The following is a 52,133-nucleotide window of genomic DNA, read 5'->3' on the forward strand; positions in this document are numbered from 1 at the left end:
CAGGCGCGATTTGGATGCCTCCCGGCTGGTGTCCATCGTCGGTGCCGGCGGCGTCGGAAAAACGACGGTTGCGCTGGCCGCCGCCGAGCAGGCGCTCGGGTCTTTCAGGGACGGCGTCTGGCTGATCGATCTGGCGCTGTTGAAAGATTCTTCGCTCGTGCCCAATGCTGTCGCGGCTGCGATAGGTCTGGCAACGCACTCCGCCAACCTGCTCGCGGCATTGGGCAGCTATCTCCGCGATTGTGAAATGCTCCTCGTGTTCGATAATTGCGAACACATCGTCGAGGCGGCAGCCTTCTGTGCGGACCGGATCCTGGCCGAAGCGCCGTGCGTCAGGATCCTCGCTACCAGCCGGGAGCCGCTTGGCGTGAGGGGCGAACGCGTCCGCAGGCTGCCGGGGCTTGGCGCGCCGCCTCCTTCGTCTGATCTGAACGCAGCGGAAGCGCTCAGGTATCCTGCCATTCAACTCTTCGTAGACCGCGCGACCGACAGGCTTGAGTCGTTCGAACTGAGCGACGCCAACGCGCTGACGGTCGCGGAAATCTGCCGGCGGCTCGATGGTCTCGCGCTGGCGATCGAGCTTGCGGCGACGCGTGTCGATTCTTTCGGATTGGACGGACTTTTCGCCCATCTGGACGATCGATTTCGCCTGCTGAGCGGGCATCGCGCCGGCCCCGAGCGCCATCGCACACTGACGGCGGTGATCGAGTGGAGTTACGATCTTCTCTCGCAGAGCGAATGCACAGTCATTCGCCGGCTATCGGTCTTTTCCGGTTCGTTTAGTCTCGATGCGGCCTGCGCCGTCGCCGATGAGGGTCTCGAGCGGGTACGGATAATCGATGACGTGGCCAGCCTCGTCGCAAAGTCTCTGCTTTCGATGGACGTGGCTGCCGACAAGCTTGCTTATCGCCTCCTGGAGACGACGCGTGCATACTGTCTCGAACGACTGCAATTGAGCGGCGAGGAAGAGCCAGTCCGCCGTCGGCATGCGGAGCATATTTGTGCGGTTCTGGAGCGCGCTGCGAGCGAGTGGGCCTCACGTCCGGCCCCCGATTGGGCACATGCTTATGGAGGCGTCCTCGACGACCTGCGCTCGGCGCTGGACTGGGCCGGAGGCATTGCCGCGGACGGATCGCTGTATGCCCGCCTCTCCGTCGCGGGATGCCTGCTCTGGAACCACTTTTCTCTTACTGAGGAATGCCGCGTTCACGTCTCGCGGGCGCTTGAGGAACTGGACGCAGCCGGGCTTGCCGGGACGGCCGCCGAGATGCAGCTTCAGGTGTCGCTCGCAGGCGTGACAATGTTCATGCGCGGCGCCATACCCTCCGCCATGGACGCTATGCAACGAGCGTTGGAAATTGCAGTTCGGATCGGCGATATCGACCATCAACTCCGCTGCCTGCGGCTGATCGGCACATACCAGCTGTTCGGCGGCGAACACGATGCCGGGATCGCGACGCTTGAGACCTTCGTTTCGGTCGCCGCCGGGGCCGACCCTTCCGCGTTGCCGGCGGGCGAAACGCATTTGGCCGTGGCCGACCTGTTCATCGCCCGGTTTGACGGCGCCCGGCAACGCATTGAACGCTTTTATGGAAACTATCTGAAAGACTCCAACGACCCGCGCTTCGCGCGTTTCCTGTACGACAGGAATGTCGATGTCGGCAATATCCTGTCGCATATACAGTGGCTTACGGGGTTACCCGACACAGCCGCGCGCACTGCGGAGGTGACGATCGCACTCGCGCGAAAGACCGGGCACGAGCTTTCCCTGAGCAATGCGCTCGCATGGGCGAGCCTCACCTTCCTTCTGAGCAGGCGCTATCAGGAATGTGGCCGCGTTGCCGCGATGCTCGACGATCAAATCGTCCGGCATGGCATCGTCATCTGGCGGCCGGTCGCCATCTTCTGCCGCGGTGCGGCGGCATGCGCTCAGGACGACACGACGGCAGAAGGACTGGGGCTGCTCGAGCAAGCTGTCGGGGAGTTTCGCGCCATCAGGCATCTGGCGCGGTTCCCCTTCTATCTCGGCGGCTTTGCGGAGGCATTGGCGAAGTATGGCCGCCTGGCGGACGCCGCCGCCACCATCCGGGAAGCGCTCGATTGCGCCTATACGCAGAACGAGCAATGGTGCGTTCCAGAGCTTTTGCGCATCCGGGCCTCCATTCTGAAGGCCGAGGTCCGGCCATACGAGGAGGAGACGCTCCTCATCGAGTCGATGGCGGTGGCCCGGGAAATCGGTGCATTGTCATGGCGATTGCGATCAGCCTGCGATCTCGCAATGCTCTGGCGCGTCCGGTCGCGGGAACATGATGCACGCAAGATGTTGCAACCTGTTTATAACGAATTCACCGAAGGTTTCGAAACGCCCGACCTTGCCGTCGCAGCCGGCCTGCTCGCCTCGTTCGCACAGCTTGGAGATGGCGAGGCGGTCTGACCCTCAACCTCACCCGCGACGGCTCCCCGATCCCCTTCTCCCCCGGGGGAGACGGTGCCCGAAGGGCGGATGAGGGGGCTCCGGGCGCCACGGCCTTCTCAAAACCCTCCTCACCTGAGGTAGTCCGCAGGGCGGGTCGAGCCCAGCGGCGCGACCTTGGACGACGTCAGGCCCCTCCCGCGCCGAGCGCGACGAGAAGCTCGTCCAGTTGCTCGAACTGCTCGGGCAGCCCGCCCTCTGCCCCGGAATTGGCGTCGAACGCCTCCTTCGAGGGATAGAGTTCGTGCAGCACCAGCAGCGTCTTGCCGCCTTTTTCCTCGAAGGTAACCGTGGTGATGGCAGCGTCATCACTTTCTTCATTCGTCCAGACCAGGCGCGCGTTCGGTATCACTTCGAGATACTTGCCGAAGAATTCCATGGCGCTCGAGGCATCATGGCCAAACGCAATACGGTAGCCACCTCCGACGCGAACATCCATGCTGCAGGAAAGCATGGGCACGCCGATCGACCTCGGCGCCCACCACCGCATGAAAAGCTCGGGCTTGGTCCACGCCTCGAACACGATATGTACCGGGCCGTTGAAGGTTCGCCTGACGACGAGCTCACGCTCGGACGTTCGTTCCACCGTCGTGGGGTTCTTCATAGGGGCAGGCTTACTCTCCATCGTCCTTCTCCTTCTGTTTCAATTCCTCGATAACCTTGTCCAATTCGTCGAAGCGCGCGTCCCAGAGCTGGCGATAGCTCTCGATCCAAGCCGCCTCCTCCTCCAGCCGGCGCGCACCGAGCCTGCAGGTGCGCACGCGCCCGACCTTCTCCGTGGTCACGAGCCCCGCCTGCTCCAGGACGCCGACATGCTTCTTCATGCCCGTCAGCGTCATGTGGAACTTCTCGGCAAGGTCCGTGATCGAAGCGTCCCCACGCCCGAGCCGCACGAGAATGCCGCGCCGGGTGGCGTCCGAGAGCGCGGCGAACGAGGCATCGAGACGAGCTTTTGAATACTGAACCATGTGGTTCAGTTTATAGCGCAAGGATGAGCGACACGCAAGGGGACCGAGCGCTGCAGCGATCTTGCTCGATCGAGCGCCTCTGCACCTGGCCAATTATGGTTGCCCCCGATCTCATATGGGAACAATATACCCCCGCGATGCGAGCCCCCCTCGGCCGAAGCCGAGCGTGGCGACGACAGTCGATGTGTTTCACTTGATCCAAGCATGGAATTTCTCGCGGCTGTGTCGGCATTCGCGATCGTAATCTGGAACTCCGGCCCAAGAGGGCCGCGGGAGGAGAACCCATTATGAAAATCGTCCTTATCGGAGGCACCGGCCTCATCGGATCGAAGACTGCAGCGCGTCTGCGCGACAAGGGCCACGAGGTGCTGGCCGCATCCCCGAAAACCGGCGTCAACACCATCACCGGGGAAGGATTGGCGAGCGCGCTGGCCGGGGCCGACGTGGTCGTCGATCTCTCAAACTCGCCGTCCTGGGAAGACCAGGCGGTCCTGGACTTTTTCGAGACATCGGGCCGCAACCTGCTCGCCGCAGAACGCGACGCCGGCGTAAAACACCATATCGCCCTCTCCATCGTGGGATCGGAACGGCTGCCGCAGAACGGCTATTTCAGGGCCAAGCTTGCCCAGGAGAGGCTCATCAAGGGATCGTCCATCCCATACACGATCATCCATTCGACCCAGTTCATGGAGTTCCTGAAAGGCATCGCCGACGAAGCCACCGTCGGGACTGTCGCGCGGCTGTCTCCCGCCGCCTTCCAGCCGATAGCCTCTGACGACGTTGCCGACATCGTGGCGGACGTTGCCCTTGCAAGGCCGATCAATGGGATGATCGAAATTGCAGGTCCGGAGCGCTTCCGCATGAATGAGATCATCGGCCGTTATCTGAGGGCGATCAACGATCCGCGCACGGTCGAGGCGGATGTTCACGCACGCTATTTCGGGTCGGAGCTCGACGATCGCTCGCTCGTACCCGACACGGGTGCGAGGCTCGGCAAGATCGGCTTTGCAGATTGGTTTCGCCTGTCCCAGCAGCCCGGCTAGCCTAAGGCTTGCTACCCCGAAACATATTTCGCAACTGCAACCAAGAGGGTTACGACAATGAATTTTGCGCTGTCAGCATTGCTGGTCTCAGCCAGCATCTGTCTCTCCGGCACTTTGGCTGTGGCCGCCGACGAGGCTGCAAAAGTAACATCGCTCATGAGCAAAGACCTTCCAGACTATCCGGGCAAGGAGGGGCTTGTGCTTTCGGTCGAATACGGACCGGGAGGCTCCTCGCCGATTCACAAACATGAGGCGGACGTGTTCGCCTACGTTCTCGAGGGCTCGGTTGTGATGCAGGTCAAAGGAGGAAAGGAGGTTACCTTGTCTCCGGGCGACACGTTCTACGAAGGTCCTTCCGACATTCACCTGATCAGCCGTAACGCGAGCAAGACGAAACCGGCGAAGTTCATCGTCGTGCTGGTCAAGAAAAAGGACGTTCCGGCAGTGATGCCGGTAAAATGACATCAGGCCTCCAGGCGCCGAATTTCGCGGTGTCGGCCGAAGTGCCGGCATCGTCCCGACTTTTTGATCGTTGCGATTGAGGATCGCAACGAAGACACGGAGCGGATCGATGAAAGTGACGGTCATGGGAGCAAGCGGGCGCATCGGAACGCGTCTCGTTGAAAGCCTCGGACAGGCGGGGACCGAAGTCGTCCTTGCATCCCCCACTTTCGGGGTCAACAGCGTGACGAGGGAAGGCCTGAGAACCTCGCTTGCGGGAGCGGACGCCGTCATCGACGTCACGAACGCGGCATCGTTCGGAGACGACTCCGCATTGGAGTTCTTCAGGACATCCACCCGAAACCTGCTGGCCGCCGCCGCAGATGCCGAGGTCGGCCACTATCTCGCCCTGTCGGTCGTCGGGACCCCTCGCCTTGTCGAGAGCGACTATTTCCGCGCCAAGATGGTGCAGGAGAACCTCATCAGGGCGGCCCGTCGGCCCTATACGATCGTCCACTCGACGCAATTCTTCGAGTTCCTCAGCGGCGTGATGGAGATGGCGGCAGGTGATGACGGTATCCGGCTTCCTTCCGCCTCCGTGCGGCCCATCGCTGCCGACGATGTTGCCGATGTGCTCACCCTTCTGGCTCTGGCCGCCCCGGTGAACGACACGGTGGAAATAGCCGGGCCAGAGCAGTTCGCCCTCGATGAAATCGCCCGCATGCTCGTCGCCGCCAACGAAGACATGCGCCCGGTGATCACCGACGAGACCGCGCGCTATTACGGCGTCGAACTGAACGACGACACATTGCTGCCGCGTCACCCCGCCCATGTCGGTCCTATCAGGTTCGCCGACTGGCTGAACCGGTCCATGGCCGATTAGGGCTCCAAACCACAGGTTCAGCTGCCGGCACGGCCGGCAACTGGCTGAAGCGCAGTCCCGTCTATCTCAAGGCTGAACGCTGGGTTAGGGGCTTCGTCTACATCGGCCTTGGCTTGACGGCCGCTTTTGCAGGCAATCACAAGAAATAGACCGTCTGGCTTGCCTTGAAAGTCGCTTGCGACCGCCAGACCGCGATGTCATCAGGTGATCAGCCTGCGCTTGTTGCTGCCGGTGGCCGTCCGTAGGCGCTCAGAATGGCCGCGATCAGACCGGGAAAGCGTTGATCCACTTCCTGGCAGCGCGAATGATTGCGCATCTCCACGCCCTGACGCTCGCCACGGATGAGGCCCGCCTCGCGCAGCACCTTCATATGCTGAGACAGCGATGATTTGGGAATGACGCGCCCGCCGAGATTGGCAAGCGCAGTACACGTGCCGCTGGAGCCGACGCCGGCGATCTGTGCGAAGATCGCCACACGCTCGGGATCAGAGAGCGCATACAGGATCGCCTCCGGCTTCAAATCCTCGAGGGCTGGGTGAAAGAGCGGTCTCATGAAATTTTATATAGGGCTACTTGATATCTCGATCAACAGTTCCGAATTTCTGAACTACGGAACGAAGCCGTCACTCCCGGCGGCACTCCGGGTTGAAAGGAACTGATATGTCTAAGCTTGCTGGAAAGGTCGCCGTGGTGACAGGGGCCTCCAAGGGGATCGGCGCTGCGATTGCCAAGGCGCTCGCCGCTGAAGGCGCAAAAGTGGTGGTCAACTACGCCTCGAGCAAGGCTGGCGCGGACGCCGTCGTCGAGGCGATCGCTGCCGCCGGCGGCAAGGCTGTCGCGGTCCAGGGAGATGTTTCGAAGGCGGAACAGGCACAGGGGCTGGTCGACGCCGCGATCAGGGAATTCGGCCGCCTCGACGTGCTGGTCAACAATTCCGGCGTCTACGAATTCGCAACAATCGAAGAGATCACCGAGGAACATTATCACCGCCAGTTTAACGTGAACGTGCTCGGCCTGCTGCTGACCACTCAGGCCGCCGTCAAGCACATTGGCGAGGGCGGCAGCGTGATCAACATTTCCTCCGTGGTCACCAGCCTCGCCCCGCCCGCCACCGCCGTCTATACCGGCACCAAGGGAGCGGTGGACGCCATCACCGGCGTGCTTGCCAAGGAGCTCGGCCCGCGCAAGATCCGCGTCAACGCCATCCTCCCCGGCATGGTCGAGACCGAAGGCGCGCATACGGCAGGCATCATCGGATCGGATTTCGAGCACACCGCCGTAGCCCAGACGCCGCTTGGGCGCATCGGCCAGCCCGATGACATCGCCAGGATCGCAGTTTTCCTCGCCTCGGAAGATGCCGGCTGGCTGACCGGCGAGCGAGTGACGGCCGCCGGCGGTTTTCACTGATCGTCGATTGATCCTGTGCGTGCTCTTCAAGGGCACGCACCCTGCCCCGATGACCGCTGCCTGCAATGGCCTGCGGCCGGGGTCAGTCCGGAAAGTCTTCCCAGACTTCGGCATAGCCTTGAAGCCGATGCGCTCATCGGTGGCCTTGGCTTTGGGATGATCCCAGGTGTCCGTATGGAGCCACACGCGGTCAGGCCGATGGTTCCATATCGCTCGCAGCGATCAATCCAATAGACAGGGTCCGAGACAACGGCCCTGGATCTCGGGAACGAGGCCCTTCCAGCCGCGATCGTCAGGGTCACATCATCTGTGTGGACACGGCTTCTGTTACCTTGTCGGGACGGTATGGGCAGTGATCGTATAGCCGAATGGATCGACGAAGGCGAAATAGCGTCCGAACGGACCGTCCTTTGGCGGGAAAGCTATCCGCACGTCGCGCTCGCACAGATGAGCGTGCAATTCGTCAGCGTCGTCGCAGCCGAACCAGATCGCGATGCCAACCCCGAGCTTCTCCGTCTCGTCAAACTCCGCGATCGGTGTGCGGACGGCAAATGGGATGGGGTGCGTTTCGAAAACAACCGCGCCCGGAGGAGCTTTTGCAGATGGCGTAAGCCCGACAATCTCTTGATAGAAGCTCCGTGCGGCCTCCAGATCCTTTGTCTGTATTCCGATGAAATCCGGTCCAATGAGGCGAGGCATGAGCGATCTTTCCTTTTTACACCTGACGCAGTATCGTCAGGGGCCTGATATAATATAAGGACCCTGATATGTCCAGCCTGATTGACCCGCCTGTTGATGATACCTATCGCTCGCTCGGATATGCGCTGAAGCGGGCGCAACAGGCGCTGCGGGGCCATCTCGACACCGAACTTCGAAACATCGGATTGACGACCCCGCAATATTCGGTCCTGGCGGGGCTTGAGGTCAGCGCGGGCCTGTCAAGTGCGGAGCTTGCCCGGCGGGCCTTCGTAACGCCGCAGACCATGCAGTCCATCATAGCGACACTCGAACGCGACGGCCTCATCAAGCGAACGGCCCACCCGGTCCACGGCAGGGTCCTGACGACCGAACTCACGCCGGATGGACGCTCGGCATTGCGTGCGGCTCATGAGATCGTCGCCAGCGCCGAAGGCCTGGTCCGAGACGCCGTTGCACCCGATGATCCCGGGATCATATATTCGGCCCTGTTGCGGATTGCGGAGGCCATGCCGTGAGCTAAGCAGACGAGTGATTTCGGCCGGATCGTCATGATGACCAAAGGCGCAAAGCGCGATACTCAAGCGGCGATCGAGGGAGCCGGGCCAGGATCGCGCTGCCCCTGACCCGGTGATCGCTGTGTAATCCTCTCCGATTTGAGGATTATGCAGAAGTGAGCAGCCCTATTGCTGCTGCTGCGCCGGCGGCGGGGTGCCGATCTTTTCCAGAACCTTCTTGGCGAGAGCCGGGTCGCTCTGTGCGGCCGTCAGGATCGACGAGTATTCCTCGACAGAGATGTCGTTGGAGGCTTCGACGGTGTCGACCATCTGCTTCTTGGCTTCCTCCTGCAGCTTCTGCTTCGCAGCCTCGTCCTTCGTCGCGCCGATCTTGGCCGAATATTCCTTCCTGACCTTGTCGACCTGCAGATAGGCAACGGCAAAGGCCTCGATCTTCTGATCGCTGACGGGCGCGGCTGCACCATCGCCGCCCGCCTGCCCCTGCATCGGCGCCTGGCCCTGTGCCGGTGGCTGCTGTTGCGCCTGGGCCGTATCCTCGGCGGATGCCGGGCTGAGAGCAAGCAGGCTGAAGACCGCAGCGGTCATCGTTGCGACAGGTGTGTAGCGAGTGATCATAGTCATTCCTTTTTACGTGCATGATGTGATCGGCAGCAGGACCGCCTCGGTCGATCGCTCAGCCGCTGGAGGCCGGCGAGGTCGCAACGATGGACTGTCAAGAGGGCACGATGCGGCGATGGCGGGGCAATTTGCTGACGATTGAGCGGCAGCTTTGTGACCACCGGCATCTCGCCCGGCGCGGATATCAGCCCCCAAGCGTCAGCCAGTCGCCGATCGTTGTGCCATGATGCCGGGTGGAACGCTGAGCCGGAACAGCCGGGCGCTCGGTTGCCACGGTTTTTCGGATTTCACGCGGGCTCAATCCGAATTCGTGGCTGAAAGCGCGGGTAAAATTGGCGGCGACGGCGAAACCGGCCGCCTCCGCAATCTCGGAGATCGGCCTGTTGTCGGCCGGGTTGCTAAGGTCAGCATAGGCCTGCAGCAGTCGCTGTTTGCGGATATAATTCAGCACTCCCCCACTCGCTTCGAACAGCTGATAGAGCCGCGTGCGCGAGATGCCCAACGCGCGGCAGATGGCGTCCGGCGTCAGATTCTCTGATTGCAGGTTGAGGTGAATGTAACGATGCGCCCGCTCCATCATTCCCACGCCCGCTTGGACTTGACCCGGATCCGCCCTTGTGGATGAGGCAGCACAGGCAACGACCATATCGGCGATCGTTTGTATGATCCGCGGCACTTCGCCAGCCGTCAGGTTGCTCAGCTTCGTTTCCAGACCGGCGATATAGCTGACGAGCAATTCCGCCAGGCTGCCGGACAGAAGCGTATTGTTGGCACCCTGGAGGATGCTTGCATCCATGGCCAGCAGTTCATAGGGAAGGAAGACCAGCACGGAGACGCAATCGGTCATCCGCCCCCGATAGGGATACCCGAGAGATCTGAAAAACACCTCGCCGGCACCTGTTTCCGTGACGTGACGGCTGACCTCGGTCCAGATCCGGCCGCTGCGAAGCAGGCCGACGTTCCAATGGTCTATCGGGCTCGAACGGAGCATGGATTGATCGCGGATGTAGCTATGGGCCTCAGTGTGCTGCTGGACGAGGAGCATGTTGCCGAGATGCCAGCCGGTCTGTTCGGCAAGAAACCCGTCGTCGAGGGATTTTCCGTCCGGCAGATGCACATCCACGAGCGGCGCCATATGGGCACGCCAAGCCTGGAACTGGTCTTTCGGCGGCAGATCTTTCGTCGAGAAACGCACCGGCTGCAGCGCAGGCGCAACATCCTGGCGCCGCTCCTTCTCCATGCCCGGCTCGCGCGGCCAGCGCCGCCGCTCCAGGTGGGCCGGCCACCCCTGCCCTGAAGCGGGGTCATCTCCAGATCCGGAATCCGCAGCCATCCAGTCCCTCCAGCGTATCAGACGACCCAACCGAGCCGTCGAACTTGAGAGTGAACAATCGTCTTTATGGCAAATGGCCGCCCGGAATCCGCTTCAGCCCGGAATCGGCAGGCAGCCACGCCCATAAGTTGTTTATCATATTCTCATTCCAGCAGAAATGTACGGAACGATAATTTTCAGGACGCGCGGATAACGACAATTGCGTCCTATGCCTGTATCTAAATAGGCACGGTTAACTCCTGAACGAAGACGGAAGAAACCGGAATATCTCACCTGCCAGCGCTCCGCAAAGACGGCAGCAATCCCAGGTGAAGCGGCAAAAATTCAAAAAAAACATGAGAATACCGGGAGGTAGTCGTGAACTATCCGAGCAATATTCGTGTGTGTTGGACATAGGCTTCGGCCTGTTACGAAGACTCTTCGTCCCACATCGGCCGCCGCCGAAAAAGACTTTTTACAACTGGCGGCTTAGGCCTTCTCGTCTCCCAGCTGGGGACGGAGGCGATCGTTGGCGAGGCCAAGTGAGACGAAGCCAGGGGTTGCGCGCAAGTTGAGGCGCCACTGTCGATGCGTATGAGCCCGATGCTTACGCGCAACCCCGTCCTACCGATTTAGAGAACTCTCAGGTGGCAAACGGAGGCTACGATGATCACTACCGACAACCAGAACCACATCGAATTGAAGCCGACTTCGAACTGCAGAAGGGAAGTCGAAATCGCAATGATGGGAATGCTCAGCAATTTGCAGGACCGCGGATGGTCGGCAGCGGAATTGGCGCTGGCGCTCGCGGATGCCTCGGAAGAACTCGTGATGCTGATCGCCAGCAAAACGGTGAGATCGAATTGATCATTGAAGCGGATCATCATGCTTGCGAGCGTGATGAAGCCAAGGAAGCAGACAGCGGGTATGTCGTATCGCGTTGCGATACGACACCGCTGTTCGAGCCGGGCAAAGACGCACTGCCGGATTTCCTGCAACAGGTTCTTCGCCAATGCCCAAAGCGGCGCTGCCGCCGCCCTGCCGCTACGAGGCGGCCTGACGGGCGGCCACGGAGTCACCGCGTTATTTGTTCACAGGGATCACCGCTGCGTGACGCGGCGGGCCGCCGCCAAATCGACGATTCCGGTTTCAACTGATCGAGCGTTGCGCCTGTGAACGTCTCCCCTCGAATTTCCCTCCAGCTGAAACTGGTTGACCAGGTCGCGCAGACGGCCGGCTTCCGACGATAGAGAGGCGACGGCAGCGGTCGATTGTTCGACCATCGCCGCATTCTGCTGTGTCGACTGATCCATCTGGTTGACGGCGGTGTTGATCTCCGCAAGTCCGGTCGACTGTTCACGTGCCGCGGTCGCGATGGCGTCCATGACCTGGTTGATCTGCGCGACATATTCGCCGATCGATTTGAGCGACGTTCCGGTCTGGAGAACGAGTTTCACGCCATTTTCCACTTCGGCTGACGACTGCTGGATGAGGACCTTGATTTCCTTCGCCGCTTGCGCGGCACGCTGCGCAAGCTCCCGGACCTCCTGCGCCACGACGGCGAAACCCTTGCCTGCCTCGCCGGCGCGGGCCGCCTCGACGCCCGCGTTCAATGCGAGAAGGTTCGTCTGGAAAGCGATTTCGTCGATCACGCCGATAATGTTCGAAATCTGCTGCGAACTGCCTTCGATGCGGCGCATCGCCTGCTCGGCTTCCGACACCACGCTCGCCGAATGCTGAGCGCTGGCATTGGCTTCCCTTACCACGTGACGGGCTTCCTCGGTCCGCTTGGTCGCGGTCGAGACGGTCGAGGTAATCTCGTCCAGCGCCGCCGCCGTCTCTTCGAGAGAGGCTGCCTGCTGTTCGGTCCGCTTCGACAGATCCTGGGCACCCGATGCGATCTCGCTGGTGCCATTGTCTATGCTGTGCACGGTCTGAAGCACGGCGCCGATCGTTGTTCCCAACTGGCGCAGCGACGCGTTGAAGTCCTCGCGCAACGCTTCGTATTCCGCCGCAAATTGCTCGGAAAGCTGAAAGGATATGTCGCCTGCCGCCAGACGCCGCAGCCCCTCACCCAGCGTCGTCGTTGCGAAACGCAACTGCTCCGCCTCGCGCTCGGCCCGCTGCTGGGCCGCCGCGCGCGCCGCTTCGGCTTCGCTCCGCGTTGCGGCAGCTTCCCTTTCGAGCTTGACGACATTGAGAGCGTTCTGCCGGAAGACTTCGACGGCACCTGCCATGTCACCGACTTCGTCGGCACGACCGGCATAGGGGATATCGCTGTCGAGATCTCCGGCAGACAAACGGCCCATCGCGGATGCGATCCTGCGGATCGGAGTGGCAATGCCGAGGATTGCGAACACGATACCGGCCACGGCAATCGTCACCGCAAGCGCCGCGATCACCGCTGTCAGCGTGAAGGCCGAATTCGCCGAGGCACCGCTAGCGTCCACGAAGCCTTCCGCCTGATTGAGGATGAACGCAACGAGATCGGCCACGCGGGCATTCACGACATCGGCCTGCGGCTCCATCGTTTCCTTGAAGAGGCGCGCGGCATCCGACGCCTTGCCGCTGGTCTGCAAGGCGACCATCTCGTCCGCCATGTCGCGGAATTTGGAAATTTCCGGCTTGATCTGATTGATCAGTTCACGCCCCCGCTCGGTGCGAACGCCTTTTTCATAGTCGAGAACGAACTGGTCGACGGAGGTGGCTGCAGCGGCGATCCCTTGCTTGCCGGCGCTCTGGTCTTCGGCTGTCGTATCCAGGAGGAAATCGGCATAAGCCAGCTGTAGTTCGAGGAAACTGCCCTTGATCTCGCGCGCCGTCACGAGCCGCTGCATCCAGAAGTGACCGATCTGCTCCGCATGCGAGCTGATCGTGGAGATCGTGCTCAGCGAAATATAGGATAGGCCGATAACGAAAATGCTGATGATCGACAGCTTCAGAATGAGGGCCTGCTTGATGCTTGGACGTTTCATGCGAGTCTCCTATCGAAGTGACCTGAAATGACCAGCTCGCCGGCCGATATAAAATCTCACATCGCATCGATAATTTAGTATTAACTAAACATCTAATCTGCTCCATTTTCGGATAAGTCGGGGCTGGTTGAAACTTCTGCGATCATTCGATCGCACAGCAATTTCCGGCTCCACAAATGCCGGTATAAGCGGCCCTCCAGGATGCAGCGGCCGGTAGAAAACCGGCGATGCGCGAATCATCGCATGGGGCACGGTTCACCGATCATGGCAGCAGCAATATGCTCCCGGCCGACCGTCCCGTTTCCATTTCCTCATGCGCCTTGGCAACATCCGCCAACCCGTATTCCGCAGCGATCTCGCAGACGATGCCGCGCTCCATCGCGGCGATCGCAGCCTCCGCGGCCTCGCGGTATCGGCCGGCATCGGCGCACCAGGCCATGATGCTCGGATGCGAGAGCGACTTGCCGGGCCGAAGCTCTTCCACGGCAACGGGCGGAATGGGACCGGCGGCCTGGCCGATGGTGATCGCCGTGCCGAAGGCGCGGACGGAACGGATGCTCTTCAGCAGCATGTCGCCGCCGATGCCGTCATAGGCGATGTCGACGCCGTTGCCGCCGGTCAGCCGCTTCACTTCGGCGACGATATCGGCCCCTCGCCCGATGATCAGGTGATCGGCGCCATAGGAGGTGGCAAGGGCCGCCTTTTCCGGCGAACTGACCGTGCCGATGACGGTGGCGCCAAGCGATTTCGCCCATCGCACCAGGATGCTGCCGAGCCCGCCGGCGGCGGCATGGATCAGCACGGTGCTGCCCTGCCCGACATTAGTGACTTCCCTCAGCAGCATATAGGCCGTCATGCCTTTGAGCAGCGAGCTTGCGGCCACCTTGGCGGAGACCGCATCGGGAAGCGCAATCACCCTTTCCGCCGCGATGACACGGGTAGATGAATAGGCCCCGGCAGGCGGGCCGCCATAGGCGACGCGATCGCCCGGTTTGAAGCCCACGACATCGGGGCCGACCTCTTCGACCACGCCTGCGGCCTCCACGCCGATGACGGCGGGATAGGAGGGCAGCGCGTAGAGCCCTTTGCGGTGATAGACATCGAGGAAATTGGTGCCGACGGCCTGATGGCGGATCTTGATCTCGCCGGCAGCGGGGAATTCCGGCGGCTGATCCTGCAGCCGGAACTGGGTAACATCGCCGGGGGCGTTCAAGAGGACGATCTGGTCGGGCATCGGTCGTTTTCCATCATCAGAGCTGCACTATGGGAAGAACCTAACCGGTAGCCTTGTGGGTGAAAATTCCCTATTGTCGCACAATGATTGGGAAGGAATTCACACAAATAGCCAAACCCACACAGATAGATTGGGACGACCTGAGGCATTTCCTGGCGCTGGCGCAGGCGGGCACCTTCCTCGGCGCGGCAAGGCAGATCGGCGTCGAGCACGCCACGATCAGCCGGCGCGTCACCGCGCTGGAGAAAAATCTCGGCCGCAAGCTCGTCGACCGCCGCGGACGGCGCATGGTGCTGACCGCGGACGGCGAGCAGGTTGCAAGACACGCAGCCCTCGTCGCAGAGCAGACGGCGGTGATCGAGCAGCTCGGCCGCGCAAGCGCCACGGAGACGCGCGGCCATGTGAGGATCAGCGCCCCGCCGGCGCTGTCGAGCGTGCTTCTTGCAAAACCCGTCACCGCCATCCGGCGGGCGCATCCGGGCGTCGAGATCACGCTGGTGGGCGAAAAGCGCCTCGCCTCGCTGAACCGCCGGGAGGCGGATATCGCGGTGCGGCTGTCGCGCCCGGAAGCCGGCGATTATGCCATCACCAAGCTCGGAGAAATCGCCTTCCATCTCTATGCGTCGAGGGACTATCTGGAAACCGTGCCGGAGGCGCAGTGGACCTTCATCGGCTATGACGAGGGCATGAACGCCTCGCCGCAGCAACTGCGCCTCTTCGAACGCGCCGCCGGCCGGCCGATCACCATTCGCTCTTCCGTTCTGGAGTTCCAGGCAGCCGCCGCAAGGCTTGGCGGCGGTGTGGTGCTGCTGCCGGATTTCGCGGTGTCGGATGGCGACGGGCTTCAGCGTATCGAGGATGAAGCCTCTCTAAGGCGGGAAGTATGGCTGGTGGTCCACGCCGAGATCAGCGATGTGCCGGCTGTGAGAGTGGTTATGGAGGCGTTGAAGGGGGCGTTTTGAGATATGATGATGGATAGCCCGCATCCATGAATCGCTACAGGCCGATTGCCGGAATTGTGCTACGGTAGAACGGCGAAAAGCCTGCGGCAGCGCCCGGAGCCCCCTCACCCTAGCCCTGACCGGGGTCGAGCCACGGGTTTCGGCCCGTCCTCCGGCCCCCCGCTGAGTAGAGGGGACTCGCCACACGACACTGTCGAGAGTGCGCAAACGGTCGCGGCATGCCCCTTCTCCCCAGTGGGGAGAAGGTGCCCGAAGGGCGGATGAGGGGGCTCCGGGCGCAACAACAAGCCGTCAATAATTGATTTCAGACCAGAAGCCGCTTTCGGAACGCGCCGGACTACTGCACGTGGCAGTTGGTCGAGCGCCCCGGCGCTTTCAGCTGCGCGTCGTTACCCTTGATCCAGAACAGCACGGTCCCATCGGTGTAACGCGCGCCCGAACCGGAAAGACCCTGCGGCAGGCGGAAGCTCTGCCCGTCCGTGGTGATGAGCGCCTCATTGGTCGCGGTCAGGAAGCTCGCGGTGACACCTTTGCCGTCGTCGCAGCGATAGATCACCGCCGCCTTGTCCCCGGCAAATGCCGGCGCAACGTTCATCCAAAGCACCGCACCTGCGAATGCAAATATATCGCCATTCATCCTGCTCATGCCCGTCTTCCCCGGTTGGAATGTGCGCAAGGACAGCAGCAGACGAGGCCGCAGCATGACCGATTGAAAAAGATGGCACCGGCTGTCGAATTCGCGCCCGCTCGCACGTCATCTTGCCAGAGAGGTCAAGGATAACAGCCATGACGATAACCACGGCGGCCTTCGAATGCCCCTCGCACTTGCCTTGTTTTCGCCACTACCTTGACATGTGTTATTTACAAAGGCAACCTACTATAGGTAAAGATATGGAGGACAGCCCATGCATGAGATGACCGCATCGGACATGCTGAGAGATCCGCTGATCCGCCAGCTGCTGCGGGCCGACAGGATCAGCCTTGCCTCTTTCGCCGCGCTGCTCGATGCCGCCAGCCAGCGGCATGCCCGCCGCGCCGCCGAAAGCGCTCCCCCGCGGCCTGCAACTCCGGAGGCCTGGAACGGCGAGGTCCTTTCCACCGTTTGACGTTCCCCTGCCCGATCAGGGCTACCTTCGGCTCGCCCTAGCCAGGCGGGCTTTTTTTTGCGCCGTGCGCGGCCGCGCCAGGCCACTCGGCGCGATGCAGGTCACAAGCGACAGCGCGTCAATGCATGAATTTGCCACGGTCACGACTGAATCTTCACGCGACTTTGCAAAAGATCCATGATCGCCGCGGCCAGAAAATCAGCAACACGACGAATGCGAGCACTTGTGCGCACCTCCTCGTGCATGACCAGCCAGACCGGCATCGGTGGCATGAGATCGATTGGCACGCGCTCCAGCGTCGGAACTTTGTCGGCCAGCATGACCTGAGCGAACCCGACGCCGAGACCCGCGATCGTCAAGTTCCAATAGACCATTTGATCGTCGCATCTGATTGGAAACATCTCTCTCTGGACAGGTGTGCCATTGGCCGCGAATACCTTCAGAATGACTTCGCTTCGATCGAAGCCGATGATGTCGTGCTCCAGAAGATCCCGCATCGTGGCGATGCGCCCACGCATGTCGAAATATGACCGGGTTCCATAGAGGCCAAGGGGCGCGTCCCCCAGCTTGCGCGCGATCAAGTCGCCATGGGTCGGATCGGCCATGCGAATAGCGATGTCGGCGTCTCGTCGGAGAAGATTTTGATTTGTGTCCGAAGCGACCAGTTCGATCTGAATGCTCGGCTCAGCCTGTCGAAGTTCGGCCAGGATCGACGGTAACCACATATTCGCGACCATGACGGAACTCGTCACGCGTACGGTGCCCGTCAGCTGCTGCGAGCGGCCGAATGCCTTGAGAGCCAAGGCTTGAGCAGCTTCCCCCATGTTCCTGGCGTCGCTGATGAGCCCGAGTGCGGCTTCCGTCGGCTCGAGCCCACGTGCCGTACGGACGAACAGTGTCACACCGAGGACACCCTCCAACTCTCGAACATGGCGGCTGAGCGTCGGCTGAGCCACCTTCAAGCGCGACGCCGCCGACGAGAGCGATCCGGATTCTACGACCGCCAGAAATGTTCGCAGCAAGGTCCAGTCCAGTCGCTCCATCGCTCTCCCCAAAACCAATGCTGCGCTGTGATTTCCCGACCTGTCGGCGCACGGGCTATGCAAAACTGTATAGACCGCATCCATTTTTAGCCAGTCCAAATTGTTCCAGTCCTGTCTAAATTTACGTTAGCTCCATTGATGATCCGTTGAAAATGTTAAGTATTCATCGGGATTTCGTGCGCATAGCGGGATTGCAAGAATATACGACAGAGCGGATTCACGATCGATGCTTGCATAAAGATAGTAATTCTGCGCTCCGGCGCGTTGAAAAGGATGTGAAGATGAAAGTTGTATTCAAAGACGACCATTTCGCATTTGAACTCGTCAGAAACCTCGGCTTTATGTACTATGGAGGATCTGACCTCGGGGAGATCGTAGCCACCGGCAGCAAGATCAAGGAAGGAGACTTCGAGAACTGGTTTGACGAATGGGACAAACGCGCCCGGCGCACATTATCCCGTGCCGACGACAGTTTCTCTAGGGGGCACCTGGTGAGCGCTCGCGAGGCCTATCTGCGCGCATCGACGTATTTCCGGATGGCTGAATTCTACCTCCACGGCAATCCGGATGATCCGCGGATCGTTTCGGAATCGCGGGCCTCCCAGAAGGCGTACAGCAGGGCCGCGGATCTCACCGGTCCCACATGGGAACGAGTTGAAATCCCCTATGAGAACAAGACGCTCCCTGGCTACTTCTACAAGGTGGACAACAGCGGCGAACCGCGGCCCACCATCATTTTTCACGGTGGCTTCGACTCCAGTCTCGAGGAGCTGTTCTATTATGGCGGTGCGCCCGCCAACAGACGCGGGTTCAACTGCCTCACCTTTGACGGCCCGGGTCAGGGCGCCCCGATGCGTGAACAGAAGCTGCCGTTCCGGTATGATTGGGAGAAAGTCGTCACTCCAGCCGTTGACTATGCGTTGTCGCGATCTGATGTCGATGGTTCCAAACTCGTCCTTATCGGCATGAGCCTCGGCGGCTATCTCGCAGCTCGTGCGGCGGCATTTGAACATCGTTTCCGCGCCTGCGTCTTTTTCGACGGGGTCTACGATTTTCATGAGAGCCTGCACAAGCTATTCCCGGCTGATGCAATCGCGGCTTTCGAAGCGGGCGACGCCGACCGTTGTCAGGAAATCGTGGAAGCAGCCATACCGCACAGCACTCCGCTCCGTTGGGTTGTTACCCAGGGGACCTGGTCACTTGGCGTAAAGACGGTTGCGGACCTTCTGGAGATCACGAAGCCCTACACCGTCAAGGACGTGATCAAGCAAATCAGATCTCCGTGCCTGGTTCTGGAAGCGACGGGGGACATCTTTTTTGTGGGCCAGCCGCAGCGCGTTTTCGACGAGCTCACGGCTCCGAAGAAATTCGTGGCGTTCACGGAAGAAGATGGAGCGGAAAACCACTGCCAATCCGGCGCCCTTGCGTTCAAGGATCAGGTGGTCTTCGACTGGATCGACGAGACGTTGAAGTCGTAAGCCCGTTCAGGTCAGAAGGCGGGCGAAGGGTTTGATGAACCTCTTGCCCGTCCGACGCGGTGAATCAATCAAAAATCAGGAGACACCAATGGAGCACGTCAACAGCGGGCTGGGCGGACGCTTGCCGCTCCTCGACCCGAAGAACCTCGTCGGCGAGCAGGCAGATCTCTACCAGACCCTGAAATCAAAACTCGTCACCTGGGCAGAAGAAAGCGGTTTCAAGGGCCAGACACCGAACGGTGAATTGATCGGCCCGTTCAATCCTTACCTCTACAGCACCGGGATCACCCCGGGTTTCCTGGCCTGGATGGCTGCCGACAAGACCGGCACGACCCTCGACAAGAGGGTTCATGAGGTCGTGATCCTGAGCGTCGGCGCGGTGTGGCAGTCGCCTTACGAACTCTATGCGCATTCAGCAGTGGCCCGGAAGGCCGGTGTCCCGGAGGCAGCCATCCAAGCCCTGGTTCGTGGGGAGCATTCCGATGAACTCACGCCCGCAGAACAGGTGGCTCGACGGTTTGCGACCCAACTTGCGAGCGATCGTCGCGTGGACGACGAGCTTTACAAGGAAGCGGAAGATATCTTCGGCACCCGCGGGTTGGTCGACATGGTGTACCTCGTCGGTCTGTATCTTCTTACCTGCGCCCTGTTGAATACATTCGAAATCCCTGCCCCGGAATAAATCCTCTTCAGACAGGCTGCTCAGGTTTTGGCAGCCGCGTGTGTTTCAAGCAACGGAGGCAAGAATGTCAGATACGGTATCAATCTCCCACGCGACCTTCGGCCTGATGGGCCCGCTAACGCATACATCGACGCGCTCAATGACGATCCATTGCGTGATTTTCCAGGTCGGCGAACGGGTCATCCTGCTCGATACGGGTTTCGGCACGCGCGAGATGCTCGATCCGAACGGCCTCCTTGGTCAAGATGCGCTTTTCAAGCTGGGCATTGTCATTGACATCAGGCTCACTGCATTGGAGCGCCTCAAGGCAAGGGGGATCAGACCCCAGCAGGTGAGCGATATCATCCTCACACATCTCGATAATGATCATGCCGGCGGCCTCTACGACTTCCCCGATGCGACAGTGCATCTCGCAAGCGAAGAGCTCGACGCTTTCGACGGACTGAAGCCAAGAGGACCTTATAAGCCTTACCAGATCTCGCATCGAACGAAATTTCAGACATATGAACCGTCCGACGAGACGTGGTTCGGGCTGGCTGCCCGCAGCCTCAAACTACCGGGCGTTCTCGACGCGAAGCTCATCCCCCTTCCCGGCCATACCGAGGGCCATTGCGGCGTCGCTTTCCGCGACGGTCAAAAATGGTGTCTCCACGCAGGCGATGCCTATTTCGACAGGACCATCAACTTCCTCACACCTCCGCCGGGATTGCCGCTTGAGATCGCTTTTCAGACGGACGCCGGCGACCGCGAGGCGAGCATCGCGAAGCTTAAAACGCTGAGGGAGGAGAATGGGCAGCAGGTCGATATCTTCTGCACCCATGATCAAAGCGAATATCTGAGCCACACCGCCGGTCGCGGATCTCCCGACGCCCTGTCCATCCTTGGATAGGTATAGCCGGCCCCGGCACGGCGGACCGTTGCGGCAATCTCCCGAGGGGCCCGTTTCTAAACACGATATCTCAGCACAGCCTCGACAGCCGGCATTGCGAGCGCTGTCTCATTATCAATGACCGAGCAACAGGAGTAACATCATCATGCCATTCGCAAATTTCAAGGTCCCGGAAGCCGCTCTGACACGCGCTCAAAAGGAGGAGATCGTCCACCGTACCACGGCAATGCTTGTGGAATATTTCTCTGAGGCAGCGCGTCCCCACACAATGGTCTTGATCGAGGAAATCAAGGATGGCGGCTACGCCCGCGCTGACGAAGTTTTCGTGATTCCGGAAGGCTACCGCGCGAAAGATTGATCTTAATTTTAAGACTTCGTCGCCGTTAGTTTCATGGACGAGCGCTCCTATTTGGCCGCCTCCCACACTTTGGAGGCGCGCGGCGAAGCCCTCTGCGGTGGCTGTATCGTTCGAGGTGGTGGCTCTCCAGGGATAATTTAGGATGAAAGCTACGTGGCGGCTGGTACGCGACAGCTTCTGTTGCCGCATGGACCTGGCGACGACATCAAACATTGCGGCTACAGATAGTGCGGTCTGCCAAGGCTAGGAACAAATGCGAACCGCCGGGGTTCATGCCTCACATGACAAAGGAGGAATCTCATGGACCATAGCAATCATGTTCGGTTGGCAGCGGATGAACTCACGCCCGGAGTCCTTGAGGGCGCGACCGTCTACGGAGCCAATGACGAGAAGGTTGGAACGGTGGATCACATTCACGGAACCAGTCTCGCAGTCATAGACGTCGGCGGCTTCCTCGGGATTGGAGCCAAACCCGTCGCCGTCCCATTCAAAGATTTCGACTGGATGAGAGATGAGGACGGCGTCGTGCACGCCGTGACGGGCTGGACCAAGGACCAGCTCGAAGGCATGCCCGAACACCGGGATTGAAGCGTTGCTCGGCCCAGGTGCCGGGCTTTCCGCTCCGCCGGATTATTATTCTGCATTTGTTCTTGTGGTGGAGGAAGGAATGGAAGCGCAAAAGATGTTTTTTGACAAAAGCGACTGGGTGCCTAACAACCAGGCGCTTCCGGTTATCGTCTATCGTGAAATCTTCATCTGCGATGACGGGTGTGAGGAGTTTGCACGCCTATTCACATCGCACGGATGGGAAGGTGTATGGCGCGATGGTGTTTTCGATTATCAGCACTATCACGCAGGCGCTCACGAAGTGCTTGGGATCGGAAGAGGAACGGCCAAGCTGCTGATTGGCGGCCCTACCGGTAAGGTGCTCGAGTTGCACGCGGGAGATTGTCTTGCGCTTCCAGCCGGGACGGGACATCAAAACCTTGGCGCGAGCAGCGACTTTCAAGTGGTCGGTGCCTACCCTCCAAGCCAACACCCCGATATTCAGACAAGCGCTGCGACCGCAGAACTCCTCAAAAAGATCGCCGAGGTCGCGTTGCCCGAAACCGATCCGGTGCAAGGCGCCTCCGGCCCGCTGTTTGAGGCTTGGCATCTCGGCGACAGGCAAGCAACCGATCCAGGTTTCGCTTCGGCAGGAAAAAGCGGGTGAATGAATTGACGGTATCGCTCTTGTTTGCCTGTCTTGCCAGTACCCAGGCGGGCCTCCTCGTTCTGCACATTGGCCCGTCAAAGGGAGCCATGGTGTAGAAACGAGGAAGTGAGGTCGATCCGACACTTGTCTGGCGAAAAGCCAATCACCGCCGCATATCCGGCGTCTTGCCTGCAAGATCGCCCGGCGTCTTGCCCGCAAGATCGCCCAGCATCTGCAACGCCAGATCGGGCGCGACATGGTGCGGCATATGGCCGACGCCGTCGAGCAGTTCGATCCTTGCCGCAGAATGCCTCGCCTGTAGCCAGTCGAGATGCCAGCGAGGCTCGATGATCCGGTCCTCGCGCCCGAAGAGGACGGAGAGCGGCAGATCGGCCGGCAGGCTTTCGAGCGGCTGCATATCGCCGTTGAAGGCCCAGAGCTCTTCGGCCATGGCGGCGATCGAGGCGGCATTGACCATATGCATTGCCGGCAGGGTAGAAAGCCACGATGTCACCGGATTGGGATAGGACGAGGCGCGCAGGCCGCGTTCGAGGAAATAGGGCGACCAGCGGGCAATCACATGTTGGCGGATAACCGGGCCGACGAACGGCGCCATGGCGCTGCGCAGCACGATGAACGGCTTGAAGGGAACGGGCCGGCAGCAGGGCGAGATGAGGAACAGGCCCTTGACGAGATCCGGCCGGCGGGCGGCCAGATGCAGCGCCGGCGCGCAGCCGATCGAATGGGCAGCCAGCACGACCTCCTCCAGCTCCAACGCCTCCAGGAAGCGCTCCAGCCAGAAGGACTGGCCAAGTGGGCCGCGCTCACCGGCGGGCAGTGCCTGGCTGAAGCCATAACCCGGCCTGTCGGGCGCGACGATGTCGAACCCGCTGCCCGAAAACGGCATCATCACCTCCTCGGCGATACTGCCGCAGCCATGCAGCAGCACGACGGGATTTCCGTCTGCGCTTCCGCTTTCGAGCATATGGATCTGCTCGCGACCGGTTTCGATGATTTTGCCAACCCGTGGAGAGACGGCCGGCGGCGGGAGAGGCTGCCCGTAGATCATGATCGCCCAAACGCGAAGATGCGGAAAACGTTCCCCTCGCGCCCCAAAATCGGCCCGCTTTCAGGCGGTTAGTGCAGCGGACCGCGTATCCCCTGCCCTCAGAGATTCCGGCGAATGCGCCAGCCGTCAGTCCTGGACGGCAGACGCACCGGTTGCGCCGAGATAAGCCGCAAGCATGGCCCGGTCGTGCCATCCAATATCCGCAGTCTTGCCCATCAGCTCCGCCGGCACCTTCCAGCCCGGATCGACGCCTTCCATGTTCGGAAGCTCATGCGCGATGCCCTTGTGGCAATCGATGCAGGTCGCCTTGCCCGGCAGCAGGTATCGCGTGTGGATCTCGGCGGCGCGCACGGTCTGTTTCGTCAGGTCCATGGCGCCCATCGAGTGGCAGTTGCGGCACTCCAGGCTGTCATTGGCCTTAAGCCGCGCCCATTCGTGCTGGGCGAGTTCCAGCCGCTTGTCGAGGAATTTTTCGCGCGTGTTGATCGTGCCGAATATCTTGCCCCAGACCTCCTTCGACGCCTGCATCTTGCGGGCGATCTTGTCTGTCCATTTGTGCGGCACATGGCAGTCCGGGCATGTGGCGCGAACGCCCGAGCGGTTGGAGAAGTGAACGGTGCGGCTCAGCTCCTCGTAGACGTTCGTTCTCATTTCATGGCAGCTCGTGCAGAAGGCCTCGGTATTGGTCGTCTCGAGCGCGGTGTTGAACGCGCCCCAGAACATGACGCCGCCGACGAAGCCGCCGAGCGTCAGGAAACCCAGGCTGAGGGTCGCGGCCGGCGTGCTCAGCAAACGCCAGCACCAGAGGACTATCGCCTTTATCCGGCCGATCATTGCTCGCTTCCCGCAGGCTTGAAGCCCAGCTCGCTCATATCCTTGAAGATGTTCGGCACCAGGGGCTTCGCATCCGCCTGCGGCACGTGGCAGGCGGTGCAGAAATATCGCCGCGGCGAAACGTCGGCCAGCATCTGCCCCTCGCGGGTCATGTAGTGGGTGACGCTGATCATCGGCGCGCCGGAGCCTTCGGTCAGCTCGCGCCGATGGCAGGAAAGACAGCGATTGGCGTTCACCGTCAGCTGATAGCCTTCGATCGAATGCGGGATGATCGGCGGCTGGTCCGGATAATTCCGCATCTTCCTGATGTCATCGATGACCCATTTGGGAACCGGCTTCGCCTCCTTGCTCTCCATCGGATTGTCGTTGCCCTGCAACGAGGGCACGACCTGCGCGAGCGTGACGGTGCCGGTGAGCATGAGAAAGGCGACGGCCGCGATCGCCCACACGCGCCTCTTGATCAGACGACCGGAAGAATCTTGACTGCGCATTTTTTGAAATCCGTCTGCTTGGAGATGGGGTCGGTGGCGTCGAGCGTGACCTTGTTGATCAGCTGGCTGGCGTCGAACCACGGCACGAAGATCACGCCATGCGGCATGCGGTTGCGCCCGCGAATTTCCACGCGGCTGATGATCTCGCCGCGCCGCGACTGGATGCGCACTTCCGCCCCCTGGTTGATGCCCATCTTCCTGGCGTCGTCGCCGTTCATGAAACACCGCGCCCCGGGGAACGCCCTGTAGAGTTCGGGAACGCGCATCGTCATCGAGCCCGAATGCCAATGCTCGAGGACGCGGCCCGTCACGAGCCAGAAATTGAACTCGCTATCGGGCGACTCGGCCGGCGGCTCGTAAGGCACCGCCAGGATGACCGCGCGGCCGTCCTTCTGCCCGTAGAATTTCAGCCCCTCGCCCGGTTTGACATAGGGGTCGTAGCCCTCGCGGTATCGCCACCGCGTCTCCTTGCCGTCGACGACGGGCCAGCGCATGCCGCGCACCTGGTGGTACATGTCGTAGGGTGCCAGATCATGCCCGTGCCCGCGGCCGAAATGGGCATATTCCTCGAAGAGCCCCTTCTGGATGTAGAAACCGAAGGCCTTGGCCTCCCGGTTTTCGTAGTCGGGCGAGACGTCCGTCAGCGGGAATTCGTCCACATTGCCGTTCTGGTAGAGCACCTGGTAGAGCGTCTTTCCCTTGTAATCCGGGTTCTTGTCGAGGATGTCGGCGGGCCAGACCTCGTCGGTGGTGAAGCGCTTGGAGAATTCCACCAGCTGCCAGAGGTCCGAGCGAGCTTCGCCCGGCGCGTTGACCAGCTGGTGCCAGACATGCGTGCGCCGTTCGGCATTGCCGTAGGCGCCCTCCTTCTCCACCCACATGGCCGCCGGCAGAATCAAATCGGCGCTCATGGCTGTCACGGTCGGATAGGCGTCCGAAACGACGATGAAATTGTCCGGATTGCGGTATCCCTTGTAGGTCTCGTTGCTGGTGTTCGGGGCTGCCTGGACGTTGTTGTTGACCTGCACCCAGTAGAAATTCAGTTTCCCGTCATGGAGCATGCGGTCCTGCTCGACGGCGTGATAACCGGGCTTGTCCGGCAGCAGCCCCTCCGGCAGCTTCCATATCTCCTCGGCGTGCTTGCGATGCTCCGGATTGGTGACCACCATGTCGGCCGGCAGGCGGTGAGCGAAGGTGCCGACCTCGCGGGCGGTGCCGCAGGCAGACGGCTGTCCCGTCAGCGAAAACGGGCTGTTGCCCGGCTCGGAGATCTTTCCCGTGAGCAGATGCAGGTTATAGACCATCTGGTTGGCCCAGACGCCGCGCACATGCTGGTTGAAGCCCATGGTCCAGAGCGACATGACCTTGGTCTTCGGATCGGCGTAGAGTTCCGCGAGCTGTTCCAGGAAGGCGCTGTCGACGCCAGAAAGCTCGACCGCCTTTTCGAGCGTGTATTCCGAGACCATCGCCTTGAAGGCCTCGAAGTCGATCGGCTCCATCTTGGCGGCGTCGGCGACACCCTTGGCCTTCATTTCCAGCGGGTTATCGGGACGCAGCCCGTAGCCGATATCGGTCGTGCCCTTCATGAACTTCGTATGCTTGTCGACGAAGTCCTGGTTGACGCGGCCGGTCTGGATGATGTGGTTGGCAATGTAGTTGAGGATCGCGAGGTCGGTGCCCGGCTTGAAGATCAGGGGTATGTCGGCAAGGTCCATGCTGCGATGCGTGAAGGTGGAGAGCACCGCGACCTTCACATGCTCGTGCCCGAGCCGCCTGTCGGCCACCCGCGTCCAGAGGATCGGATGCATCTCCGCCATGTTCGAACCCCAGAGCACGAAGGCATCGGCGTTTTCGAAATCATCGTAGCATCCCATCGGCTCGTCCATGCCGAAGGTGCGCATGAAGGCGACCGCTGCCGAAGCCATGCAGTGGCGCGCATTGGGATCGAGATTGTTGGAGCGGAAGCCCGCCCGCATCAGCTTTGTGGCGGCATAGCCTTCGAAGATCGTCCACTGGCCGGAGCCGAACATGCCGAGCGCCGTTGGCCCCTTCTCCTTCAGCACGCGCTTGGCCTGTGCCGCCATCACGTCGAAGGCCTCTTCCCAGGTGACGGGTTCGAACTCACCGTCCTTGGCATAGACGCCATCCCGTTTGCGCAGCAGCGGGCTCGTCAGCCTGTCCTTGCCGTACATGATCTTGGAGAGGAAATAGCCCTTGACGCAGTTGAGGCCGCGGTTGACCTCGGCTTCCATGTCGCCATGGGTCGCGACGACCTGGTTTTCCTTCACGCCCACCATGACGCCACAGCCGGTGCCGCAGAAGCGGCATGGCGCCTTCGACCATTTGATCTCAAGGGCAGCCACCCCGCCGGGCACCGACTGCGCCGAAGCGGGCGCAGCGATGCCGGCGGTCGCAGCCGCGATTGCCGCCGCCTGCGCCTTCAGGAGATCACGCCGCGTGAGTTCGGTCGTCATCGATTGTCTCCTTCATTTCCAATGCCTGTTCGAAAACCATATGGGCGGCGAGCACGCCGTCCATTGCCGAGATGCCGATGAGCGTTTCCCCGAGCACGCCGGAATGCGGCCCCTCGATCACCACGACGATCTTGCCCGGCACCGTCGCGTGAACCTCGACCCCTTCGATAACGGCCAGACGCGCCGCGACATCCTCGGTCAATTCGGGGCGCGTGACGACGACGGCGCTGGAGACGTGGTGTCGGGCCTCAGACATGACCTGCCTCCCGGCGGCGGGGTTTCATCGCAATGGCATCGGCCGGACAGACCGCAATGCAGGCGCCGCATCCCGTACAGGCATGCGCATCGAGCTCGGGAACGAACGGCCCGCCGAGTCGCGGCCAAAACCGGATGGCGCCGGCCGGACAGCTGTCGCGGCAGGCCTGACAGTCGACGTAATTATTGGCGAGGCACCCATCACTTATTGCCGCATAATGGGCAAAACCGCCTGCGATGCCGGCAGGGAAAACACTCTCGGGACATCGTTCTGCGCACTGGCCGCAGAAGGTGCATTCTCCCTGCAGGAAATCGACGACAGGAACGCCCGCACGGATCGAGATGATTTTCGTCGGACAGGCATCGACGCAGGCGCCGCAGCCCGAACAGCTTCGAACGGATGTTTCAGTCGCTCCGGGAGGAAAGATCCCCCCGGAAGGAAAGATCCCACCCGGATCGTCCGAGGACCTGCCTGTGAGAAAACCGCGCCGGGTGCGAGCCGTGAGAACCATGGACGATCCTCACTCTGCCGAGCCTGGAGGCGCGGCCTTGACATCATGGGGTCCCGGCGGCCCGTAAACGATCTGATACATCCAGACCGCGAAACCATAACCGCCGACGACCCCGACAGCGACCACGGGCCAGATCCCGAAGGCGAGCACGGCGAAGGTCAACAGTTCCCGCCTGCGTTTCCGCCTGAACTCTTCGACAGAATCCGTGATTTGAGCCACATCGTCCTCCCAGAGTTGCTAAATAAGCTGTCACAACCCTTCATGCATGTCCAGCCGATCTCCATCCGGATCGCGACTTTCGCATGCGATTCGCGATCCGGAGATCGGTATGGGAGGACAGGTATCGCACCCTCGCCCGGCAGTCCTTGACAAAGATCAAGTGGGCGTCGGCGAGATTGAATGCGCCGGACATCCGGCCCGGACGTGCCGGCCCAAAATTGCCGGAACAACGCACACGGCCAACCTTCATTCCCGTGACAGCCGGCAGCGCCCTTTCCGGCACACGACCTGCATGGACCTGAACGCTGGCGCAAACCCGGGCCCGGTTGCCGCGCACGGATTATTTCAGGCATCATCTGTCGGCTTCCCACTCGCCCGTCCGTCTTGAGAGACAGACAGAGCAAGGAGAAAGATCATGACGATCACCATTACCGCCTTCGAACGCTCTCCCGACCGCGGCAGGGGCCTGGCGCGCGACATGCGCGTTCGCTGGGCGCTCGAGGAAGTCGGCCAGCCCTATGACGTCCGCTTTGTCTCATTCGAGGCAATGAAGCAGCCCGCCCATCTTGCGCTTCAGCCTTTCGGGCAAATCCCGACCTATGAGGACGGCGATCTCGCCCTCTTCGAAACCGGCGCGATCGTCCTGCATATCGCCGAGCATTATCAGGGCCTGCTGCCTGACGATCCCAATGCCCGCGCCCGCGCCACCGCCTGGCTCTTTGCCGCCGTCTGCACGATGGAACCCGTCATCGTCGACCGCGAGACCGCGAGATTCGAAGAGGGCAAGGAGAGCTGGTACGAAGAGCATCTAGCCCATGTCGAAAGACGCATCCGCAAGCGCCTCGGCGAACTCTCCGCGCGGCTCGGCACTGCCGAATGGCTGGACGGAACATTCAGCGCCGGCGACCTGCAGATGATCTCGGTGCTCCTGAGATTGAAGGGCTCGGAAATCCTCGGGGATTATCCGAACCTCTCAGCCTATGTGGAGCGCGGCGAAGCCCGCCCCGCCTATCGGCGCGCTTTCGCGGCACAGAAGGCGGTGTTCCTGGCGGTATCGGCTGGCGGGCGAACGTCTGATCGAGGTCCATAGGCGGCGAAAGCTTAACGCCTTGCGCCAATAGGAGACATGCGCTTCGTGTGGAACGATGACGGATCAGGGTGGAAAGCGGTCATTTGCCTGGTCTTCGGGAAAGATGGCGTTACGATCGGAATCGGTCGTTTGATCTTCTGCCTCTCGCAGCAGGCCCTCGAGGCGGGCCGCCCATTCCCTGTTGCCATCTCTGAACGGACCAAGCGCATCGCCTGCAGGCTCAGGGAGATCGCCTGCAGCGGCGGAGAAACGGCGAGCCTCCTGGCTATGTCCCAAGGCCGCGTGGCAGCACGCCTGAATGCGGAGCAGCGCCGGCCAGTCAGGCCGCGCCTTTAGCGCCACACGCCCCGTGTCAAGCGCGCCCTCGACGTCGCCCGAAAAGAACAGCGCAAGCATCAGGAGACTGAACCAGACCGCATTCTGCGGATCATGGGGGTTGAGTTCGAGGCCCCGAGCCAGCGGCTTTTGCGCGCCGGCCGCATCGCCCACGAAAAGACGGGCCATGCCGAGGACGAGATACCCCAGGGCGAAACTCGGACCGAGTTCGATGGACCGCTCGGCCGCGAGGATCGCCTGGTCGGCCCTGCCTGTATAGGCCGACACAATCGCCAGCGCATAGTGTGCATACGGATTCCGGGCGTCGAGATAGATCGCCCGCAAGGCCGCATCGAGGCCTTCCTTCCCGTCCGCAGCGGGATTCTCTGTCCAGCCGTAGGCGATAAGCCCTGCGTTGACCCGTGCCTGCCAGATCTGCGCTTCCGGAAGCATGGGATCGAGCTCCGCCGCCTCTCGGAAGAATCGTCTTGCGAGAAGATGGGTTGGCTGCGTTGCCTTGTGAAATTTGAATGTACCTTGCCGTACAAGGTCCCATGCGGTCACGTTGCCGGTGTGCGGAGCAACCGGAAGTCCATGCCGCAACAAGAGCTCGGGCTCGACCGCCGCTGCGATCCGCTCGGCGATGGCGTCCTGCACCGCAAATACCTCGGCCACCTGAAGATCGTAATGTTCGGACCAGATGGTGGCGCCCTTCATTGCGTCGGCGAGGTGAACCGATATCCGCATCCCATCGCCGGTATGCCGGATGGCTCCATCCACCAGAAAATCAACGCCCAGTTCGTGCGCGATAGACTTCGGATCCCTCGGGCCATTCCTCCTTGCGAAACTCGCCCCACGCGACGCGACACGAAACCATCGGAACCGGGCGAGCGCCATGATCAGGTCGTCGGCGATACCGTCGGCCAGATATTGTCTCTCGGCATCCCCGCCAAGATCCTCGAAAGGCAGGACTGCAATCGCGGGGCTGGATCTCGCCTCCGCATGCCCTTCGCTACCGGAGCCTTCGGGCCGGCTCTCCACCGGACCGGAAAATCTGTATCCGACCCGTGGGACCGTGATGATCCAGTCGCCGCCGTCCGATGCCGGGCCGAGCAGCTTGCGAAGGGCAGCAATCTGAACGGAAAGATTACTCTCCTCGACGGCGAGTCCAGGCCAAACGGCGTCCATCAGCACCGACTTGGCGACGATACGCCCATCTGCCGCGAGCAGCACGGCAAGCAGCGACGCGCCGCGGGCGCCGATGGCGACGGGCCTGTTGTCACGGAGAAGGCATCCGTTCTCGGTAATGAACTCGAAGGGGCCGAATACAAGGTGCTGGGTGTCCATGATTTGGGAATGATACGCCCGATTTGTCAGTTTTCGGAATTTTTCGGCCTTGTTTCAGGACTCTGCACCCGCTCCGCGCGCAGATTCAGCTCCATGCAGCAGTTGGATGGAGGGAACGATGAAGAACGAAGCAAGGCAACCGAAAAATGCTCAGGCATTCACCGCGAAAATCGTACGCGGCGGTCAGAGCTATGTTGCCGAGCAGGGATCTGTCTATCGCTCGGGAGTCTCGGCGGAGAGCGTCGGATCCTGCATGCTGTGGCTCGGGATGATCACGCTACCCGCAGGAAGACGAACCAGCGCCCATCGCCATCAGGGACACGAGACCGCCCTGCTTATGACCGCGGGCAAAGAGATCGAGATTTGGTCGGGGGCCGAGCTCGAACGGTGCGAAAAGCTCCTCCCCGGCGACTACCTGTTCATTCCGGCCGGCGTTCCGCACGTGGCTGTCAATCGCAGCACGGAAAACGCCGAGTTCCTCGGTGCCCGCAACGACCCCGCAGCGAATGAGAGCGTCGTGCTGATGCCGGAACTCGACGGCATCGTACCCTGATGAGGCTAGGAGATGCGTTATGGCGATCATCGAACAACGTCTGGCCGCTATGGGCCTCGAACTGCCCGAGCCTCTGAAAGTTCGCGAGGGGCTGCGTATGCCCTTCGCCTGGGTCCGGGTGCGCGGCACCCGCGCCTACATTTCGGGTCACGTCGCGTGCAACCAGGATGGGACATTGGCAAAACCCCTCGGCAAGGTCGGGACCGAGGTTTCGCCTGAAGAGGGTTACGCGTCAGCGCGGCTCGTTGCCCTGGCTCATCTCGCCAACCTCAAGCGGGCTGTCGGAGATCTCGATCGGGTTACGGCCTGGCTGCGCGTCTTCGCCATGGTGAATGTTGCTCCGGGCTTCAATGAGACGCCGCTGGTCACAAACGGTTATTCCGATTTGATACTGGAACTGTATGGCCCTGACGCCGGCGCCCACGCCCGCTCGTCCATCGGCATGGCCATCCCTTTGAATGCGCCTGTAAACTGCGAAGCGGAAGTGGAAATTGACGGAGACCGCCTAGAGTCGGTTTACGACCTTGACGGGGTGCGGCGCGAATGACCGGTCACGGCGTTATGAGCAGTCATTGCAGGGGCGATTGGCAGAAGCCGAAGCGCCCTGTCAAAAATGTGAGTTTCCACCGGTCTACGTTATGCCTAGATGTGGCAAGCGATGGCATGTGCTCGATCCATCTTCCCTGCAATGTCGATACGGAGTCACTGATGACGGTACCCGGAGAAGATCTTCCCGACTTCGAGTATTTTCCCGATCCCATCGCGAACGGCGCATCGTGGCGATGCGTGCGACATGCCCATGCTGCGGAAAAGAGCGGGAATTCATGTACCGCGGCCCGATCTACTGCAGGGAAGACATTCCGCACGTATGCCCATGGTGTATCCACAGCGGCGAAGCCCAGAGGACGTGGGATGCCTCTTTCAACGACGCCCATTCGATACCGAAGAACGTCCCGAAACAAACGATCGACACAGTGTGCAACAGGACGCCTGGTTTTGAAAGCTGGCAGACCAATCAATGGCTTTTTTCCGAGACGGACGCCATGGTCTTCGTGGGCGAGATCGATGGGGCCATTTTGCTGGCCGAGGCGGACGATGCGAAAATATCGGCCTGCCGGAAGGCGCTTGACGAGTGGCACTTTCCTGACGACTTCGACTTCGCGGAAGTCACCCGAGGAGGCCAGCCGGCCGTTTATCTTTTCAGGGACAGGCAATCCGGTGAGTACAGCGCATATGCTGACATGACCTGAGGCATACGGGCAACGCAGTCGTTTGGATGTATTGCTTCTTGGCATAACTGCCTTCGAGCGGCCTCGCATAGAACAAAGCTCATCTTGAGCGGGGCCAGCGGTATTGCCGCTGCCCCCCTATGATGGCCTGTTGATCAGTGCGGGTAGCGACCGGCTGGCAGGATCGACTCGGCACGAGACCGGTCGGCGGCCATCGACCAGATTTCCTCGGCAAGTACGTCGGGATCGATTGTCGTCAAGCGCGGATCATCGAGCGGCATGCCACTTGCGGCCGCGACTCGAAGGCCGGTGGAGTTGTCGATCATCGCACCGATGTGGAGCATCCCGGCAAACACGCCGCGCGCCTTGATCTCTTCGTGGAGGCCGAGGATGTAATTGCGCGTGGCGGCAAAGGCGGGTCCTGGGCCGCTCAATCCGGGCATCGGCGTTACCGCCGAAAGACCGTCCGCGACGATGATCGCCCCATTGCCGCGAGCAAGCATGCCCGGCAATACCGCACGGACGACTTCGACTGGAGCCAAGGTCAGAATATTGACGAGTTCCTTGAGCAAGGCGGCCGTCAGATCGACAGCCGGAAGCATACGAAAGCTGCCGACAGGCGCGAAAACGGCGGTGTGAATCGGCCCCGACTTCTCTTCGATCTTTTCCACCAGAGCCGCGATTGCGTCGATCTCATTGAGATCGCCGGGAAAGGCAGTTGCGTCTATGCCCTGCGCCGACAGCTCAGACACCCTCTGGTCAAGAGACTGGGCGTTGCGGGCGACGAGTGCGACGCGGAATCCGGCCTTTCCATAGCGCCTTGCGACGGAAGCACCCAGCCCTGTGCCGGCACCAAAAATCGCGATTGTTTTCTGGTCAGTCATAACATCTCCTGTGGTAGTATGTTTTGCTGACTAGATATGTCCGCCAGACTACATCGGCACAAGAACGCATAATTTTAGGGCCTGGTCACATGGATTTACCTACCCCGCCGCCGCAACCGGGAACGAGCATCGACTGCCGTCCAATCAGCCAGATGCTTGGCCGCATTGGTGACAAGTGGACGATCATGACGATCACGATGCTGCTCGATGGTCCGAGGAGATTTAACGAACTGCGCCGGCTTATCGGGGGCATCAGCCAGCAGATGCTGACACGGACCTTACGTGCTCTTGAAAACGATGGTCTCGTTTCCAGAAAGGTCTATCCGACAATCCCGCCTCAGGTGGAATATAGCCTTACCGCCCTCGGCAGGTCCCTTGCCGAGCCTTTGACGCAGCTGACGCGCTGGGTTCTGTCGAATATGAGTGAAATTGAGCGCAATCGCCGGGAGGCGACCACAGATACCGCTAGATGAGAGCGCCGGGCGTCCATTCGGACCCCCACACCATCCGCACCTCAGCGCCCTCCGCCCAAAGGCGGCGGAGCCGTGAGAACGGATATCTTCCGTGCCGGATGCTGCCCCGCCGAGCGGACGAGATAGAGGCCCGCCGGCGGCGACCGGCCGCAAGCAGAATGGAGCGATACGAAAATCATCCTCGCTTATCCGAGGCTCATCAGGTGGACGGGAGGCGGCGCTCTATCCGATTGGCCGCGGAGGCCGAAATTCAATCAACGATCCCTGAAATCAACGATCCCTGGGATCAACGATCCCTGGCTTCAATGCGAAACTGTTGCGGTCCCAGAGATCGCCCATCCTCGGCCGTAAGCTGAAGCTTCTGCAAGGGCTGCCCGGTCAGGCTGTCGACAACGGCGTAATCCAGTTCCCCGGGCTCAAAGCAATGCTCCTCCCCCCATTGCCAGAGAGCGACAAGGACCACGCTCAGCTCGTACCCTTTCGGCGTCAGAAGATAGAGGTGGCTGAGTGCGGAGTCAGGGTCCGGCTGCACCGTGAAGATGCCCTCCTCCACGAGCTTTCGCAGGCGAACCGACAGGATATTCTTTGCGAGCCCGAGGCTCTTCTGGAATTCGGAAAATCGTCGACGCCCCTTGAATGCCTCCCTGATGATGAGGAGCGACCACCAATCACCGACGGCTTGCAGAGACCGCGCGATGCCGCACTGGGCGTCCCCCATGTCAGTTCGCTTGCCCTTCATTTTCTCGCCTTTCATCCAAATAATGGTTGCAAAATTAAACCATACAGGAATAGAAGTCGATAGGTTTCAAAGTTAAACCTTTATGATCATCACGAACCGGAGGGTCTGAAAGTGAACGACCTATTGGATCTCGCAATCGAAGCGCATGGCGGCTTGCAACGCTGGCAGCAGATCGAGCAATTGCATGCGCATATCAAGGTTGGCGGCACGGTCTGGCATGTGAAGGGCTGGCCGGATGTCTATGCCGACATCCGTACCTCGATCTCCACCCATCGTCCGCATACCGAATTCACCCCCTTTCTGGAGAAGGGACAGCACTGCGTCTGGGAGCCGGAGCGAACGGCTGTCGTCGCGGACAGTGGCGAAGTCATCGAGCAACGGCTCGCGCCGCGCTCCTTCTTTGAAGGACACACGATCACCACCCGCTGGGACCAGCAGCATCTGATCTATTTCACCGGCTATGCCATGTGGACCTATTTGACGACGCCGTTCCTCTTCACGCTTCCCGGTTTCGGGACGGAGGAGGTTGAGCCGTGGCAGGAGGAGGATGAAATCTGGCGCCGGCTGAAGGTAACCTTCCCCTCGACCGTCCCCAGCCATTCCACCGTGCAGACCTTCTATTTCAATGCGGATGGCCTGCTGCGGCGCCATGACTACAGCGTCGACATCATGGGCGGCACCAGGAGCGCCAACTATGCAAGCGATGTCAGGAATGTCGACGGCTTGATGATCCCGACGAAGCGCAGGGTTCACGCGACCGACGCGGACAACCGGCCCATTCTCGATCGGGTCGCCGTCTCGATCGATTTGGTCGAAATCGGCATCGAGCCGCGGCCGGCCGCACCGGCAAGCGCCTGATCAGGTGTTCAGCCGTCACGCCCTCTCACCGCCCATGCGTCCGTGTCGTGATCGGGGTGCTGGTTGCCGCTCTTCTTGATCGCAGCCGCCCAGTCGGCGCCGTTGGTTTCGGTCGCACCGGTATTTTCGATGCCCGTGATCGTATCGAACCACGTCACCATGTTCTCGGTGCAGGTATTGGCATGCGGCGGGAAAAGGTTGGGATTATCGAGCGAACCGATCATCAGGTTGGTGCGGCCGTTTTCGAGATGGTGGAAGAACAAGGGCGTGCCGCAATTGGCGCAGAAGCCGCGCTCGACAAGCTCCGAACTCTTCCAGACATCAGGCTTGCCGCGTGTCCAGGTAAGCGCATCATCGGGCGCGGCGACCAGAGCGGCAAAGATATTGCCCGAGGCTTTCTGGCACATGCGGCAATGGCAGAGATGCGAATTGTCGAGCATGGCGGTCGCACGGTAGCGCACCGCGCCGCACTGGCAGCCGCCGCTTACTTTCATCTCGATGCGTTTCAAATTTACGTCTCCCTCAAGCGGCGGTTCTGAGGTTTCTCTTTTAGGTTCACGTCTTTTGATCGTCCAGCAGAAGAATGGACCCCGGCCACGCCGCTCGATGTCGTGCTTCTGCTGGCAGATCAGCCGGCTTGCGGGTCCGGCGCGGAAGGTGATGGAGGTGGCGAGGCGGTGCTGGTGTGACGGTAACGTGCGGGTATGAATAGCGTCTGCTCTGCGCGAATAGCGGTCATCGAACCAGTAAAGCACCCAGTAAAGCGCCGGAAGCAGACCAGCGGTGAAAAACCTTTTCACCCTGCGGGCAACTGTTCCTCATTGCGCGACACAACGTTCCGCTAGTTGACACTACGGGAGGTAACCTACCGCTCTCAGATATTGTCTGCCGAGCCTATGGATCGAGCTCGACAAATCCAACAATCGAACGAGGAACACATGATCAATCTTGAGGGCAAACTCGCATTTGTCACAGGCGGCTCGCGCGGGATCGGAGCGGCAATCGCGCTCGCTCTGGCAGAGAACGGCGCTGATGTCGCGTTCACATACCAGAACTCGGAGGCGAGAGCCAAAAATGTTACCGAATCCATAGAGCGCACGGGGCGACGTGCCTTTGCGATTCAAGCCGACAGCGCCGATCCCGAGGCGATCCAGCAGTCTGTGAATGAGGCTTTCGATAAGCTGGGTGGGCTCGATATTCTCGTCAACTCTGCTGCGGTCGGGATGAATGGCACGATCGCCGACCTCGATGTCGAAGCCTATCAGAAGATGATGGATATTAACGTTCGTGCACCTGTGCTGTTTGCAAAAGCCGCTATTCCATATCTGAAGGCAGGTGGACGCATTATCTCCATCGGATCGGGTCTCGGCGAACGCGTACCGTTCCCAGGCGTAACGGCCTATGCTATGTCCAAAGCGGCTCTTACCTCTTTCACGCGTGGTCTTTCGCGAGAGCTGGGGCCCAGTGCAATCACCGTCAACCTCGTGCAGCCTGGTTCAACCGACACGGACTCGAATCCGGCGAACGGTCCCGCCGCCGAATTCCAGCGGGGCATGACATCACTGGGACGCTTCGCCGAGCCGCGCGAAGTCGCCAACGCGGTCGTGTTTTTAGCAAGTCCCGCCGCGAGCATCATCACTGGCTCTATCTTGACTGCCGATGGTGGCGCGATCGCCTGAGGGAACGCGAGGCCGCGGAACGGCATGGCACTGCCTACGAGCGTAGGGCCGTTGAAAGAACGCAGCGGGTCCGCGGCCATCAACTTTCTGAAGCCACGGAGCGTTCCTCTTGTAGCAACAGAGCTGGACGGGGTCTGGCACTACTGGACTAGCGAAGAGCGCTATACGGTCCCGCGGCGAACTCACTTTCAACCAGAAGAGAGAATAGAGACGATGAGAAGGCTCTCAAATGCGGTCACCGATGACAATGCTGCATCGGCGCGAGCCGAGATCGAGCGTGTATTGCAGACCTACGAGGCAGCGTTAAACAACTCCGATACGGACACGGTGATATCGCTTTTTTCGCCGGATGGCGTGTTCATGGCTCCGAACCGTTCCTCAACTGTCGGCGTAGATGCAATCAAAGCTGCGTATGAAGGGATATTCCAGGCAATAGCTTTCCATACCGAGTTGCAGGTCGACGAAATTATGCAGATCGCGCCAAACTGGGCGTTCGTCCGGACGAACTCGAACGGCTTTGTGACCGTGAAGGCTATCGAACAGCGCGTTCCCGACGCCAATCACGAATTGTTCGTGTTCTACAAGGACCAGGACAACGCATGGAAGATCGCCCGGTATTGCTTTTCCACGACGCTTCCGTTGCGTCAATGATTGCATGTGCGTTGCGGCACGACGGTTGCACCGGTGACCGGCATCGTTTAGGCGCCCAGCATAGAACGCGGGCAGTGAAATGGATGACGCCGCCCGGCAAGGGATCGGCGTCATCCCTCTCTTCTTACTCTGCGACTGGTACGGGTGTGTTCAGAAGCTGCTGTTCCCAGAAATAGGCGATGCCACTACCGCCTGCGTGTGCCATCAGGATATCCGGCAACAGGGCGGCGGTGTCGAGCCGAGCCCAGTCGCGCTGCCACTCCGACCCCACCGCAAGCCAGGTCATCATGTTCACGCCGGCCCTGATCATACGCTGGATCGCAACCTCATGGGACTCGGCCGAGGCTCCGCCGCAGGCGTCGGTCACAACCGTCACGTCCCAACCTTCGCCAGCCGCCTGGATCGCGGGCATCGCGACGCACACTTCCGTCCACAGACCGGCGATGACGAGCTGCTTGCGGCCGGTCGCCTTGACCACGTCGACGACCTTGCTGTCTTCCCAGGTGTTGATCCAGGTCCGGTCTATCACCTCCTGGCCGGGGAACACGTCGGTGATTTGCGGGAAGAGCTTGCCGCCGCGCTCGACGAGGACGCTGGTCAGAATGGTCGGCACCTTGAATGCCTTGGCCAGCTTCGAAAGCGCGGCCGTCGCGTTCACCACTGCCTGCGGGTCGTGGCTGTTGACGTTTGTCAGCTGAAACGGCTGATGATCGATCAGCACGAGGACGGAGTCTTCGGGGCGAAGGAGGGAATTAAGGCCGTTGCGAAATGTCATGATGATCTCTGCTTTCTCGCGGTGATTGAAGATCGCGCGGCACCTACACGAAGCAGGGTGCGCACCTAAAGACCACTGCCATTCCCAGCTTCGGCACGATAGTTTGGTTTCCCGGTACTCTGTGTCGCAAGAAAAGGAACGCCGAAGTTGGATATTGAAGAGCTTCAGACATTTGTCGAGGTCGCTGACGCCGGTGGTGTATCGCCAGCCGCCCGGCGTCTCGGGATCGCGAAGTCAATCGTCAGCCGCAGACTTTTGCGCCTGGAAACAGAACTTGGCGTCCAGCTTCTGGCACGCACCACGCGTGGCGCAGCGCTCACGGAAGCCGGGATGACATTTCGCGACTATGCGGCGCGTGTCGTCGCCGAAATAGCATCGGCAAGAGAGACGCTATCGCCTGAAGGCGAACTTCGTGGTCGGCTGCGCATTGCCGCGCCACTTTCTTTCGGTCCGACCCATTTCGCGCCAGTCTTGGCGGACATGGCGCGCCAGCATCCCAAGCTTCATATCACCACGTGCTACAGTGACCACATCGTCGACCTTGTCGGCGAGGGCTACGACTGCGCAATCCGCGTCGGCATTTTGCGGGATTCCAGTCTCGTCGCAAAATTTGTCGGTCCGATCCTTGCGAAATGGGTAGCAAGTCCCGACTATATCGAGCGTCATGGCGCGCCCCAGACGCCCGAAGAATTCGTCAAGCACGAATGCGTCATGTTGGGGACGGAAACTTTTCCCGCCGTCGTAGGCAGAAAAGTCGTCGCGATGAAAGTGCAGGGCAGGTTCAAGGCAGACAATGGCGCGGCCCTCGTCTCGGCAGCGCTGGCAGGCCTTGGACTCGCGGTTCTTCCCGTCGGTTTGATCGAGGCTCATTTAGCCTCCGGCGCTCTCGTGGAAGTCATGCCGCAGTTTCCCCCACCTAAAATCGGCGTCTATGTTGTCCGGCCCCCAGGGCAGAATCCGTCCCGCAAAATCCGTGTTCTCACCGCAATGCTCCTAAAATGTTTTCAGAACCAGGGAGATATGACCTGACCAAATACGTGCGGCTTCGCGTGTTTGCGATTATACGACTTTCGTCCGCTTTGGGCTGAGGGCTGTCGTTCAGCTATCTCGAAATGCGCTGAAGCCATCATAGCGACATCGTCAGCAACGATTTCCCGTATTGTCATAGCGCAGCGTGGCTGCCTCGACCTTATCGCCGTTGGCCGCTGCCCATGAACACAGTGCTTCAAACGGCTGCCGCAGTGAATGGCCGAGTGGCGTAATTGCGTATTCCACGCCAATCGGCTGCGTTGGCAGTACGGTTCTCGTCACAAGGCCGTTCCGCTCAAGCCTTTTCAAAGCGTCGGCCAGAGCCTTGTGCGTGATCCCATCGAGGCGCCGCTTGATCTCGTTGAAGCGCGAGGGTTTGGGGCAGATCACCGTGAGGATCAGGATCGTCCATTTGTCAGCGATCTTGTCGAGCACCGGGCGAACCCGTGCCATGTCGTCAAAGGCGCACTGAGAAAGTGCTTCCAGGTCGGTATACTCATTCATATCTAGGCTACTTCAGGTGCGTAATTGATACCAGATATAGGACGTATATCATGACGAGACCATCAATTGAAAGGATTCACGATGGCTCGAATGAGTAACAAGGTTGCCCTCATCGTCGGGGGCGCCAAGGGTATCGGCTTGGCAATTGCAGAGCGGCTTTCTGCCGAAGGGGCGAAGGTCTTCATTACCAGTCGCAGAAGTGAAGATGCCGAGAAGGCGGCCAAGGCTATCGGCAATGACGCGGTCGGCATTGCCGCCGATGCCAGTGTCCCCGAAGATATGGTGGAGGCTGTCGAAAAAGTGCGCAAAACATTCGGCCGTATCGACGCGCTCGTATTGAATGCAGGCCTTTCCGAGCCTGCGCAAATCGCTGAAATAACGCCGGACCATTTCGACCGCCACTTCGGCGTCAACGTCCGCGGGATGGTTTTCGGCCTGCAGGCGGCTCTCCCCGCGATGACGGGAGGCGGGTCCGTCGTCCTCGTCGGATCCATTGCCGATAGTGCGGGCTATGCTTCGTACGGAACCTACGCCGCCACCAAAGCGGCCGTCCGTTCCTATGCCCGAACCTGGACGGCAGAACTCGCGCCCAAAGGTATACGCGTCAACGTGGTTGCGCCCGGCCCAACGGATACGGAAATGATGGCTGCGGTTCCGGAAGACATGCGTGCGGCGCTTGTCGCTCCGATCCCGATGGGGCGAATGGCGCGGCCTTCAGAAGTGGCTGCGGCCGCCTTGTTCTTGTTGAGCGACGACGCGAGTTACATCGCCGGTGCCGAACTGTGCGTCGACGGCGGTTTGCGGCAGGTATAAGGTTACGCTCAAACGGTGTACCCGACCTCTAGCAGGTCGGGTACAGCAAAACGCGCTCGATGACAGACCGTCCGCTACTTGTTCAAATCCTTCGCCATCTGCAGGTGATGCTCCAGCGCCGGGCGCGTCTTGGCGGCCCAGGCCTTCAGGTCCGCATTCTCGCCTTCGTCGCCGTAGCGCTTGAAGAGATCGACAGCGTCCTCATGAGCCTCTTCCTGGTCGGAATGATATTGCTTGGTGAAATCCTCGCCCTGCAGGCCCTTGAGCTTGTCGAGCATCGACTTCTGCCCCGATGTCATCGCCTGCGGGATCGTCGCCTTCACCTTGCCGCCGGAAACCAGCGCCTTCAATTCCTGCGTCGTCTTCTGGTGATCCTTCACCATCTGCTCTGCGAAAGCCTTGGTCGGTGCATCGGCGCGCTCGACCGCAAGCTTGCTGGATTCGATCTCGAACATGTCTGATGTCGCAGCTTCCGCCACGAAATCCTCCGTCTTCGGCGCAACGCCGAGGGCGGAATTGACACCGGTTTTTTCTGCCGCCGACTGCGCAAGCACGGGCGATGCGATCAGCACGGCAAGTCCGGCGATGAGGAAAGGCTTCATGATTGTTCTCCTGATTGGGGCGTCATCACGCAACAATTCAGGCGGGTAAAAGTTCCTGTTGTCCGTCATAGAACTTCGAAGACATCGTACTCGACGCCACCTGCACGCCGGCCGCCTTGCGCAACCGCGACAATCTGGTTGAGCCACGCGTGCGGCGGTGCGGCCGTCTCGAAACAGGGTGTCGTTCGCAGATAATAGTCCGAGGGATCGACCGCTTCGCCCCTTGCGAGACGCTCGTCGACGACAGGAGAAGAGCGCCGGACGCCGCGGTAGGTCATCAGGATCAGGCCGCCGTCGTCAGCGGTAAGCAGGAGCCTGACATCCTGCTGAAACGTGCCGTCCGCGCGCCCGAGCAGGAGGTCGGAACCGATCAGCGGCGACACCTCTCCTTTCAGGCGCTCGCCCCGGAAATGGCCTCCGGAAACGGGAAACACGCGGCGGTTGCCGGCCGGCGTCTGGCCGAGCTCGATCGCCGGATGAAGTGTCATGAAGAGTGTCATCAAGTGCCGAGATTGCAGGGACATGTCGGATCGCCTATTGTTTTCGTGAGCCCTGAAGCGCGTCGCGATCTTAAGGATCGACCCGCCGCGCGCGGGGTCTGCGGTTTGCGCGACAAGCTCTAGCCGAAGGCGCCCTACCCCCAAAACGCGCTTTGCTTGGCATCTTCACAAGCAAAACTCATCAAGAGAGAAGAGATCATGCGACCGCCACTGGAGTCTCTGCGAATTCTGGAAGCGTGCGTTTCCGCCTCCAGCTTTGCCCGCGCCGCCGAACGCCTGTGCCTGACGCCCGCGGCCGTCAGTCTCCGTATCCGGACGCTCGAGGCCGAGCTTGGCCAGCCATTGTTCGTGCGCGCGGGGCGACGCGTCGTGCCGACGGCTGCGGCCGCTCGATTGGCTGCCAGAATTCGCCACGCACTGGATGGCATTACCGGTGCGCTCGATGAATTTCAGGCGGCGACACCGCCTCTCAGATTGACGGCGCCGCCGACATTCGCCTCGCGCTGGCTGGCACCCCGGCTGGCGCATTATCCCCTGGCAGCGGGATCGCCGATCGAGGTCGACGTCTCCGCCGATATTCGCGACCCCAGCGCGTTCGATGTCGCCATAAGAACGGGTCGTGGCGGCTGGGAAGGGCTTGACGAATACCGGCTCGCACCAGTCGAAGTGACACCCATGCTGGCGCCCGGCCTGCTTGGAACGCGAACCCTGGACAGGCCGGAGGCACTCACCGGTTTGGAGCTGTTGCCGCATCCGGATTGGCAGGCGTGGTTCACGGTCGCTCAATGCGAGACGCCGCAGGCTCTGCGGTTTGTCGCAGTCGATTACCCCACGCACGAGCTGGACGCCAATGCAGCAGTGGCAGGCGCAGGTGTCGCGCTTCTATCGCCTTTGCTGTTTCGCCCGCTCCTGGAAAAGGGACTGCTGATCGCCCCTTTCCCCTATGTGCTGAGCGGGCCGGCCTGGCATTTTGCGTTGATGCGCGCAGACGACACCCGTCTCGCGCCCCGGCAGCTCTGCGCCTGGCTTCGCGAGCAGGCTCACGCGCCGCTGTCGAGCCAGGCGGACCGCTTATCGGGCTAAGCCAGCCGGCCGCGTTGCGAAGTAGCGCGCCGGTGTCGTCCCGAGCGCCTTCCTGAACATGACGATAAAGGCGGTGACGGACTCGTAGCCGAGGTCGCTCGACACCCTCTGGACCGTGGCGCCGCCGGCGAGTTCGCGCAGCGCGATGACGAGGTGCAGCTGTCGCCGCCAGCGGCCGAAAGTCAGCCCCGTTTCCTGAACCATCAGCCGCTTCAGGGATCGCTCGCTCATGGCGACATGGTCTGCCCATTCCGCGAGGGTCCGGCGGTCGCCCGGCTCCGCCGTCAGGGCGGCGGCGATCGCGGCGATCTTGGGGTGGCTGGATACCGGCAGCTCCAGCCCATCTTTCGGCATCAGCGCCAGTTCGTCCAGCAAGACCCGCACAAGCCGGCCGACATGATCATCAGACGTATAGCCGCCCGGTTGATCGGCCAGGCGGAGGATCATCTCGCGCAGCATCGGCGAAACGGACAGCGTGCAGCATTCCTGCGGCAGCGCCGCAGCGTCAGGTTCGACGAACAGGTAGGACAGGCGGGCGTTGGAGGTGACCTGGTTGCTGTGCGGCACGCCGCCCGGGATCCAGACCCCGCAGTCCGGCGGGACGATCCAAAGGCCGTTTGCGGCCGTGCAGGTCACCGCCCCATGCAAGGCAAGGATAAGCTGTCCCTGCCGATGCTGGTGGCGCGGCACCTCGGCTTCGTAGTCGCTGAAGTCGACATGCAGGGCGACCGCCGGGCGACCCAACCGGTCGGGATCGGGATCGAAGTCCACGCTGCAGGGGCGCCGCCTCCTGGCGGATTGGCCTGATTTGGAGATCATATGGCATTATCTCCAAATTCGCGTGCAGTGCAATTGGCTACAAGCGGACATCGACAACCCGATGGAGACTATCATGCGAATTGCTGTCGTCGGCGCAACCGGCAGGGTCGGCGCCCAACTCACCCGGAACCTGCTTGGCGCAGGGCATCAGGTAAAGGCCCTGTCGAGGGGCGGTCCAGCCCTGGAGGCACTGGCCGAAATCGGAGCAGAGCCATTCCTCGGAAGTTTTGACACTGGCGCGGGAGAGCTCGACAAGTTCTTTCAGGACGCCGATGCCGCCTTCCTGATGGTCAAGACCGACTGGAACAACCTGCAAGGCCACTATCCCGTGGTTGCCCAGCGCTTCGTCGATGCACTCGGCAATTCCCCGGTCAAACTGGCTGTAAGCCTCTCGGCCATGGGATCGGACGTGAAAGGCAAGACCGGCCATTTTGAATGTTTCTACCATCTGGACCAGAAGCTGAACGAACTTGCCAATATCGACCTGGTCCATCTGCGCGCCGCCTGGTTCATGGAGGACGTGCTGGCGTGGATGGCGCCGGTCGCGAGATATGGTCGGATCGCCTGGTCTTGTCAGCCCGATCTGAAGATGCCCTGGGTGGCGACGGATGACATCGCATTGCTTGCGGCCAGGGAGCTGATCAATCCGACGGGCAGGCACCGGGTGATCCGCGAGGTCGGCTCGGAAGACATCTCGATGAATGAACTGGCCGCGATCATCGGCAAGGAGATCGGCCGGCCGGTAGAGTACCGCTATCTCGAAACAACGCGCAAGGATGTGGAAGCCGAATTTGTGAAGCGCTTCGGAACGCCAGAGAGATGGCACGATGACACCCTGACTGCCAACGCTTTGAACAATGGCCTGATCCGGTTCCACGGCGACCACGAGGTTCGCCCGCCGATGCCCACCACAATGGAAACGTTCATCAGGGAGGTCTGGAAGCCGCGTTACCTGGAGGCGGTTGCGGACGAACACCAACCGGAGACATTTCAGATGTGGAGCGCAAGGGGCCAGGCGGCGTAGACAAATTCCGCGAACGGCTTCGCGTTGCCAGCGTCGATCGTGGGCATCTTGTTCATGCCCCTGTAATCTGAACTTTTATGCTTAGTACAAGCATGAAACTCGCATAAAACTTTGATTCACAAACGGCTATCACTATGTTAGATAGCGACAGCCGTAGTGATTGGGTGAAGTACTCGACAGGACTTGAACCTGTGATCGGGAAGCTACGAAACTCCTGCTCCATCCACTGAGCTACGAGTGCAAGAGCGGACGGCCCGAAAGCCGTCCGCCGCTGTTGCCGACCTAGAGCCGCTACCTTTCCTGCCAGGGCTGGGTAGCGGCTTTTCTATTTGGAAGGGCCGCGGCCGCCGGTCGGCGTTACGCTTTGGCCCATCACTCTTCTCGCGATCATCACGATTCTCCTTCTTGGCCATCTATAGCGACATTCGGGTCACCCGACAAGTACTTATCGGGTTATCACTTGACTTTTCACCTCAAATACCCGATAAGCCGTTATCGGCAAGGAGAGAAAAATGTCAGAGGCCAACAGCGATACCAAGGTTTCCATGCTCCCGAAGGAGCGTAGCCCGGCATTTCCTTATATATCGCTCGACCTCGCTATGGAGCGCGTCAAGACGATCTACTCCCAGATCCGTGATCATGCGCAGCCGAGAGAAGTGCTGGCGAAAGCCTACGGAAAACCCGTCACTAGCAGCGCTACTATCCAGACTTTTGCGACCCTGCTCCAATATGGGCTGCTGGAGAACGTCGCCGGTCCTACAGGCCGCCGGATGAGGGTTTCCCCTCTGGCGCAAGGCATCTTGCACCCGCATGCCCCCGAGGAAAAAAGGGCGCAGGGATTGAAGAAGGCAGCGCTTAACCCGCCTATCTTTGCTGAATTGTGGAATAAATTTGGAGACACGGCCGGCCTCAACGACAACGTCCCGCTTTATTACCTGACGTCAGAGCGTGGGCAACTCTTCGAAGGGTCGGTTTTCACCGACAAGGCTGCTTCGGAGGTCCTGCGAGTTTATCGGGCAACTTTATCCTATGCAGGAATCTCAAGTTCTGATAACATTCAGTTACCGGCGGAGGAACCAGCGGGATCGCTCCCAGCTACGCCTAAAGCCAAAACTGGTGATCTCGTGCAGGTCGAAATCAATGGCGCGTTTGTGCTCCCCAAGCCAAAGCGCGTTGAGTCGATTCAGGAGCACGAAGGGAAGTTATGGGTGTTCTTGGAGGGAGAGAAAGCGGCCGTAGAAATGGATAGCATTATCGTACAAGAAGAGAAGCCAGCCGCATCGCTGCCACCGACACGTGCCTTGCCGCCAACCATCGAAGATGAGCCCGACGAAGGGTGGAGCGAAGAACGCTTGATTGACGACGGTGGCGACGAAATCAAGATACGTTACAAGGGTAGCCCATCGAAAGAACGGTACGAGTTTATCCGCGACTACCTAGACTTCAAGATTCAGCGGCTTACGAAGAAGCCTAGCTAAACCTTCACTGCGTTGCCGATCACGTCGGCGGGGCGCTTCTGTCCTTTCCGGTTGGCATCAAGTTTCTTCTTTCATGCAATATGAACACACGTCGGTATCGTAATAGCGCTGACCTAGGTCAGCCATATACCTTTTAGCGCTTGCGAGTGTCTCCAGCCCAGGAGAGGGGTAGCGCGGATACCAATATGTCGGTCCGGTTCCCTTGTCTTGGTTCGCCATCCCCTGCCCATCGCGGCAAAACTTGCATTCTCCGATGTGAATACGCGCCCGCCTGCTAGGGGGAATGACTTTGACAAAATACGCCATGCCGCCTCCAATCGCTTTCCGCTAAGCATATAGTAAACCGAGCTTGGATTCGATAGCCTGTCAACCGGCTCAAAATTCAAACTGAGGCACTACCGACCGGAGGTACAAAATGGGCGATCCCCAAGAATACAACCAATTTGATGGCCCTCAGATGCAGGGAGCGCATTACCAGCGCGCCGATATGTCAGGCGCTAATTTCGACGGCGTAAACCTCGCGGACGCACGGTTTTACGCTGTTTTGACCAAGGCAAGATTCACTGATACCAATTTAAGCGAAGCGATTTTTGACGATATCACCCTGGCAGACGCGCGCTTTAACAACGTCAATCTGTCTGGAGCTGCCATCACGAATGCGAACCTGTCGCGACTGACCATAAGCGGCGTCACGTTGGCAGATTCGGACATCAAGGATGCCGATTTGACTGGGATGCGGATCAACGGCGTTCTCGTAACCGATCTATTCATGGCCTATGAGCAGGCGAAGGCCTGAAAGCCATTTGCTCCCGAGTCCGGCCTGCGCGCCGCGCATTCACAGAGCCAGTGATGTTCCCACTCCGCCGAGAAATAGGATGCGAAGCCGCATCGCACACGAGCGGGAATGCCCTTGTTGCGGAGAAATGCACAGAGCATGAGCGCAGGATCGGTCGAGCGCGGATGACGGCAAAGCCGTTCTAATGCGTCAGCGATCCCTCATGCTCGCGCTCGGCCATCGGCACGACGATGCCGGAATAGAGGATGGGTGATCCGCTCTGATCGCGAAAGGCCCGGCCGAAGGCGGCGACCATCCGGTACCGCCCGTCCCTGCCCTCTACGCGATAGGTGTTCTGCTGTGCGATATCGGCAACGAGCACTTCCGAGATCTTCTTTGCCAGTTGCGGCCGGTCATCGGGATGGACACGCGCAAGATAGTCTTCCAGCGGCAGGCCGCGTACTGTGGCAGCAGCATCGAGGCCGAAAAGTTCGGCGAGCGCGCTGTCTGCGAAGACGAGGTTCCTGACGATATCCCAGGTATAGATCCCCGCATCGCAGGCTGCTTCCTCGAATATCTCGAACGAATGAACGGACTGCCCAGTCATTGCCTGCATGTTCCCGCGATTATTATAGTAGAAACTAAAGGTTTGCCGGATAACTTCAAGGTAGGGTTGACCAAGCTGCGGCGCAGGCTTCGATCTTGATGATATTCAACGCGCCATTTCGCTGAAAGGGCAGACATCATCTTCGAAGGGCACGTGCCTTCGACGAAACTGCGTGCCCTCCACAATCTCCGGCTTGCTGATCCGGTCCATGCGAAAATGGCGGAAATCCGCGCGGGCGGCATCCCAGCCGACGAGATACCAAAGTGGCGGCAGGATGAGCATGGCCTGCGGCTCGATCTCGCGCAGTGTGTCCATCCCCTTGGCGTCACGGTAGCGGAAACGAAGATGCAGCCGCTGGAGGAAGGCCGTCTCGAAGGCCGGCAGCAGCGCGGAATCGATCGAGCCAATGTCCGAAATATCCTGCCTGGGCGACAATTGCCCGACATAGAGGCAGTCAAGAAGCCGCCGCAGGTCCCGCACCTTGTCTGCCGAAAGTGCCCTTTCGATCTTCGCGAGCCCCGCATCGGCAAGATCGGAGAAAGGAAGGGAGCGGGCCGCGCGCATGGCCGCTACGCTGATCAGGAGCGCAAACACCTCGGTCACGGAGAGCCGGGCCGTGGTCTGCACCGATTCCGGGTCGAGCTGCAGCCCGCCACCTCGGCCGGATTCGGAATGGATGAGAAAGCCCTGCTCACGCAGCGCCCCGATGTCACGCAGCACCGTTCGCCTGGAAGCGCCAACTTCCTCCGCCAGGTCATCGACAGTCGAGGTTCCGTTGCGCCGGAGGATGCGCACGATGGCGTCGTGTCTGAGGCGGATGTTCATTCTGCGCAGTCCCGCATATTTGGTGCCAAAATTTGGCACCGATTCACTCTAGGCGGGTCATGGCAACTCGACAAGGAGACAGACCATGACGTCCCAGCATCAACGACCCGCCACCTCTGCAACGCCTGTTATCGTGAACCCTTCCCATCTGCACGACCCGACACCGAACGGCTACAGCACGGCAGTCATCACCCCGGCTGCCGGCCGGCTGGCCTTCATCTCGGGCCAAGGCGGACAGGACCGAACCGGCGCTCTCTCGCCGGACTTCGCCGCTCAGGTGGAACAAGCCTATGCGAACCTCGCCGCCGTGCTCGACGCGCTTGGCGCCCGCCTGGGGCAGGTGGTGAAACTGACGGTCTACGTGGTCGGCCACGATATGTCGAAGTTGGGCATACTGACGGAGAATGTAGTACGGATGTTCGGCGATACGCTCCCGGCACAGACGCTGGTTCCGGTGCCGAAACTCGCCATCGACCCCATGCTCTTCGAGGTCGAGGCTGTCGTCCTCCTGGATTGAGCGCTCGCGAAGAATGGCTGGCCGGCTGCGCACATCCCCGGCCAGCCGGACCACTGCTCAGCCCAGCCCTTCCTCGGCAAGGGCCTGCGTCACTGATGGCAGCGCCCGCATGCGGCCTAAAAACCTGCCGAGCGCCTCCGGCAGTTCGACGCCGCTTCTCGGCGCAACCATCAGCACCCAGAACAGGTAGCAATCGGCGATCGTCATCTCGTCGCTGACGAGGAATTTTTTATCGCCCATCTGATCGGCAAGGATTGCGAAGGCCTGCGCGAGCCCTTCGCGGGCGCGCTCCTTCTCCAGCTCGGAGAAATTCCTGAAGAAGGGATTGTATCGCGAATGGATCTCTGAGGACATGAAGGCGAGCGCCTCGAGCGCACGCCACCGAACGACGCCGTCTTTGGGCAGGAGCTTGCCGCTCTTCTCGGCGATATAGGCGAGGATCACCTGGTTCTCCGTCAGGATCGTTCCGTCCTCCAGCTCGAGCGTCGGAATGTAGCCCTTGGGATTGATCGACAGGAAATCGCGGCCGTCCTGCGTCGTCCTGTCATGGTTGATGGCGATCAGCCTATAGGAAAGCCCGGTCTCGATGAGCGCGATATGATCGGCCAGGCTGCAGGCGCCGGGATAGTAGAAGAGGTTCATGGTGGTCTCCTGATGGTGACCCATCCCGGCATTGCGTCTGCGGGAGAAGGTCTGGAATGTTGACCACAGCCATTTATGGGACCTAAAATTGTCCGTCAAAAGCATATGTTTAGGAGCAGGTCAGATGGATGTGACTGCGAGACCCACAGCGGCCGACTGCAGGGCTGTCAGTGAGATCCTGAGCCGGGTCGGAGACAAGTGGACGATCCAGGTGGTCGTCGCCCTTCGGCTGGGGGCGCTGCGCTTCAACGGGCTGAAGCGTGAGGTCGGCGGCATTTCGCAGCAGATGCTGACGCGGACGCTGAAGATGCTGGAACGCGACGGCATGATCGAAAGAACCGTTCACGCCAGCACCCCGCCGCAGGTCGAGTACAGGCTGACCCCGCTCGGCCATTCCCTGTCCGAAACCGTGCGCCAGCTGGCCGATTGGGCGGCAGCGCATACGGAAAACATCTGGGAAAACCGCCTGCGCTACGACACCGATCACCCATGAGACGATCCAAGCCCCCCGCGAGCTAAAGCCGCAAGATCGGTCGAGCGCATCACGCCTGCCCGCGCTTAGTTGGTGCTGCCACGGAGAATACGCAACGATGAAGGCAGCGCTTCGAAACTACCATGCCCGGATGCAGCGGGTGCTGGATTACATAGACCGGCATCTGGACGACGATCTGGACCTGGACGCTTTAAGCGCCATCGCAGCCTTCTCGAAATTCCACTTTCACCGGCAGTTCTCGGCGACCTTCGGGTTGTCGGTGCATCGCTATGTCCAGCTCGCCCGTTTGAAGCGCGCGTCGCACCGGCTGGCCGCAAACGCCGGTGAGAGTGTCACCGACATAGCGATGGACGCTGGCTACGGTGCGCCCGATGCCTTCGCCCGCGCCTTTCGGCAACGGCTCGGGCAATCGCCTTCGTCGTTCCGGAAATCGCCCGACTGGGCTCCGTGGCTTGCGGCCTTCGGGCCTCTTGAAAACGCAAGGAGCAAGCTGATGCAGATAATCTACGAAGAAGACGACGTGACGATCCGCGATGTGCCCCCGACGCCGGTTGCGATCCTGGAGCATCGGGGCGACAGGGCAAACCTCCGCGCCAGCATCGAGCGCTTCATCGCCTGGCGCAAAGCCGCCGGCCTGTCGCCCGAGACGAGCCCGACCTTCAATATCTTCCGTTCTCCGAGGACGCCTGCAAACCCCGCCGATTACAGCATGGATCTGTGCGTTGGGACCGACAGGCCGATCGATGCCGATGACGAGGTGATGAAATCAGGCGTGATACCCGGCGGGCGCTGCGCGGTCATCCGCGTTGTCAACGATACCCACAATCTGGAGCCCGCCGCCCTCTACCTCTATCGCGACTGGCTGCCGGCGAGCGGCGAGGAAGCGCGCGATTTCCCGATCTATTGCCAGCGGCATTTCTCCTTCTTCCCTGACGTGCCGGTCCATGAGGTCGTTGTGGAACTGTTTCTGCCGCTGAAATAACGCCTGGAGGGCAGTCGGCCCGCGCAGCAGGCCTTGTGCGTCCGGAAGAACGCACAAGGCTAAGGGACTATCTGTCCGGCCAGGGTCAAAATTGGTTGATTGCAGAAATAGCCGGATGGCGGCCTCCCCGACCGGAGCGCCATTTCCACAGTGCGCTGGCCGGACAGGAGGGCCGAAAATTATAGTTTCACGCCGACGCTCGCGAGGAAGCTTTCCATGCGGTTGTCGACCTCAGCCTTCGTCTCCGCCCATGCCGGGAACGACTGGAGAAGATTGTCGTGCCAGGCGATCAGGTTCGGATAGTCCTTGAACGGAAACTTCGCGCGATCGACCTGGGAGAATGGAGCCGCGATATCGATATCGGCAAAGGTCAACGCATTGCCGACCATGAACTTTCGGCCCTTGAGATGCTGGTCGAGGACATCAGCTGCAGCGCGGATCTTGCCCTCGGCAAACGTGATGACGGACTCGTCCTTCGGCACACCCATGACCGTCTTTCCCACGCGCTCGTCGAAGATCGTGGTGGTGAAGGTGCGCCACTGCTCGCCCGACCAGAACATCCACTGAAGCACCTGGAAGCGCTCCTCCTGCGTGGCTCCGGCCAGCGGTGAATTCACCTTGCCGGCGAGATACAGATTGATCGCCGAGGCCTCATAGATGATGGTGTCTCCGTCTTCGAGAACCGGCGTCAGGCCGTGAGGGTTGTGAGACG

Annotated in this window: 63 protein-coding genes, 1 tRNA gene and 1 pseudogene (2 of these 65 running past the window's edge); 33 read left to right on the forward strand and 32 right to left on the reverse strand. The window is 60.6% G+C overall.

All coding sequences use genetic code 11. The features are described 5' to 3' along the window. Positions 1-2,434, forward strand: partial view of a winged helix-turn-helix domain-containing protein gene (locus FHT78_RS00880; RefSeq protein ID WP_183739229.1) — the 3' portion only. Its footprint begins 446 nt before the window's first position; only the last 2,434 of its 2,880 coding nucleotides appear in the window; the start codon falls outside the window, past its left edge; it ends in the stop codon at positions 2,432-2,434. A gap of 166 nt (positions 2,435-2,600) precedes the next feature. Here FHT78_RS00880 and FHT78_RS00885 read toward each other — a convergent pair whose 3' ends face one another. Continuing rightward, positions 2,601-3,098: an SRPBCC family protein gene (locus FHT78_RS00885; RefSeq protein WP_183739232.1), complete on the reverse strand. Its 498-nt coding sequence runs from the start codon at positions 3,096-3,098 to the stop codon at positions 2,601-2,603. Beyond that, on the reverse strand, positions 3,088-3,441 hold the full coding sequence (locus FHT78_RS00890) for a metalloregulator ArsR/SmtB family transcription factor (RefSeq protein ID WP_183739235.1): 354 nt from the start codon (positions 3,439-3,441) through the stop codon (positions 3,088-3,090). The genes FHT78_RS00885 and FHT78_RS00890 overlap by 11 nt, the downstream gene beginning before the upstream one ends. 287 nt (positions 3,442-3,728) lie before the next feature. On the opposite strand from FHT78_RS00890, the gene FHT78_RS00895 reads away from it, so the two are divergent. The 4 genes and pseudogenes from FHT78_RS00895 to FHT78_RS29170 form a co-directional block, all read left to right on the forward strand. Further along, entirely contained in the window at positions 3,729-4,484 is a 756-nt protein-coding gene (locus tag FHT78_RS00895; RefSeq protein WP_183739238.1) for an SDR family oxidoreductase, read from the forward strand. A gap of 57 nt (positions 4,485-4,541) precedes the next feature. Further along, positions 4,542-4,946, forward strand: a complete 405-nt coding sequence (locus FHT78_RS00900; RefSeq protein WP_183739241.1) for a cupin domain-containing protein — start codon at positions 4,542-4,544, stop codon at positions 4,944-4,946. A gap of 109 nt (positions 4,947-5,055) precedes the next feature. Next, on the forward strand, positions 5,056-5,808 hold the full coding sequence (locus tag FHT78_RS00905; RefSeq protein WP_183739244.1) for an SDR family oxidoreductase: 753 nt from the start codon (positions 5,056-5,058) through the stop codon (positions 5,806-5,808). Beyond that, positions 5,793-5,957 (forward strand): annotated as a pseudogene (locus FHT78_RS29170) (LysE family translocator); the annotation flags it as partial. The gene FHT78_RS00905 and the pseudogene FHT78_RS29170, both read left to right, overlap by 16 nt. Before the next feature lie 59 nt (positions 5,958-6,016). On the opposite strand, the gene FHT78_RS00910 reads toward FHT78_RS29170, so the two are convergent. Beyond that, complete coding sequence (locus FHT78_RS00910) at positions 6,017-6,361, reverse strand: helix-turn-helix domain-containing protein (RefSeq protein ID WP_183739247.1); 345 nt, start codon at positions 6,359-6,361, stop codon at positions 6,017-6,019. Positions 6,362-6,468: 107 nt separating this feature from the next. Here FHT78_RS00910 and FHT78_RS00915 point away from each other — a divergent pair, with 107 nt between their 5' ends. Then, on the forward strand, positions 6,469-7,215 hold the full coding sequence (locus FHT78_RS00915; RefSeq protein WP_183739250.1) for a glucose 1-dehydrogenase: 747 nt from the start codon (positions 6,469-6,471) through the stop codon (positions 7,213-7,215). 327 nt (positions 7,216-7,542) lie between these two features. Here the strand turns inward: FHT78_RS00915 and FHT78_RS00920 are convergent, their stop codons facing one another. Then, a complete protein-coding gene (locus FHT78_RS00920; RefSeq protein WP_183739253.1) occupies positions 7,543-7,914 on the reverse strand; it encodes a VOC family protein in 372 nt (123 codons plus the stop codon). A gap of 68 nt (positions 7,915-7,982) precedes the next feature. On the opposite strand from FHT78_RS00920, the gene FHT78_RS00925 reads away from it, so the two are divergent. Continuing rightward, entirely contained in the window at positions 7,983-8,429 is a 447-nt protein-coding gene (locus FHT78_RS00925) for a MarR family transcriptional regulator (protein WP_183739255.1), read from the forward strand. Positions 8,430-8,594: 165 nt separating this feature from the next. Here the strand turns inward: FHT78_RS00925 and FHT78_RS00930 are convergent, their stop codons facing one another. Continuing rightward, complete coding sequence (locus FHT78_RS00930; RefSeq protein WP_183739258.1) at positions 8,595-9,044, reverse strand: DUF4168 domain-containing protein; 450 nt, start codon at positions 9,042-9,044, stop codon at positions 8,595-8,597. A gap of 187 nt (positions 9,045-9,231) precedes the next feature. Beyond that, positions 9,232-10,380, reverse strand: a complete 1,149-nt coding sequence (locus tag FHT78_RS00935) for a helix-turn-helix domain-containing protein (protein WP_183739261.1) — start codon at positions 10,378-10,380, stop codon at positions 9,232-9,234. Between the two features lie 645 nt (positions 10,381-11,025). Here FHT78_RS00935 and FHT78_RS00940 point away from each other — a divergent pair. Beyond that, complete coding sequence (locus FHT78_RS00940) at positions 11,026-11,226, forward strand: hypothetical protein (protein ID WP_183739264.1); 201 nt, start codon at positions 11,026-11,028, stop codon at positions 11,224-11,226. A gap of 233 nt (positions 11,227-11,459) precedes the next feature. Here FHT78_RS00940 and FHT78_RS00945 read toward each other — a convergent pair whose 3' ends face one another. Beyond that, positions 11,460-13,334 carry a methyl-accepting chemotaxis protein gene (locus tag FHT78_RS00945; protein WP_183739267.1) on the reverse strand — a complete coding sequence of 625 codons (1,875 nt, stop codon included), beginning with the start codon at positions 13,332-13,334 and terminating at the stop codon, positions 11,460-11,462. Positions 13,335-13,596: 262 nt separating this feature from the next. Beyond that, a complete protein-coding gene (locus tag FHT78_RS00950; protein WP_183739270.1) occupies positions 13,597-14,568 on the reverse strand; it encodes a quinone oxidoreductase in 972 nt (323 codons plus the stop codon). 83 nt (positions 14,569-14,651) lie between these two features. On the opposite strand from FHT78_RS00950, the gene FHT78_RS00955 reads away from it, so the two are divergent. Continuing rightward, positions 14,652-15,530 (forward strand): LysR family transcriptional regulator, encoded by an 879-nt coding sequence (locus FHT78_RS00955; protein WP_183739273.1) that lies wholly within the window; start codon positions 14,652-14,654, stop codon positions 15,528-15,530. 337 nt (positions 15,531-15,867) lie between these two features. Here the strand turns inward: FHT78_RS00955 and FHT78_RS00960 are convergent, their stop codons facing one another. Continuing rightward, a complete protein-coding gene (locus FHT78_RS00960) occupies positions 15,868-16,176 on the reverse strand; it encodes an MliC family protein (protein ID WP_210289732.1) in 309 nt (102 codons plus the stop codon). Between the two features lie 259 nt (positions 16,177-16,435). Between FHT78_RS00960 and FHT78_RS00965 the strand changes: the two genes are divergently transcribed. Next, positions 16,436-16,636 carry a hypothetical protein gene (locus FHT78_RS00965; protein ID WP_183739276.1) on the forward strand — a complete coding sequence of 67 codons (201 nt, stop codon included), beginning with the start codon at positions 16,436-16,438 and terminating at the stop codon, positions 16,634-16,636. 140 nt (positions 16,637-16,776) lie between these two features. Here the strand turns inward: FHT78_RS00965 and FHT78_RS00970 are convergent, their stop codons facing one another. Continuing rightward, positions 16,777-17,679 carry a LysR family transcriptional regulator gene (locus tag FHT78_RS00970; RefSeq protein ID WP_183739280.1) on the reverse strand — a complete coding sequence of 301 codons (903 nt, stop codon included), beginning with the start codon at positions 17,677-17,679 and terminating at the stop codon, positions 16,777-16,779. A 281-nt stretch (positions 17,680-17,960) separates the two neighbouring features. Between FHT78_RS00970 and FHT78_RS00975 the strand changes: the two genes are divergently transcribed. The 6 genes from FHT78_RS00975 (at position 17,961) to FHT78_RS01000 (ending at position 22,299) form a co-directional block, all read left to right on the forward strand. Next, entirely contained in the window at positions 17,961-19,157 is a 1,197-nt protein-coding gene (locus tag FHT78_RS00975) for an alpha/beta fold hydrolase (RefSeq protein WP_183739283.1), read from the forward strand. An 88-nt stretch (positions 19,158-19,245) separates the two neighbouring features. Beyond that, entirely contained in the window at positions 19,246-19,839 is a 594-nt protein-coding gene (locus tag FHT78_RS00980; RefSeq protein ID WP_183739287.1) for a carboxymuconolactone decarboxylase family protein, read from the forward strand. A 64-nt stretch (positions 19,840-19,903) separates the two neighbouring features. Then, complete coding sequence (locus FHT78_RS00985; RefSeq protein WP_183739290.1) at positions 19,904-20,728, forward strand: MBL fold metallo-hydrolase; 825 nt, start codon at positions 19,904-19,906, stop codon at positions 20,726-20,728. Between the two features lie 145 nt (positions 20,729-20,873). Beyond that, positions 20,874-21,086 carry a 4-oxalocrotonate tautomerase family protein gene (locus tag FHT78_RS00990; protein WP_183739293.1) on the forward strand — a complete coding sequence of 71 codons (213 nt, stop codon included), beginning with the start codon at positions 20,874-20,876 and terminating at the stop codon, positions 21,084-21,086. A 300-nt stretch (positions 21,087-21,386) separates the two neighbouring features. Continuing rightward, on the forward strand, positions 21,387-21,674 hold the full coding sequence (locus FHT78_RS00995; RefSeq protein ID WP_183739296.1) for a PRC-barrel domain-containing protein: 288 nt from the start codon (positions 21,387-21,389) through the stop codon (positions 21,672-21,674). Between the two features lie 79 nt (positions 21,675-21,753). After that, positions 21,754-22,299 (forward strand): cupin, encoded by a 546-nt coding sequence (locus FHT78_RS01000; protein ID WP_183739299.1) that lies wholly within the window; start codon positions 21,754-21,756, stop codon positions 22,297-22,299. Between the two features lie 145 nt (positions 22,300-22,444). Here FHT78_RS01000 and FHT78_RS01005 read toward each other — a convergent pair whose 3' ends face one another. From FHT78_RS01005 to napE, 7 genes are all read right to left on the reverse strand, one after another. Continuing rightward, entirely contained in the window at positions 22,445-23,266 is an 822-nt protein-coding gene (locus FHT78_RS01005; RefSeq protein WP_348644693.1) for an alpha/beta hydrolase, read from the reverse strand. Positions 23,267-23,476: 210 nt separating this feature from the next. Beyond that, complete coding sequence (locus tag FHT78_RS01010; RefSeq protein ID WP_348644716.1) at positions 23,477-24,181, reverse strand: cytochrome c3 family protein; 705 nt, start codon at positions 24,179-24,181, stop codon at positions 23,477-23,479. After that, entirely contained in the window at positions 24,181-24,675 is a 495-nt protein-coding gene (locus tag FHT78_RS01015; protein ID WP_183739308.1) for a nitrate reductase cytochrome c-type subunit, read from the reverse strand. Before FHT78_RS01015 ends, FHT78_RS01010 begins: the two co-directional genes overlap by 1 nt. Continuing rightward, entirely contained in the window at positions 24,645-27,149 is a 2,505-nt protein-coding gene (gene napA / locus FHT78_RS01020; RefSeq protein WP_183739311.1) for a periplasmic nitrate reductase subunit alpha, read from the reverse strand. The genes FHT78_RS01015 and napA overlap by 31 nt, the downstream gene beginning before the upstream one ends. Continuing rightward, positions 27,124-27,405 (reverse strand): chaperone NapD, encoded by a 282-nt coding sequence (locus FHT78_RS01025; protein ID WP_183739314.1) that lies wholly within the window; start codon positions 27,403-27,405, stop codon positions 27,124-27,126. The genes napA and FHT78_RS01025 overlap by 26 nt, the downstream gene beginning before the upstream one ends. After that, positions 27,398-27,916, reverse strand: a complete 519-nt coding sequence (napF, locus tag FHT78_RS01030) for a ferredoxin-type protein NapF (protein ID WP_183739317.1) — start codon at positions 27,914-27,916, stop codon at positions 27,398-27,400. Before napF ends, FHT78_RS01025 begins: the two co-directional genes overlap by 8 nt. Before the next feature lie 9 nt (positions 27,917-27,925). After that, a complete protein-coding gene (gene napE / locus FHT78_RS01035; RefSeq protein ID WP_183739320.1) occupies positions 27,926-28,135 on the reverse strand; it encodes a periplasmic nitrate reductase, NapE protein in 210 nt (69 codons plus the stop codon). A 415-nt stretch (positions 28,136-28,550) separates the two neighbouring features. Here napE and FHT78_RS01040 point away from each other — a divergent pair, with 415 nt between their 5' ends. Continuing rightward, positions 28,551-29,225: a glutathione S-transferase family protein gene (locus FHT78_RS01040; RefSeq protein ID WP_183739322.1), complete on the forward strand. Its 675-nt coding sequence runs from the start codon at positions 28,551-28,553 to the stop codon at positions 29,223-29,225. A gap of 63 nt (positions 29,226-29,288) precedes the next feature. On the opposite strand, the gene FHT78_RS01045 is transcribed toward FHT78_RS01040, so the two are convergent. Beyond that, entirely contained in the window at positions 29,289-30,887 is a 1,599-nt protein-coding gene (locus tag FHT78_RS01045) for a winged helix-turn-helix domain-containing protein (RefSeq protein ID WP_183739324.1), read from the reverse strand. 118 nt (positions 30,888-31,005) lie between these two features. On the opposite strand from FHT78_RS01045, the gene FHT78_RS01050 reads away from it, so the two are divergent. The 3 genes from FHT78_RS01050 to FHT78_RS01060 all read left to right on the forward strand — a co-directional run bounded on the left by FHT78_RS01050 (position 31,006) and on the right by FHT78_RS01060 (position 32,690). After that, complete coding sequence (locus FHT78_RS01050; RefSeq protein WP_183739327.1) at positions 31,006-31,440, forward strand: cupin domain-containing protein; 435 nt, start codon at positions 31,006-31,008, stop codon at positions 31,438-31,440. 19 nt (positions 31,441-31,459) lie between these two features. Next, on the forward strand, positions 31,460-31,987 hold the full coding sequence (locus tag FHT78_RS01055; protein ID WP_183739330.1) for a RidA family protein: 528 nt from the start codon (positions 31,460-31,462) through the stop codon (positions 31,985-31,987). A 91-nt stretch (positions 31,988-32,078) separates the two neighbouring features. Further along, positions 32,079-32,690 carry a CbrC family protein gene (locus tag FHT78_RS01060; RefSeq protein WP_281412834.1) on the forward strand — a complete coding sequence of 204 codons (612 nt, stop codon included), beginning with the start codon at positions 32,079-32,081 and terminating at the stop codon, positions 32,688-32,690. A 134-nt stretch (positions 32,691-32,824) separates the two neighbouring features. Here the strand turns inward: FHT78_RS01060 and FHT78_RS01065 are convergent, their stop codons facing one another. Then, a complete protein-coding gene (locus FHT78_RS01065; protein WP_183739337.1) occupies positions 32,825-33,553 on the reverse strand; it encodes an SDR family NAD(P)-dependent oxidoreductase in 729 nt (242 codons plus the stop codon). A gap of 89 nt (positions 33,554-33,642) precedes the next feature. On the opposite strand from FHT78_RS01065, the gene FHT78_RS01070 reads away from it, so the two are divergent. After that, a complete protein-coding gene (locus FHT78_RS01070; protein ID WP_183739340.1) occupies positions 33,643-34,026 on the forward strand; it encodes a helix-turn-helix domain-containing protein in 384 nt (127 codons plus the stop codon). 286 nt (positions 34,027-34,312) lie between these two features. Here FHT78_RS01070 and FHT78_RS01075 read toward each other — a convergent pair whose 3' ends face one another. Then, complete coding sequence (locus FHT78_RS01075) at positions 34,313-34,765, reverse strand: helix-turn-helix domain-containing protein (protein ID WP_183739343.1); 453 nt, start codon at positions 34,763-34,765, stop codon at positions 34,313-34,315. Positions 34,766-34,876: 111 nt separating this feature from the next. Here FHT78_RS01075 and FHT78_RS01080 point away from each other — a divergent pair, with 111 nt between their 5' ends. Beyond that, complete coding sequence (locus FHT78_RS01080) at positions 34,877-35,623, forward strand: hypothetical protein (RefSeq protein ID WP_183739345.1); 747 nt, start codon at positions 34,877-34,879, stop codon at positions 35,621-35,623. An 8-nt stretch (positions 35,624-35,631) separates the two neighbouring features. On the opposite strand, the gene FHT78_RS01085 is transcribed toward FHT78_RS01080, so the two are convergent. Continuing rightward, positions 35,632-36,132 carry a GFA family protein gene (locus FHT78_RS01085; RefSeq protein ID WP_183739347.1) on the reverse strand — a complete coding sequence of 167 codons (501 nt, stop codon included), beginning with the start codon at positions 36,130-36,132 and terminating at the stop codon, positions 35,632-35,634. A gap of 429 nt (positions 36,133-36,561) precedes the next feature. Here FHT78_RS01085 and FHT78_RS01090 point away from each other — a divergent pair, with 429 nt between their 5' ends. Both FHT78_RS01090 and FHT78_RS01095 read left to right on the forward strand, forming a co-directional pair. Then, a complete protein-coding gene (locus FHT78_RS01090; RefSeq protein ID WP_183739350.1) occupies positions 36,562-37,302 on the forward strand; it encodes an SDR family oxidoreductase in 741 nt (246 codons plus the stop codon). Between the two features lie 51 nt (positions 37,303-37,353). Next, positions 37,354-37,953: an SgcJ/EcaC family oxidoreductase gene (locus FHT78_RS01095; RefSeq protein WP_183739353.1), complete on the forward strand. Its 600-nt coding sequence runs from the start codon at positions 37,354-37,356 to the stop codon at positions 37,951-37,953. A gap of 124 nt (positions 37,954-38,077) precedes the next feature. Here FHT78_RS01095 and FHT78_RS01100 read toward each other — a convergent pair whose 3' ends face one another. Beyond that, a complete protein-coding gene (locus FHT78_RS01100) occupies positions 38,078-38,728 on the reverse strand; it encodes a hydrolase (RefSeq protein WP_183739356.1) in 651 nt (216 codons plus the stop codon). Positions 38,729-38,875: 147 nt separating this feature from the next. Between FHT78_RS01100 and FHT78_RS01105 the strand changes: the two genes are divergently transcribed. Beyond that, entirely contained in the window at positions 38,876-39,757 is an 882-nt protein-coding gene (locus tag FHT78_RS01105; RefSeq protein ID WP_183739359.1) for a LysR family transcriptional regulator, read from the forward strand. Positions 39,758-39,868: 111 nt separating this feature from the next. Here FHT78_RS01105 and FHT78_RS01110 read toward each other — a convergent pair whose 3' ends face one another. After that, positions 39,869-40,261, reverse strand: a complete 393-nt coding sequence (locus tag FHT78_RS01110) for a helix-turn-helix domain-containing protein (protein WP_183739362.1) — start codon at positions 40,259-40,261, stop codon at positions 39,869-39,871. An 81-nt stretch (positions 40,262-40,342) separates the two neighbouring features. Between FHT78_RS01110 and FHT78_RS01115 the strand changes: the two genes are divergently transcribed. Further along, on the forward strand, positions 40,343-41,074 hold the full coding sequence (locus FHT78_RS01115; protein ID WP_183739364.1) for an SDR family oxidoreductase: 732 nt from the start codon (positions 40,343-40,345) through the stop codon (positions 41,072-41,074). Positions 41,075-41,148: 74 nt separating this feature from the next. Here the strand turns inward: FHT78_RS01115 and FHT78_RS01120 are convergent, their stop codons facing one another. Together FHT78_RS01120 and FHT78_RS01125 are read right to left on the reverse strand one after the other, a co-directional pair. After that, positions 41,149-41,676, reverse strand: a complete 528-nt coding sequence (locus tag FHT78_RS01120; protein ID WP_183739367.1) for a DUF4142 domain-containing protein — start codon at positions 41,674-41,676, stop codon at positions 41,149-41,151. A 65-nt stretch (positions 41,677-41,741) separates the two neighbouring features. Continuing rightward, positions 41,742-42,200, reverse strand: coding sequence for a DUF3237 domain-containing protein (locus FHT78_RS01125; RefSeq protein WP_183739370.1), 459 nt, complete (start codon positions 42,198-42,200; stop codon positions 41,742-41,744). Positions 42,201-42,374: 174 nt separating this feature from the next. Here FHT78_RS01125 and FHT78_RS01130 point away from each other — a divergent pair, with 174 nt between their 5' ends. Further along, positions 42,375-43,259, forward strand: a complete 885-nt coding sequence (locus tag FHT78_RS01130) for a LysR family transcriptional regulator (RefSeq protein ID WP_183739373.1) — start codon at positions 42,375-42,377, stop codon at positions 43,257-43,259. On the opposite strand, the gene FHT78_RS01135 is transcribed toward FHT78_RS01130, so the two are convergent. After that, positions 43,248-44,078 (reverse strand): helix-turn-helix transcriptional regulator, encoded by an 831-nt coding sequence (locus tag FHT78_RS01135; protein WP_183739376.1) that lies wholly within the window; start codon positions 44,076-44,078, stop codon positions 43,248-43,250. The genes FHT78_RS01130 and FHT78_RS01135 overlap by 12 nt on opposite strands. A gap of 73 nt (positions 44,079-44,151) precedes the next feature. Between FHT78_RS01135 and FHT78_RS01140 the strand changes: the two genes are divergently transcribed. Further along, positions 44,152-45,102: an NmrA family NAD(P)-binding protein gene (locus tag FHT78_RS01140; RefSeq protein ID WP_183739379.1), complete on the forward strand. Its 951-nt coding sequence runs from the start codon at positions 44,152-44,154 to the stop codon at positions 45,100-45,102. A 168-nt stretch (positions 45,103-45,270) separates the two neighbouring features. Here FHT78_RS01140 and FHT78_RS01145 read toward each other — a convergent pair. After that, positions 45,271-45,343, reverse strand: a tRNA-Thr gene (locus FHT78_RS01145). 271 nt (positions 45,344-45,614) lie between these two features. On the opposite strand from FHT78_RS01145, the gene FHT78_RS01150 reads away from it, so the two are divergent. Both FHT78_RS01150 and FHT78_RS01155 read left to right on the forward strand, forming a co-directional pair. Continuing rightward, positions 45,615-46,580 carry a hypothetical protein gene (locus tag FHT78_RS01150; RefSeq protein WP_246715039.1) on the forward strand — a complete coding sequence of 322 codons (966 nt, stop codon included), beginning with the start codon at positions 45,615-45,617 and terminating at the stop codon, positions 46,578-46,580. Positions 46,581-46,995: 415 nt separating this feature from the next. Beyond that, the gene (locus FHT78_RS01155) at positions 46,996-47,376 is read left to right on the forward strand and encodes a pentapeptide repeat-containing protein (RefSeq protein ID WP_183739381.1); all 381 of its coding nucleotides are present in this window, start codon (positions 46,996-46,998) and stop codon (positions 47,374-47,376) included. Positions 47,377-47,557: 181 nt separating this feature from the next. Here FHT78_RS01155 and FHT78_RS01165 read toward each other — a convergent pair whose 3' ends face one another. Next, complete coding sequence (locus FHT78_RS01165) at positions 47,558-47,962, reverse strand: PAS domain-containing protein (protein WP_183739383.1); 405 nt, start codon at positions 47,960-47,962, stop codon at positions 47,558-47,560. Between the two features lie 105 nt (positions 47,963-48,067). After that, complete coding sequence (locus FHT78_RS01170; protein ID WP_183739384.1) at positions 48,068-48,787, reverse strand: WYL domain-containing protein; 720 nt, start codon at positions 48,785-48,787, stop codon at positions 48,068-48,070. A gap of 85 nt (positions 48,788-48,872) precedes the next feature. Between FHT78_RS01170 and FHT78_RS01175 the strand changes: the two genes are divergently transcribed. After that, positions 48,873-49,304, forward strand: a complete 432-nt coding sequence (locus FHT78_RS01175; protein ID WP_183739386.1) for a RidA family protein — start codon at positions 48,873-48,875, stop codon at positions 49,302-49,304. Positions 49,305-49,361: 57 nt separating this feature from the next. Here FHT78_RS01175 and FHT78_RS01180 read toward each other — a convergent pair whose 3' ends face one another. Beyond that, a complete protein-coding gene (locus FHT78_RS01180) occupies positions 49,362-49,946 on the reverse strand; it encodes a glutathione binding-like protein (protein ID WP_183739388.1) in 585 nt (194 codons plus the stop codon). A 124-nt stretch (positions 49,947-50,070) separates the two neighbouring features. On the opposite strand from FHT78_RS01180, the gene FHT78_RS01185 reads away from it, so the two are divergent. Together FHT78_RS01185 and FHT78_RS01190 are read left to right on the forward strand one after the other, a co-directional pair. Then, positions 50,071-50,439 carry a helix-turn-helix domain-containing protein gene (locus tag FHT78_RS01185; protein ID WP_183739390.1) on the forward strand — a complete coding sequence of 123 codons (369 nt, stop codon included), beginning with the start codon at positions 50,071-50,073 and terminating at the stop codon, positions 50,437-50,439. A gap of 97 nt (positions 50,440-50,536) precedes the next feature. Further along, entirely contained in the window at positions 50,537-51,421 is an 885-nt protein-coding gene (locus FHT78_RS01190; protein WP_183739392.1) for an AraC family transcriptional regulator, read from the forward strand. A gap of 179 nt (positions 51,422-51,600) precedes the next feature. On the opposite strand, the gene FHT78_RS29180 is transcribed toward FHT78_RS01190, so the two are convergent. Next, positions 51,601-51,993 (reverse strand): glutathione S-transferase family protein, encoded by a 393-nt coding sequence (locus FHT78_RS29180; RefSeq protein WP_348644695.1) that lies wholly within the window; start codon positions 51,991-51,993, stop codon positions 51,601-51,603. Positions 51,994-52,109: 116 nt separating this feature from the next. After that, positions 52,110-52,133 carry the 3' portion of a hypothetical protein gene (locus FHT78_RS29185; RefSeq protein WP_246715043.1) on the reverse strand. It continues 141 nt past the right edge of the window, so the window shows 24 of its 165 coding nt (coding positions 142-165); the start codon falls outside the window, past its right edge; it ends in the stop codon at positions 52,110-52,112.

Origin of the sequence: Rhizobium sp. BK196, assembly GCF_014193255.1 — a bacterium.
Taxonomy (GTDB): Bacteria; Pseudomonadota; Alphaproteobacteria; order Rhizobiales; family Rhizobiaceae; genus Rhizobium.

What these genes read in the sequence shown, in the direction of transcription:
- FHT78_RS01075 (WP_183739343.1), bottom strand. Translation starts at nt 34,765, where the DNA reads ATGAAGGGCAAGCGAACTGACATGGGGGACGCCCAGTGCGGCATCGCG.
- FHT78_RS00935 (WP_183739261.1), bottom strand. Translation starts at nt 10,380, where the DNA reads ATGGCTGCGGATTCCGGATCTGGAGATGACCCCGCTTCAGGGCAGGGG.
- FHT78_RS00945 (WP_183739267.1), bottom strand. Translation starts at nt 13,334, where the DNA reads ATGAAACGTCCAAGCATCAAGCAGGCCCTCATTCTGAAGCTGTCGATC.
- FHT78_RS01065 (WP_183739337.1), bottom strand. Translation starts at nt 33,553, where the DNA reads ATGACTGACCAGAAAACAATCGCGATTTTTGGTGCCGGCACAGGGCTG.
- FHT78_RS00975 (WP_183739283.1), top strand. Translation starts at nt 17,961, where the DNA reads ATGAAAGTTGTATTCAAAGACGACCATTTCGCATTTGAACTCGTCAGA.
- FHT78_RS00900 (WP_183739241.1), top strand. Translation starts at nt 4,542, where the DNA reads ATGAATTTTGCGCTGTCAGCATTGCTGGTCTCAGCCAGCATCTGTCTC.
- FHT78_RS01090 (WP_183739350.1), top strand. Translation starts at nt 36,562, where the DNA reads ATGATCAATCTTGAGGGCAAACTCGCATTTGTCACAGGCGGCTCGCGC.
- FHT78_RS00890 (WP_183739235.1), bottom strand. Translation starts at nt 3,441, where the DNA reads ATGGTTCAGTATTCAAAAGCTCGTCTCGATGCCTCGTTCGCCGCGCTC.
- FHT78_RS00895 (WP_183739238.1), top strand. Translation starts at nt 3,729, where the DNA reads ATGAAAATCGTCCTTATCGGAGGCACCGGCCTCATCGGATCGAAGACT.
- FHT78_RS01140 (WP_183739379.1), top strand. Translation starts at nt 44,152, where the DNA reads ATGCGAATTGCTGTCGTCGGCGCAACCGGCAGGGTCGGCGCCCAACTC.
- FHT78_RS00910 (WP_183739247.1), bottom strand. Translation starts at nt 6,361, where the DNA reads ATGAGACCGCTCTTTCACCCAGCCCTCGAGGATTTGAAGCCGGAGGCG.
- FHT78_RS01120 (WP_183739367.1), bottom strand. Translation starts at nt 41,676, where the DNA reads ATGAAGCCTTTCCTCATCGCCGGACTTGCCGTGCTGATCGCATCGCCC.
- FHT78_RS01055 (WP_183739330.1), top strand. Translation starts at nt 31,460, where the DNA reads ATGGCGATCATCGAACAACGTCTGGCCGCTATGGGCCTCGAACTGCCC.
- FHT78_RS01110 (WP_183739362.1), bottom strand. Translation starts at nt 40,261, where the DNA reads ATGAATGAGTATACCGACCTGGAAGCACTTTCTCAGTGCGCCTTTGAC.
- FHT78_RS01185 (WP_183739390.1), top strand. Translation starts at nt 50,071, where the DNA reads ATGGATGTGACTGCGAGACCCACAGCGGCCGACTGCAGGGCTGTCAGT.
- FHT78_RS00905 (WP_183739244.1), top strand. Translation starts at nt 5,056, where the DNA reads ATGAAAGTGACGGTCATGGGAGCAAGCGGGCGCATCGGAACGCGTCTC.
- FHT78_RS00985 (WP_183739290.1), top strand. Translation starts at nt 19,904, where the DNA reads ATGTCAGATACGGTATCAATCTCCCACGCGACCTTCGGCCTGATGGGC.
- FHT78_RS01005 (WP_348644693.1), bottom strand. Translation starts at nt 23,266, where the DNA reads ATGCTCGAAAGCGGAAGCGCAGACGGAAATCCCGTCGTGCTGCTGCAT.
- FHT78_RS00930 (WP_183739258.1), bottom strand. Translation starts at nt 9,044, where the DNA reads ATGATCACTCGCTACACACCTGTCGCAACGATGACCGCTGCGGTCTTC.
- FHT78_RS01070 (WP_183739340.1), top strand. Translation starts at nt 33,643, where the DNA reads ATGGATTTACCTACCCCGCCGCCGCAACCGGGAACGAGCATCGACTGC.
- FHT78_RS01135 (WP_183739376.1), bottom strand. Translation starts at nt 44,078, where the DNA reads ATGATCTCCAAATCAGGCCAATCCGCCAGGAGGCGGCGCCCCTGCAGC.
- FHT78_RS00950 (WP_183739270.1), bottom strand. Translation starts at nt 14,568, where the DNA reads ATGCCCGACCAGATCGTCCTCTTGAACGCCCCCGGCGATGTTACCCAG.
- FHT78_RS00990 (WP_183739293.1), top strand. Translation starts at nt 20,874, where the DNA reads ATGCCATTCGCAAATTTCAAGGTCCCGGAAGCCGCTCTGACACGCGCT.
- FHT78_RS00925 (WP_183739255.1), top strand. Translation starts at nt 7,983, where the DNA reads ATGTCCAGCCTGATTGACCCGCCTGTTGATGATACCTATCGCTCGCTC.
- FHT78_RS00915 (WP_183739250.1), top strand. Translation starts at nt 6,469, where the DNA reads ATGTCTAAGCTTGCTGGAAAGGTCGCCGTGGTGACAGGGGCCTCCAAG.
- FHT78_RS01180 (WP_183739388.1), bottom strand. Translation starts at nt 49,946, where the DNA reads ATGAACCTCTTCTACTATCCCGGCGCCTGCAGCCTGGCCGATCATATC.
- FHT78_RS01115 (WP_183739364.1), top strand. Translation starts at nt 40,343, where the DNA reads ATGGCTCGAATGAGTAACAAGGTTGCCCTCATCGTCGGGGGCGCCAAG.
- FHT78_RS01125 (WP_183739370.1), bottom strand. Translation starts at nt 42,200, where the DNA reads ATGTCCCTGCAATCTCGGCACTTGATGACACTCTTCATGACACTTCAT.
- FHT78_RS00940 (WP_183739264.1), top strand. Translation starts at nt 11,026, where the DNA reads ATGATCACTACCGACAACCAGAACCACATCGAATTGAAGCCGACTTCG.
- FHT78_RS01170 (WP_183739384.1), bottom strand. Translation starts at nt 48,787, where the DNA reads ATGAACATCCGCCTCAGACACGACGCCATCGTGCGCATCCTCCGGCGC.
- FHT78_RS00970 (WP_183739280.1), bottom strand. Translation starts at nt 17,679, where the DNA reads ATGGAGCGACTGGACTGGACCTTGCTGCGAACATTTCTGGCGGTCGTA.
- FHT78_RS00965 (WP_183739276.1), top strand. Translation starts at nt 16,436, where the DNA reads ATGCATGAGATGACCGCATCGGACATGCTGAGAGATCCGCTGATCCGC.
- FHT78_RS00920 (WP_183739253.1), bottom strand. Translation starts at nt 7,914, where the DNA reads ATGCCTCGCCTCATTGGACCGGATTTCATCGGAATACAGACAAAGGAT.
- FHT78_RS01130 (WP_183739373.1), top strand. Translation starts at nt 42,375, where the DNA reads ATGCGACCGCCACTGGAGTCTCTGCGAATTCTGGAAGCGTGCGTTTCC.
- FHT78_RS01165 (WP_183739383.1), bottom strand. Translation starts at nt 47,962, where the DNA reads ATGACTGGGCAGTCCGTTCATTCGTTCGAGATATTCGAGGAAGCAGCC.
- FHT78_RS00960 (WP_210289732.1), bottom strand. Translation starts at nt 16,176, where the DNA reads ATGAGCAGGATGAATGGCGATATATTTGCATTCGCAGGTGCGGTGCTT.
- FHT78_RS01100 (WP_183739356.1), bottom strand. Translation starts at nt 38,728, where the DNA reads ATGACATTTCGCAACGGCCTTAATTCCCTCCTTCGCCCCGAAGACTCC.
- FHT78_RS01025 (WP_183739314.1), bottom strand. Translation starts at nt 27,405, where the DNA reads ATGTCTGAGGCCCGACACCACGTCTCCAGCGCCGTCGTCGTCACGCGC.
- FHT78_RS01050 (WP_183739327.1), top strand. Translation starts at nt 31,006, where the DNA reads ATGAAGAACGAAGCAAGGCAACCGAAAAATGCTCAGGCATTCACCGCG.
- FHT78_RS01015 (WP_183739308.1), bottom strand. Translation starts at nt 24,675, where the DNA reads ATGCGCAGTCAAGATTCTTCCGGTCGTCTGATCAAGAGGCGCGTGTGG.
- FHT78_RS01000 (WP_183739299.1), top strand. Translation starts at nt 21,754, where the DNA reads ATGGAAGCGCAAAAGATGTTTTTTGACAAAAGCGACTGGGTGCCTAAC.
- napA (WP_183739311.1), bottom strand. Translation starts at nt 27,149, where the DNA reads ATGACGACCGAACTCACGCGGCGTGATCTCCTGAAGGCGCAGGCGGCG.
- FHT78_RS00955 (WP_183739273.1), top strand. Translation starts at nt 14,652, where the DNA reads ATGATTGGGAAGGAATTCACACAAATAGCCAAACCCACACAGATAGAT.
- FHT78_RS01175 (WP_183739386.1), top strand. Translation starts at nt 48,873, where the DNA reads ATGACGTCCCAGCATCAACGACCCGCCACCTCTGCAACGCCTGTTATC.
- FHT78_RS01040 (WP_183739322.1), top strand. Translation starts at nt 28,551, where the DNA reads ATGACGATCACCATTACCGCCTTCGAACGCTCTCCCGACCGCGGCAGG.
- FHT78_RS01060 (WP_281412834.1), top strand. Translation starts at nt 32,079, where the DNA reads ATGCCTAGATGTGGCAAGCGATGGCATGTGCTCGATCCATCTTCCCTG.
- FHT78_RS01155 (WP_183739381.1), top strand. Translation starts at nt 46,996, where the DNA reads ATGGGCGATCCCCAAGAATACAACCAATTTGATGGCCCTCAGATGCAG.
- FHT78_RS00995 (WP_183739296.1), top strand. Translation starts at nt 21,387, where the DNA reads ATGGACCATAGCAATCATGTTCGGTTGGCAGCGGATGAACTCACGCCC.
- napF (WP_183739317.1), bottom strand. Translation starts at nt 27,916, where the DNA reads ATGGTTCTCACGGCTCGCACCCGGCGCGGTTTTCTCACAGGCAGGTCC.
- FHT78_RS00980 (WP_183739287.1), top strand. Translation starts at nt 19,246, where the DNA reads ATGGAGCACGTCAACAGCGGGCTGGGCGGACGCTTGCCGCTCCTCGAC.
- FHT78_RS01190 (WP_183739392.1), top strand. Translation starts at nt 50,537, where the DNA reads ATGAAGGCAGCGCTTCGAAACTACCATGCCCGGATGCAGCGGGTGCTG.
- FHT78_RS01150 (WP_246715039.1), top strand. Translation starts at nt 45,615, where the DNA reads ATGTCAGAGGCCAACAGCGATACCAAGGTTTCCATGCTCCCGAAGGAG.
- FHT78_RS00885 (WP_183739232.1), bottom strand. Translation starts at nt 3,098, where the DNA reads ATGGAGAGTAAGCCTGCCCCTATGAAGAACCCCACGACGGTGGAACGA.
- FHT78_RS01045 (WP_183739324.1), bottom strand. Translation starts at nt 30,887, where the DNA reads ATGGACACCCAGCACCTTGTATTCGGCCCCTTCGAGTTCATTACCGAG.